Consider the following 56,269-nt stretch of genomic DNA (forward strand, 5'->3'; position numbering starts at 1 on the left):
GGTGGGTGCCTGGGGCATGACGAAACGGGTGCTGAGCAGGCGTTCCTGCATGAATTCGGCCACTGGTAGGAAGTCGTAACGGTCGGCACCCAGACCGTGCAACCAGATCACACAGGCGTCTGCGGTTTTCTGCGGTTCGAGAATCAACGGGTTGGTCATGACTGCTCCGAAAGTGTGCGGGTCTTGTTATGGCGTGCGTGAAAAGAAGGCGCTGGAAATGATTGTCTGAAAAAGAATGTCGCAACGATACAACTTTCCCTACTTGACGAGCGCTTAAACGCTACAGCCAGAAATTTTGGTACGCGCTTTGCAATTCAACCTGTGATGCAAAGGGCAGGCCGTGACGGTAACACCCTTAGCACGCGAAGGCTGTCACAGAACAGTCCATTGCGCCATTTGACCCAATAACAAGCCAATACGGGTCGGACACGCCTCAAAAGGGTGCGGTGCAATTCCGGCTCGATACAACAAGAGCGATTTGGAGGTTGTGAATGAAGATGTTGAAAACCACCCTGGCAGTCCTGACCGCTGCCGCCGCGCTGGGCGCCGTGAGCAACGCCCAGGCCGGCGCCACCCTCGATGCGGTAAAGAAGAAGGGCTTCGTCCAGTGTGGCGTGAGCGACGGTCTTCCAGGCTTCTCGGTACCTGATGCGCAGGGCAAGATCGTTGGTATCGACGCCGACGTGTGCCGCGCCGTGGCCGCCGCCGTGTTCGGCGATGCCACCAAGGTCAAGTTCAGCCAGCTCAACGCCAAGGAACGCTTTACCGCCCTGCAGTCGGGCGAAGTCGACGTGCTGTCGCGCAACACCACCTGGACCAGCTCGCGTGATGCCGGCATGGGCCTGGTATTCGCCGGTGTTACCTACTACGACGGCGTTGGCTTCCTGGCCAACAAAAAGCTGGGTGTATCCAGCGCCAAGGAACTCGATGGCGCGACTATCTGCATCCAGGCCGGTACCACCACCGAGCTGAACGTATCGGACTACTTCCGCGCCAATGGCCTGAAGTACACCCCGATCACCTTCGACACCTCGGACGAAAGCGCCAAGTCGCTGGAGTCGGGCCGTTGCGACGTGCTGACCTCGGACAAGTCGCAGCTGTTCGCCCAGCGCTCCAAGCTGGCCGCGCCGACCGAGTACGTGGTACTGCCGGAAACCATCTCCAAGGAACCGCTGGGCCCGGTGGTGCGCAAGGGCGACGAAGAATGGTTCAGCATCGTCAAGTGGACCCTGTTCGCCATGCTCAACGCCGAAGAGGCGGGCATCACCTCGAAGAATGTCGAGGCCGAAGCCAAGAGCACCAAGAACCCGGACGTAGCCCGCCTGCTGGGCGCGGATGGTGAGTACGGCAAGGACCTCAAGCTGCCCAAGGACTGGGTAGTGCAAATCGTGAAGCAAGTCGGTAACTACGGCGAAGTGTTCGAGAAGAACCTGGGCCAGAGCACCGACCTGAAGATCGACCGTGGCATGAACGCCCTGTGGAACAACGGCGGCATCCAGTACGCGCCACCTGTGCGCTGATGGCTGCACCCTGCGGCGGCATCCCGCCGCCGCAGGCTGTTCGAATCCCTACTGTCCGGGGCACTTCATGCAAAATCAAATCGGCGCACCCAAGGGCTTGTCCCTTAACGATCCGCGTGTGCGCGCGTGGCTGTTCCAGATCCTCACGATCGTCTTCGTGGTCGGCCTGGGCTGGTACCTGTTCCACAACACGCAAACCAACCTGCAACACCGGGGTATCACCTCGGGCTTCGACTTTCTCGACCGCAGTGCCGGCTTCGGCATCGCCCAGCACCTGATTCCCTATGTGGAATCCGACAGCTATGCGCGGGTGTTCGTCATCGGCCTGCTCAACACCCTGCTGGTGACCTTCATCGGTGTGGTGCTGGCGACCATCCTCGGCTTCATCATCGGTGTGGCGCGGTTGTCGCCGAACTGGATGATCAACAAGCTGGCGACCGTGTATGTGGAGACCTTCCGCAACATCCCGCCGTTGTTGCAGATCCTGTTCTGGTACTTCGCCGTGTTCCTGACCCTGCCGGGACCGCGGGGCAGTATCAATATCGACGACACCTTCTTCATCAGCAACCGTGGCCTTAACATGCCCGGCGCGTCCATGGCCGAAGGCTTCTGGCCGTTCGTCGTGGCCCTAGTCCTGGCGCTGCTGGCCATCGTGGTAATGGTGCGCTTTGCCAACAAGCGCTTCGACGAGACCGGTGTACCGTTCCACAAGTTCTGGGTGGGGCTGGCGCTGTTCATCGCCATTCCGGGCGTTTGCGTACTGCTGTTCGGCAGCCCGGTGCACTGGGAAGTGCCGCAATTGAAAGGATTCAACTTCGTCGGCGGGTGGGTGCTGATCCCCGAGCTGCTGGCGTTGACCCTGGCGTTGACCATCTATACCGCAGCGTTCATCGCCGAAATCGTGCGCTCCGGTATCCGTTCGGTCAGCCATGGCCAGACCGAGGCCGCGCGCTCGCTGGGCCTGCGCGAGGGCCCGACCCTGCGCAAGGTGATCATCCCCCAGGCACTGCGGGTGATCATTCCGCCGCTGACCAGCCAGTACCTGAACCTGGCGAAGAACTCGTCGCTGGCGGCCGGTATCGGCTACCCGGAGATGGTTTCGCTGTTCGCCGGTACCGTGCTCAACCAGACCGGCCAGGCCATCGAGGTGATCGCCATCACCATGAGTGTCTATCTCGCCATCAGCATCAGCATTTCGCTGCTGATGAACTGGTACAACAAGCGCATTGCGCTGATCGAGCGGTGAGGATACGCCCGTGAATGCCCATGTTTTCAAACCCGATATGCCGCCACCGGTGAAAACCGTCGGCGTGCTCGCATGGATGCGTGCCAATCTGTTCTCCAGCTGGCTCAACACGCTGCTGACCCTGTTCGCCATCTATCTGGTGTGGCTGATCGTGCCGCCGTTGCTGCAGTGGGCGTTGCTTGACGCCAACTGGGTCGGCACCACCCGTGCCGACTGCACCAAGGAGGGCGCCTGCTGGGTGTTCGTGCAGCAGCGCTTCGGCCAGTTCATGTACGGCTACTACCCGGCCGAGCTGCGCTGGCGCGTGGACCTGACCGTGTGGCTTGCCGTGCTCGGCACCGCGCCACTGTTCATCAAGCGTTTCCCGCGCAAGGCCTTCTATGGCCTGGGCTTCCTGGTGCTGTACCCCGTGCTGGCCTACACCCTGCTGCACGGGGGCGTCCTGGGCCTGGAAAACGTAGCGACCAGCCAGTGGGGCGGGCTGATGCTGACCCTGGTGATCGCCACCGTGGGCATCGTCGGCGCCTTGCCGCTGGGCATCCTGCTGGCCTTGGGGCGGCGTTCGAAGATGCCGGCGGTGAAGGTGGTGTGCGTGACCTTCATCGAGTTCTGGCGCGGCGTGCCGTTGATCACGGTGCTGTTCATGTCGTCGGTGATGCTGCCTTTGTTCCTGCCCGAGGGCATGAGCTTCGACAAGCTGCTGCGGGCGATGATCGGCGTGATCCTGTTCCAGTCGGCGTACATCGCCGAGGTGGTGCGGGGCGGCCTGCAGGCTATCCCCAAGGGCCAGTACGAAGCCGCCGCGGCCATGGGCCTGGGTTACTGGCGGGCGATGGGCCTGGTGATTCTGCCGCAGGCGCTCAAGCTGGTGATCCCTGGCATCGTCAACACCTTCATTGCCCTGTTCAAGGACACCAGCCTGGTGATCATCATCGGCCTGTTCGACCTGCTGAACAGCGTCAAGCAAGCTGCCGCCGACCCGGCCTGGCTGGGCATGGCTACCGAGGGCTACGTGTTCGCCGCCCTGGTGTTCTGGATTTTCTGTTTCGGTATGTCCCGCTACTCCATGCATCTGGAGCGCAAGCTGGACACTGGCCACAAGCGTTAGGAGTTTCGAAATGAGTGAAGCGATCAAGCAGCCTGCCGGCCCCGAAGGCATCATCCAGATGCAGGGCGTGAACAAGTGGTACGGCCAGTTCCATGTGCTCAAGGACATCAACCTGAACGTGCGCCAGGGTGAGCGCATCGTGCTGTGCGGGCCGTCCGGCTCGGGCAAGTCCACCACTATCCGTTGCCTCAACCGCCTGGAAGAGCACCAGCAGGGGCGCATTGTGGTCGATGGCGTGGAGCTGACCAACGATCTCAAGCAGATCGAGGCGATCCGCCGTGAGGTGGGCATGGTGTTCCAGCACTTCAACCTGTTCCCGCACCTGAGCATCCTGGAGAACTGCACCCTGGCACCGATGTGGGTGCGCAAGATGCCCCGGCGCAAGGCCGAGGAAATCGCCATGCATTACCTGGAGCGGGTGCGTATTCCGGAGCAGGCGCACAAGTACCCTGGGCAGTTGTCCGGTGGCCAGCAGCAGCGTGTGGCGATTGCCCGTGCGTTGTGCATGAAGCCGAAGATCATGCTGTTCGACGAACCGACCTCGGCGCTGGACCCGGAAATGGTCAAGGAAGTGCTCGATACCATGGTGGGCCTGGCCGAAGATGGCATGACCATGCTTTGCGTGACCCACGAGATGGGCTTTGCCCGGACCGTGGCGAACCGGGTGATCTTCATGGACAAGGGCGAGATCGTCGAGCAGGCGGCGCCGGATGACTTCTTCGACCGGCCGCGCAGTGACCGGACCAAGTTGTTCCTGAGCCAGATCCTGCATTGATGCAAGAGGGGCCGCTGACGCGGTCCACTGTGGTAGCGGCCTTGCGTCGCGAAAGGGCCGCAAAGCGGCCCCAGGGATATATGCTGCGAAGCTGAAATCCTGGGGCCGCTACGCGCCCCATCGCGACGCAAGGCCGCTCCCACAGGTTTGCGAAACAGCCAGGATTGCAGCGTTACTTCTCTTCTTCTTTGGCGACTGCCGGCGCCGGTGGCGGCCGCAGCCCCACCTCGGCGATCAGCTTCAATTGCTGCCCATTGCGCATCACCTCGATGGTGATCTTCTCGTTGGGCTTGATCCGCGCCACCTGGTTCATCGATTTGCGCCCGTCACCGGCTGGCTCGCCGTTGATGCTCAGGATCACGTCACCCAGCTGCAGCCCGGCCTTCGCCGCCGGCCCCTCGCGGAAGATTCCCGCCACCACGATGCCCGGGCGGTCCTTCATGCCGAACGACTCGGCCAGTTCCTGGCTCAGCGGCTGTACCTCGATGCCCAGCCAGCCACGGATGACCTGGCCGTGCTCGACGATCGACTTCATCACCTCCAGCGCCAGTTTTACCGGGATGGCAAAACCGATGCCCTGCGAACCACCGGATTTGGAGAAGATCGCGGTGTTGATGCCGATCAGGTTGCCGTTGGCATCCACCAGCGCACCCCCGGAGTTGCCCGGGTTGATCGCCGCGTCGGTCTGGATGAAGTCTTCGTAGTTGTTCAGGCCCAGCTGGTTGCGGCCGGTGGCGCTGATGATGCCCATGGTCACGGTCTGGCCGACGCCGAACGGGTTGCCGATGGCCAGCGACACGTCGCCGATGTGAATGTTGTCGGAGCGGCCGATGGTGATCGCTGGCAGGCTCTTCAGGTCGATCTTCAGCACCGCCAGGTCGGTTTCCGGGTCGCTACCAATCACCCGGGCCAAGGTTTCGCGGCCATCCTTCAGGGCGACGACGATCTGGTCGGCGCCACTGGTGACGTGGTTGTTGGTCAGCAGGTAGCCCTCGGGGCTCATGATCACCGCCGAGCCCAGGCTCGATTCCCAGCGGCGCTGCTTGGGCAGGTTGTCACCGAAGAAACGGCGGAACTGCGGGTCTTCGAACAGCGGGTGGGCGCTCTTGTTCACCACCTTGGTGGTGTACAGGTTGACCACCGCCGGGGCGGCCAGGGTCACGGCATCGGCGTAGGACACCGGGCCTTGCATGATCCGCGAGGTCTGCGGTGCCTGCTGCAGGTTGACGTCCTGGCTGGGCAGGCCGACCCATTCCGGGAAGCGCTGGATGATCAGCATGGCGATCAGTAGGCCGGTAAGCAGGGGCCAGCCAAAGTAACGCAAAGCCTTGAACATGAATGAATCCTGGAAAGAGCGGGTACGGTGGCCGCGCGGTGGGGCATGAGCGCGCGCGATCATACACCGGTTCCCCCAGTGCCGGCGACGGCTCATAATGGCCGGCATTATACGGGCGTTGCATGGGCGTTGTGCCCGAGAAAAACGCAGATTTCGAGGAGATTTTCATGGCTGTCGCTCTGAACACCCTGGTCGAGGAAGCCGAGCGTTACCTGGGCAGCGCGAAGATCCAGGATTATTGCCCCAACGGTTTGCAGGTAGAAGGCCGGCCGCAGGTCAGCCGCATCGTCAGCGGTGTTACCGCCAGCCAGGCGTTGCTGGATGCGGCGGTCGAGGCCCAGGCCGACCTGGTGCTGGTGCACCATGGCTACTTCTGGAAGGGTGAGAACCCGTGCGTCACCGGCATCCGGCAGCGTCGGCTGAAGACCCTGTTGAACAACGACATCAGTCTGCTGGCCTTCCACCTGCCGCTGGACGTGCACCCGGATGTGGGCAACAACGTGCAACTGGCGCGGCAGCTGGACATCACCGTCGAAGGGCCGCTGGACCCGGAAAACCCCAAGGTGGTCGGGCTGGTCGGCTCGCTGGCCGAGCCAGTGACCGCGCGCGACTTTGCCCGGCGGGTGCGGGAGGTGCTGGGGCGTGAGCCGTTGCTGGTCGAAGGCGAGCAGATGATCAGTCGGGTCGGCTGGTGCACCGGGGGCGGGCAGGGCTACATCGACACGGCGATCGCGGCCGGGGTAGACCTGTACCTGACGGGCGAGGCGTCGGAGCAGACCTATCATAGTGCCCGCGAGAATGGTGTCAGCTTCATTGTCGCCGGGCACCATGCCACCGAGCGCTATGGGGTGCAGGCGCTGGGTGATTACCTGGCGCGGCGGTTTGCCGTGGAGCACCTGTTCATCGATTGCCCGAACCCGATCTGACATCGGCGTCGCCTTCTTCGCGGGTGCGCCCGCTCCCACAAGTACGCGCTGCACCTGTGGGAGCGGGCGTGCCCGCGAAAGGCCGCAGAGCGGCCCAATTCCAGCCCAAACCCCCAGTCATATCGTTAGACTTTTTCGATCTAGCCGGCCTCCTAAATAGAAGCAGCCGCTGTGATAAAGTGGCTCGCTCGAACACGGCCCGCAGGCCGTCCATAAGATCGTTTTTCGTGAGTAGCCATGGTCGACAAACTGACGCACTTGAAACAGCTGGAGGCGGAGAGCATCCACATCATCCGCGAGGTGGCCGCCGAGTTCGACAACCCGGTGATGCTGTACTCGATCGGCAAGGATTCCGCCGTGATGCTGCACCTGGCGCGCAAGGCCTTCTTCCCGGGCAAGCTGCCGTTCCCGGTGATGCACGTCGACACCCAGTGGAAATTCCAGGAGATGTACAGCTTCCGCGACAAGATGGTCGAGGAAATGGGCCTGGAGCTGATCACCCACGTCAACCCCGAGGGTGTGGCGCAGGGCATCAACCCGTTCACCCATGGCAGCTCCAAGCACACCGACATCATGAAGACCCAGGGCCTGAAGCAGGCGCTGGACAAGCATGGTTTCGACGCCGCCTTCGGTGGCGCGCGCCGCGACGAAGAGAAGTCGCGGGCCAAGGAGCGCGTGTACTCGTTCCGTGACAGCAAGCACCGCTGGGACCCGAAGAACCAGCGCCCGGAACTGTGGAACGTGTACAACGGCAAGGTCAACAAGGGCGAGTCGATCCGTGTCTTCCCGCTGTCGAACTGGACCGAGCTGGACATCTGGCAGTACATCTACCTCGAAGGTATCCCGATCGTGCCGCTGTACTTCGCCGCCGAGCGTGAGGTCATCGAGAAGAACGGCACCCTGATCATGATCGACGACGAGCGCATCCTCGAACATCTCACCGATGAAGAGAAAGCGCGCATCGTCAAGAAGAAGGTGCGTTTCCGTACCCTCGGCTGCTACCCGCTGACGGGCGCTGTCGAGTCGGAAGCCGAGACCCTGACGGACATCATTCAGGAAATGCTCCTGACCCGTACGTCCGAACGCCAGGGCCGTGTCATCGACCACGATGGCGCCGGTTCCATGGAAGACAAGAAACGCCAAGGCTACTTCTAATTTCAGGGTTACTCCATGTCGCACCAATCTGATCTGATCAGCGAGGACATCCTCGCCTACCTGGCCCAGCACGAGCGCAAGGAACTGCTGCGCTTCCTGACCTGCGGCAACGTTGACGACGGCAAGAGCACCCTGATCGGGCGTCTGCTGCACGACTCGAAGATGATCTACGAGGACCACCTCGAGGCCATCACCCGTGATTCGAAGAAAGTCGGCACCACCGGCGAGGAAGTCGACCTGGCACTGCTGGTCGACGGCCTGCAGGCCGAGCGCGAGCAGGGCATCACCATTGATGTCGCCTACCGCTACTTCTCCACCGCCAAGCGCAAGTTCATCATTGCCGATACCCCGGGCCATGAGCAGTACACCCGCAACATGGCCACCGGCGCGTCCACCTGCGACCTGGCGATCATCCTGGTCGACGCCCGCTACGGCGTGCAGACCCAGACCCGCCGCCACAGCTACATTGCCTCGTTGCTGGGCATCAAGCACATCGTGGTCGCGGTCAACAAGATGGACCTCAAAGGCTTCGATCAGGACGTCTTCGAGTCGATCAAGTCCGACTACCTGAAGTTCGCCGACGCCATCAACCTGACCCCGAGCAGCCTGCACTTCGTGCCGATGTCGGCGCTCAAGGGTGACAACGTGGTCAACCCCAGCGAGCGTTCGCCGTGGTACGCCGGCCCGACGCTGATGGAAATCCTCGAAACCGTCGAAGTGTCGGCCGACCGTAACTTCACCGACCTGCGCTTCCCGGTGCAGTACGTCAACCGCCCCAACCTGAACTTCCGTGGCTTCGCCGGTACCATTGCCAGCGGCGTGGTGCACAAGGGTGACGAAATCGTCGTGCTGCCGTCGGGCAAGAGCAGCCGCGTCAAGTCCATCGTCACCTACGAAGGTGAACTGGAAAACGCAGGCCCTGGCCAGGCCGTGACCCTGACCATGGAAGACGAGATCGACATCTCCCGTGGCGACCTGCTGGTGCATGCCGACAACGTCCCGCCGGTCACCGACCAGTTTGACGCCATGCTGGTGTGGATGGCCGAGGAGCCGATGCTCCCGGGCAAGAAATACGACATCAAGCGCGCTACCAGCTACGTGCCGGGCTCGATTGCCAGCATCACCCACAAGGTCGATGTGAACACCCTGGAGCAGGGCGCTGCCAGCGCACTGCAACTGAACGAGATCGGCCGCGTCAAGGTGTCCCTGGACGCCTCGATCGCCCTGGACGGTTACGACAGCAACCGCACCACCGGTGCGTTCATCGTCATCGACCGCCTGACCAACGGCACTGTCGGCGCCGGCATGATCATCGCCCCGCCAGTGCTGCCGCACGGCAGCACCGGCCATCATGGCAAGCTGTGCCATGTGGCCACCGAAGAGCGCGCCCTGCGCTTCGGCCAGCAGCCAGCCACCGTGCTGTTCAGCGGCCTGTCCGGCGCAGGCAAGAGCACCCTGGCCTACGCCGTGGAGCGCAAGCTGTTCGACATGGGCCGTGCGGTGTACGTGCTCGATGGCCAGAACCTGCGCCACGACCTGAACAAGGGCCTGCCGCAGGACCGCGCCGGCCGTACCGAGAACTGGCGCCGCGCCGCCCATGTAGCGCGCCAGTTCAACGAAGCCGGTCTGCTGACCCTGGCTGCGTTCGTGGCCCCGGATGCCGAAGGCCGCGAACAGGCCAAGGCGTTGATCGGCAAGGAGCGCCTGGTGACCGTTTACGTCCAGGCCTCGCCGCTGGCCTGCCGCGAGCGCGACCCGCAAGGCCTGTACGCGGCTGGTGGCGACAACATCCCGGGCGAAAGCTTCCCGTACGATGTGCCGTTGGACGCGGACCTGGTGATCGACACCCAGGCCACCAGCGTGGAAGAGGGCGTGAAGCAGGTGCTGGACGTGTTGCGTCAGCGTGGCGCGATCTAAGCGCCAGGCTGCCTGAAAGAAAAACCCCGCTTCGGCGGGGTTTTTTATTCCTCTTTCCCGCAGATACAGCGCATGTTTCGGGCTCACGCTGTACCTGTGGGAGCGGGTTCACCCGCGAAGCAGGCGGCGCGGTGGATGGCACCGGCTGTGCCGGTGTTCGCGGCTGAAGCCGCTCCCACAGGGACTGCGCAAGCTTCTCGATTTTGAGCAAGGCAGTTGCCCCCAATTGGATCGCGCATGCCGTTCAGATATGTTTCTCCGACACCGGTATCACCCGCCGTTCCTTCACCGCCTTGTAGGAAAAACTCGAATAGATCTCCTTCACCCCCGGTAACCGCTGCAGCACTTCGCGGGTGAATTCGCCGAACGACTCCAGGTCCCGCGCCAGGATCTCCAGCAGAAAATCATACCTCCCGGAAATGTTGTGGCAGGCGACAATCTCGGGAATCTCCATCAACCGCTGCTCGAACGCCAGCGCCATGTCCTTGGTGTGCGAGTCCATCATGATGCTGACGAACGCGGTCACGCCAAACCCCAGCGACTTGGGCGAGAGGATGGCCTGGTAGCCGGTGATGTAGCCGTTGTCCTCCAGCAGCTTGACCCGTCGCCAGCAGGGCGAGGTGGTCAGTGCCACCTTGTCGGCCAGTTCGGCAACGGTGAGGCGGGCGTTGTCCTGCAGGGCGGCGAGCAGGGCGCGGTCGGTGCGGTCGAGGCTTGAAGGCATGTTTTGCCCTCCTGATCCGGTAATTATTGTTTTTGTTCCAGCAAGCACGCGGATGCGTGGGTAACTTTGGAAAAAATCGGGCAGCTCGGCGGCATAAGCTTATAACAAACCACAAGAGGCTGTTGCGATGCGCGACTCCCATAACAACACCGGTTTTTCCACACGGGCCATTCACCATGGCTACGACCCGCTTTCCCACGGCGGCGCCCTGGTGCCGCCGGTGTACCAGACCGCTACCTATGCCTTCCCCACCGTGGAATACGGCGCTGCGTGCTTCGCAGGGGAGGAGCCCGGCCATTTCTACAGCCGCATCTCCAACCCGACCCTGGCCCTGCTGGAACAGCGCATGGCCTCGCTGGAGGGCGGCGAGGCGGGGCTGGCATTGGCGTCGGGCATGGGGGCCATTACCTCGACGATCTGGACCCTGCTGCGGCCCGGTGACGAGCTGATCGTCGGGCGCACGCTGTACGGCTGCACCTTTGCCTTCCTGCACCATGGCATTGGCGAATTCGGCGTGAAAATCCGCCATGTCGACCTGAACGATGCCAAGGCCCTGAAGTCGGCGATCAACAGCAAAACACGAATGATCTACTTCGAAACGCCGGCCAACCCCAACATGCAACTGGTGGATATCGCCGCGGTGGCCGAGGCGGTGCGCGGGCATGATGTACATGTGGTGGTCGACAACACCTACTGCACGCCCTACCTGCAGCGGCCGCTGGAGCTGGGAGCGGACCTGGTGGTGCATTCGGCGACCAAGTACCTCAGTGGCCACGGTGATATCACTGCCGGCCTGGTGGTGGGACGCAAGGCGCTGATTGACCGTATCCGCCTGGAAGGGTTGAAGGATATGACCGGGGCGGTCCTGTCACCCCACGACGCAGCGCTGCTGATGCGCGGGATCAAGACCTTGGCCCTGCGCATGGACCGACATTGCGCCAATGCCCAGCAGGTGGCGGAGTTTCTGGCTCGGCAGCCGCAGGTGGAGCTGATTCACTACCCGGGGTTGCCGACGTTTGCCCAGTACGAGCTGGCGCAGCGGCAGATGCGTTTGCCGGGCGGGATGATCGCCTTCGAGCTCAAGGGCGGTATCGAGGCCGGGCGCAGGTTCATGAATGCCCTGCAACTGTTTGCCCGGGCGGTGAGCCTGGGCGATGCCGAGTCGCTGGCGCAGCACCCGGCGAGCATGACCCATTCCAGCTATACGCCGCAGGAGCGGGCGCATCACGGGATATCGGAGGGGCTGGTACGCTTGTCGGTGGGGCTGGAGGATGTGGAGGACCTGCTGGCGGATGTCGAGCAGGCGCTGGACGCGTGTAGGTAAATTGCCGAAGCTCTCTCTTCGCGGCAAAAACCGTTACGGCATCACTGGATGCTGACATTAAGCTAGTTAGGTGGTGCAAAGCTGATGTCAATGGTGTGGTCGCCCGAAGAGAGAGCAAACAACGGCGTATCGTCAATGTCGTAGAGCATACGGTTCCTGATGATCAGGCCGCCACTGTTGCAGCCGAGAACCTGATAGTCAGGTCCGCTTCCTGGGTTTCTTTTGAAGAAAAATCGCAGCAGCAAGTGAGAATCCGGCTGATAGGAAATAAATAAGCGCAGTCATGTTCATCGATATTGTGTTGTCGGTGTAAGCGAAGGAAACAAAAATACCAAGAGTTGCTGTCGCGAAAGTTGGGATAAATTCAAGAAAAAGTCTGATGGCCTTGGGTAGTTTGCCAGTGAGCAGCTTGTTTGCTATCGTTCCTCCAAGCATGAAAAATACTGAAAATGTGGTAGAAATTATTAGCAGTACTATATACATCGATAACGCGGGTATGCCTGAAGTGTCATACGGGTCACCAGGGTTTTCGAGCGCAGCTTCCGAAGCGCTAAACAATAGTGCTGTTGCAATTACGTTCAAGGCTGAGGCCGTGGCTGTACAGAGCGTTTTCGAGATATTCATAATCCACCTTGAAGTCAGTGGGCTAGGATAGTATAGAATAAAAGCCAATTCAATGGTGTCGCCCGTGCTGCGCTTCGTTGTCGCGGCCTCCCATTAATTTGCTATGTTTAGCGGTAGGTCGCCTTCAATTAGAATTTCGTAGTCTTGTGCATTTGCAACGCGTCCAACTTCACGAAGCAGTGTCGTGGCTTTCTCGTCGAACCCGCCGCGGTGGCTGCTCGCATTTGCATCATATTTATCCGAATAGGCGCGAACCACACCGACGAAAATGAGCTTTCCGTCACTACCCTTATTCAGGTCGCCAATAACTCGTAGGGTAATAGAACCTAGGTAGATGCGTGATATATTACTATCCGCCTGTGTTATATGGGAAGGTGACATCAATCCGACTAGTGCCTGCGCTTGCTCTAGCGAATGTTGCCTGTAGTTGAGGGATTTTATGCAATTCGGGTGCGATGCCTATATTGTTTATGTTGACTTTAGCCTGCTGCCCTTTCCCTAAAAGCCAGTGTGAAATTGCTCTGAACGGAGTGAACCACCCCCCAGAAAATTCAATAGGTTGAGCTAAGGGGGCAGTATCAAGATTTGCTTTGGTGTACTCAAATGCTTTGTTCCAAGCATCTGGAATACTGATGCTCGAATTGGCCAGCATTATTGCGTCTGCACCAGACCCAGCTTTGAGTTCACGAATCAGGAAACCGTCAAGCGTAAAAGCGATGGGACGGGTGTACTGCATTTTAGGAGGATGCAGGTTTAGCCTTTCCCTCCAGTGGCCTTGTGCATAGCCAGCGCTACGCTCCTCAATGGCACGACCTATCATGGCTGCGGGGTGTGGTGTTTGTAAGCCATTAGGACGACTTGTGCCGTAATTATTTGGATAGATATACAAAGCCGGAAGTTCAATACCCATATGTCATCTCTGAGTGGGTTATTGAAAATTTCAGTAGGGAAGCCCTGCGAGCGCTCTTGGTTACGCGAATGGACATGAGAGGGTGTTTCAATATTCTTATGCCATAGGCCGTTCTGAATGTTTTTATAGTGTGCCTAATGACGACTTTTTTGTATGTCAGAAGAGCGGCCAAACAGGGTGTAGGACCACACCTGATGATTTGTAGGATCTTGCTGCTTGGGCGCATCAAGGCAGGCTGGGCGATGCATTACGCAATCCAGCCATACTGCGAAGGAGCGGGCGCATCACGGGATATCGGAGGGGCTGGTGCGCTTGTCGGTGGGGTTGGAAGATGTGGAGGACCTGCTGGCGGATGTCGAGCAGGCGTTAAAGGCTTGCAGCTAGGTTGCCTGGGCGGTCCTCTTCGCGGGCACGCCCCTTTCATAGAACTGCCCATAACTCATTGAGTTAGCAGGGGCCCTGTGGGATTGCTCGCAATTTCAGTTATCTACGCGACAGTGCAGGCCAAGGGCTGGGCAATCTCCCACAGGCATTGCGCAGATTTCGGATGCGGTGGCGTACCTGTGGGAGCGGGCGTGCCCGCGAAGAGGCCAGTGAATCCAGCCCACAAAAAAGGCCTCTTGCGAGGCCTTTGTCATGTTCGGCAGATCAACGCTTGAGCCCGTAGCTCTCGTCGAGCATGCCCGGCGCGTTCGGCGCTTTCGGCGCGTAGTCGCGTGGCACTTCGGCGGTGTCCTTCGGTGGGGTCAGGCGGTCGCGTGGGCCCTGGCTGCCTTCGGAGTGCAGGGCGGCCAGCAGGCGCTGGCGCGTGACGTCATCAAGGGCCAGGCTGTTGGCGCCTTCGGCCAGGTGGTCCTGGACGTCCTGGTAGCTCTGGGTCAGTTTCTTGACCAGCACGGCGGTGCTATTGAAGTGGGTGACCACTTCGTTCTGGTAGCTGTCGAAACGCTTCTGGATGTCATCCAGCTGACGCTGGGTGCTGCTCGGCGCGGCATTGGGCAGCAGGCGAGCGACGACGAAACCGACTACCACGCCGATGACCAGGGCCAGGGTCGGCAACAACCAAACAAGGAGCGAGAGTTCCACGAGTCCTTCCTCTATAAACGGCTTTGCTTTACGTTAACGGCTCAGACCTGCGCTGTATACCGCGAGCGATCGCAAATCAGAACAGAATTCCTCACCTAGACGAATCGACCCCTCCCGAGGTCACGGAGTAGTGCCTTGCTTGTCCGCGAAACCCCCTTGTTCATCGATGGCCCCAGTGGCCAGCTGGAAGCCTTGTACCTGGACGTGGCCAATGCCCGTGGCGTGGTGCTGATCTGCCACCCCAACCCGGTCCAGGGCGGCACCATGCTCAACAAGGTGGTCTCGACCCTGCAGCGCACCGCCCGTGACGCCGGCTATGTGACCCTGCGTTTCAACTACCGTGGCGTCGGGCAGAGCGCCGGCAGTCATGACATGGGCGCTGGGGAAGTGGCCGATGCCGAGGCCGCTGCGGCCTGGTTGCGCGAAAAGCACCTGGGCCTGCCGCTGGTGCTGATGGGTTTCTCGTTCGGCGGCTTCGTCGCCACCAGCCTGGCCGGCCGCCTGGAAGCTGCCGGAGTAGAGCTGCAACAGCTGTTCATGATCGCCCCGGCGGTCATGCGCCTGACGGCGGAGTTCCCGCTGCCGCAGCGCTGCCCGATCACCGTGGTGCAGCCGGACGCCGACGAAGTCGTCGCGCCGCAGCTGGTTTACGATTGGTCCGACAGCCTGTCGCGCCCCCATGAGCTGCTGAAAGTGGCAGAATGCGGACACTTCTTCCATGGCAAGCTGACCGATCTGAAGGATCTGCTGCTGCCGCGCCTTTCGAACTGAGCCAAGCCTGAATAAGCGAACACCCATGACCACGCGCATTCTTACCGGTATCACCACCACCGGCACTCCGCACCTGGGCAACTACGCCGGCGCCATTCGCCCGGCGATCCGTGCCAGCCAGCAGCCCGGTGTCGACTCGTTCTACTTCCTGGCCGACTACCACGCCCTGATCAAGTGCGACGACCCGCTGCGCATCCAGCGTTCGCGCCTGGAAATCGCCGCCACCTGGCTGGCCGGTGGCCTCGACCCGGACAAGGTGACCTTCTACCGCCAGTCCGACATCCCGGAAATCCCCGAGCTGACCTGGCTGCTGACCTGCGTCAGCGCCAAGGGACTGCTCAATCGCGGGCATGCCTACAAGGCTTCGGTGGACAAGAACCTGGAAAACGGCGAAGACCCGGATGCCGGCGTGACCATGGGCCTGTACAGCTACCCGGTGCTGATGGCCGCGGACATCCTGATGTTCAACGCCAACAAGGTGCCGGTCGGCCGTGACCAGATCCAGCACGTGGAAATGGCCCGCGACATCGGCCAGCGCTTCAATCACCTGTTCGGCCAGGGCAAGGACTTTTTCGCCCTGCCGGAAGCGGTGATCGAGGAGAGCGTGGCGACCCTGCCGGGCCTGGACGGGCGCAAGATGTCCAAGAGCTACGACAACACCATCCCGCTGTTCACCAGCGCCAAGGACATGAAGGACGCCATCTCGCGCATTGTCACCGACTCGCGTGCGCCTGGCGAAGCGAAAGACCCGGACAACGCGCACCTGTTCACCCTGTTCCAGGCCTTCTCGACGCCGGCGCAGTGCGCCGAGTTCCGTGAAGAGCTGCTGCAGGGCCTGGGCTGGGGTGAAGCCAAGCAGCGGCTGTTCCAGCTGCTGGATGGCCAGCTGGCCGAGAAGCGCGAGTACTACCACCAGCTGATCGCCCGCCCGGCGGACCTGGAAGACATCCTGCTGGCCGGCGCCGCCAAGGCCCGCAAGATCGCCACGCCGTTCCTCGAGCAGCTGCGCGAGGCCGTTGGCCTGCGTTCGTTCCGCAGCAGCGTGCAGGCCAGCACCGAAGTGAAGAAGAAGGCCGCCAAGAGTGCACGTTTTGTCAGCTTCCGTGACGAAGACGGCAGCTTCCGCTTCCGTCTGCTGGCCGCCGACGGTGAACAACTGCTGCTGTCGCGCAGCTTCGCCGACGGCAAGAGCGCCGGCGCCGTGAGCAAGCAGTTGCAGCAGGGTGGCGAGGCGGATGTGCGCGTCGAAGGCCTGGGCTTTGGCCTGTGGCTGAACGGCGAACAGGTTGCCGACGGACCGCAGTTCGACAGCGCCGAAGCCCGTGATGCAGCCATTCAAAGCCTGCGTGCAGCGCTTCAGCCACAACAGGACTGAGGCATTTCGCCTGTAGGAGCGGGTTTACCCGCGAACACCGGCAAAGCCGGTGCCATCCAGCACTTAGTTGGTCTGGATGAGGCATATTGACGCAAGTCGCATTGCCATTAAGCGGGCCTGTCGCTACAGTGACGGCCCGTTTTTTGTTGCCTCGCTAACGAATCATGACGCCCCTAGAACGATATCAAGCAGATCTGAAACGTCCCGACTTCTTCCATGACGCGGCGCAGGAAACTGCGGTGCGTCACCTGCAGCGCCTGTACGACGACCTGGTACACGCGCAGAACAACAAGCCGGGCGTGTTCGGCAAGCTGTTCGGCAAGAAGGAGCAGACCCCGGTCAAGGGCCTGTACTTCTGGGGTGGGGTAGGGCGCGGCAAGACCTACCTGGTCGATACCTTTTTCGAGGCGCTGCCGTTCAAGCAGAAGATGCGCACGCACTTCCACCGCTTCATGAAGCGTGTGCACGAGGAAATGAAAACCCTCAAGGGCGAGAAGAACCCGCTGACCATCATCGCCAGGCGCTTCAGCGAAGAAGCCAAGGTGATCTGCTTCGACGAATTCTTCGTGTCGGACATTACCGACGCGATGATCCTCGGCACCCTGATGGAAGAGTTGTTCAAGAACGGCGTATCGCTGGTGGCTACCTCCAACATCGTGCCCGACGGCCTGTACAAGGACGGCCTGCAGCGCGCGCGCTTCCTGCCGGCCATCGCCATGATCAAGCAGTACACCGACGTGGTGAACGTCGACAGCGGGGTCGACTATCGTCTGCGTCACCTCGAGCAGGCCGAACTGTACCACTACCCGCTCGATGAGGCGGCGCACCAGAGCCTGCGCGCCAGCTTCAAGGCCTTGACTCCTGAGTGCACCCAGGCGGTCGAGAACGACGTGCTGATGATCGAGAATCGCCCGATCCAGGCCCTGCTGACCTGTGACGACGTGGCCTGGTTCGACTTCCGCGCGCTGTGCGACGGCCCTCGTAGCCAGAACGACTACATCGAGCTGGGCAAGATCTTCCATGCCGTGCTGTTGAGCAACGTGGAGCAGATGGGCGTCACCACCGACGACATCGCCCGCCGCTTCATCAACATGGTGGACGAGTTCTACGACCGCAACGTCAAGCTGATCATCTCGGCCGAGGTGGAGCTCAAGGACCTGTATACCGGCGGGCGCTTGGCCTTCGAGTTCCAGCGCACCCTGAGCCGCTTGCTGGAGATGCAGTCGCACGAGTTCCTGGCGCGGGCGCACAAGCCCTGAGAATCCGGGGCTGCAAAGCAGCCCCGGAAGGCCTCAAGCCTCCTGCATGAACTGCTGCCGATACTGGTTCGGCGACAACTCGGTGTGCTGGCGGAACAGCCGCGCAAAGAAACTGGCATCGTCATAGCCGACCTCGTAACTGATGGTCTTGATGCTCTTGCGCGTGCTCGACAGCAACCCCTTGGCCGTCTCGATCCTCAACCGTTGCAGGTAGTGCAGCGGTTTGTCCCCCGTCGCGCCCTGGAAGCGGCGCATGAAGTTGCGAATGCTCATGCCGTGGTTGCGAGCCACGTCCTCGAAGCGGAACTTGTCGGCGAAGTGTTCCTCCAGCCAATGCTGGATCTGCAGGATGATCAGGTCCTGGTGCAGCTTCTGCCCGCCAAAGCCCATGCGCCCGGGGGTGTAGTTGCGCTGTACTTCGTAGAGGATGTCGCGGGACACGGCGCGGGCCACGTTGGCGCCGCAGAAGCGTTCGATCAGGTAGATGTACAGGTCGCAGGCTGAAGTGGCGCCGCCAGCACAATAGATATTGTCGGCGTCGGTCAGGTGCTTGTCCTGGTTCAGGCGGATCTTCGGGAAGCGTTCGGCAAAGCTGGTGAAGAAGCGCCAGTAGGTGGTCGCTTCCTTGCCGTCGAGCAGGCCGGATTCGGCCAGCCAGAACACGCCACTGGCCTCGGCGCACAGCACCGCGCCGCGGGCATGCTGTTCACGCAGCCACGGCAGCACCTGTGGATAACGTTGCAGCAGGTTGTCGAAGTCGTCCCAGAAAGCCGGGAGGATGATCACATCGGCGTCGTCCAGGCCGCCGTCGACCGGCAGTTGCACATGGCTGAAGCTGTCCACGGGCTGGCCGTCCGGGCTCACCAGGCGGATCTCGAACATGGGCTGCAGGCCCAGGCCCAGCTGTTTGCCGTAGCGCAAGCTGGCGAGGTGGAAGAAGTCCTTGGCCTGCATCAAGGTCGAAGCGAACACCTTGTCAATGGCCAGGATGCTGACGCGCCGCAGCGACGCGGGGGGTTGGGTAAACATCATTGTCATTGTTCTTATAGGGTAGAGTGGTCAATCACCGGCTGGATCGTCTTATTTTTTGGCGATTGTGTCTAGCCTGCCGGACTGCGCGTGTTTCTTCGCGGGCTCGCCCGCGAAGAAACCGGCACAGGGTCGGCTCAAGGCGCCGGGTTCGGCTGCTCTTGGTGAATCGCCTCGATCGCCGCCAGCAGTTCATCACTGAGGCTCAGCTCGAGGCTGGCCAGGTTGCTGTCCAGCTGCTCGAGGCTGGTCGCACCAATGATGTTGCTGGTCACGAACGGCTGCCGGGTGACGAACGCCAGGGCCATCTGCGCCGGGTCCAGGCCATGTTCGCGGGCCAGTTGCACATAGCGGCTGCAGGCCGCCACAGTCTGTGGGTTGGAGTAGCGGGCAAAGCGGCTGAACAGGGTCAGGCGTGCCTTTTCCGGGCGTGCGCCGTTCTCGTATTTGCCGGAAAGCATGCCGAACGCCAGCGGCGAATAGGCCAGCAGGCCGCACTGTTCGCGGATGGCCACTTCCGCCAGGCCCACTTCGAAGCTGCGGTTGAGCAGGTTGTACGGGTTCTGGATCGATACCGCCCGTGGCCAGCCGCGGCTTTCGGCCAGTTGCAGGAACTTCATGGTGCCCCACGGCGTTTCGTTGGACAGGCCGATGTGGCGGATCTTGCCCGCGCGCACCTGCTCGTCGAGCACTTCGAGGGTTTCTTCCAACGGGGTGAAGTGGTCCTGTGGCAGGTGCTGGTAGCCCAGCTTGCCGAAGAAGTTGGTGCTGCGCTCGGGCCAGTGCAGCTGGTACAGGTCGATGCGGTCGGTCTGCAGGCGCTTGAGGCTCTCGTCCAGCGCCGCGACGATGTGCTGGCGGTTATGCTTGAGCTGGCCGTCGCGGATGTGACTGATGCCGTTGCCGGGGCCGGCGACCTTGCTGGCCAGCACCCAGTCGTCGCGATCGCCATTGTCACGGAACCAGTTGCCGATGATGCGCTCGGTGGCGGCATAGGTTTCGGGGCGGGGCGGCACCGGGTACATCTCGGCGGTGTCGATGAAGTTGACCCCCGCGGCCTTGGCCCGGGCAATCTGCTCGAAGGCCTCGGCCTGGACGTTCTGTTCGCCCCAGGTCATGGTGCCCAGGCACAGGGCGCTGACGGTGAGGTCGGTACGGCCGAGCTGGCGGTATTCCATCGGGTAGACACTCCTTGGCAAAGAAGCTCATCAAAGCAGGTTGAAATTTTTCGCGCAATCTGGATAATTCGGCACCTCTCCGTGTGGCGGAAGTGATGCACCACCACGCAGGAAGAACCCCGTCGAACATTGGCGTGCCTGACCCGAGCCCCCAAAGCGTCAGCGTTCGGCTGCGCGCTTGCCCTTGGCAAGCTGTGCACTATCCAGTAAGATTCGCCGTCTATTTTTCGCTGGGCGGCCTCTGAGGCTTTAGAGAATGAAAACTTTTACTGCTAAACCGGAAACAGTAAAGCGCGAGTGGTTCGTAGTCGACGCCGCTGGCCAGACCCTGGGTCGTCTGGCTACCGAAATCGCTAGCCGTCTGCGTGGCAAACACAAACCAGAATACACCCCTCACGTTGACACCGGCGACTACATCGTCGTTATCAACGCTGAACAGGTTCGTGTGACTGGTGCCAAGTCTTCCGACAAGATGTACTACTCCCACTCCGGTTTCCCGGGCGGCATCAAGGAAATCAACTTCGAGAAGTTGATCGCCAAGGCCCCTGAGCGTGTTATCGAAACTGCGGTCAAAGGCATGCTGCCGAAGAACCCGCTGGGTCGCGACATGTACCGCAAGCTGAAAGTGTACGCGGGTGCTGCTCACCCACACACTGCTCAGCAGCCTCAAGAACTGAAGATCTAACGGGATAGTTCATTATGTCGGCGACTCAAAACTACGGCACTGGCCGTCGCAAGACCGCAACCGCTCGCGTATTCCTGCGTCCGGGTACTGGTAACATTTCCATCAACAACCGTTCTCTGGACGTGTTCTTCGGTCGCGAAACCGCTCGCATGGTTGTTCGTCAGCCGCTCGAGCTGACCGAAACCGTTGAGAAGTTCGACATCTACGTCACCGTTTCCGGTGGTGGTGTCAGCGGTCAAGCCGGTGCGATCCGTCACGGTATCACCCGCGCTCTGATGGAATACGACGAAACCCTGCGTGGCGCTCTGCGTCGTGCTGGCTACGTCACCCGCGACGCTCGTGAAGTCGAGCGTAAGAAAGTGGGTCTGCGTAAAGCGCGTAAGCGTCCTCAGTACTCCAAGCGTTAATACCGCTTCGGCAGTCGAAAAAAGCCCGGTTCCTTGGAACCGGGCTTTTTTTATGTCTTGAACTAACCTGTCAGCATGTCAGTGACCACTTGTCGCATAGACGCAGATCAAGCAAAGCACGGGTAGTCGCCCCTGGTTGGGGTAATCACCTTGTCAGTGTGTGGATTTGTTTCTTACCATGGCGGCCAATTTTTAGCGCCATTGACACAACCTAAGTACAGGGTCTGGTTCAACAGGCCAAGCAAGCTGATGGGAGAGGACTGAATGAGCAATGACGGCGTCAACGCAGGCCGGCGCCGCTTCCTCGTAGCCGCGACATCCGTAGTCGGGGCGGCGGGGGCAGTGGGGGCTGCGGTACCGTTCGTGGGGTCATGGTTTCCCAGTGCCAAGGCGAAAGCCGCGGGTGCACCGGTGAAGGTCAATATCGCCAAGGTCGAGGCCGGGCAGCAGATGGTGGCCGAGTGGCGTGGCCAGCCTGTGTTCATCGTGCGGCGAACGGACGAGATTCTCGGCAACCTGAAAAAAGTCGTCGGTGATCTGGCTGACCCCGAGTCCAAGGCCTCGGTGCAGCCGACCTACGTCGATCCGCAGGTTCGTTCGATCAAACCGGAAATCCTCATCCTCGTCGGCCTGTGCACGCACCTGGGCTGCTCGCCTACCTTCCGCCCGGAAGTCGCACCCGCCGACCTCGGCCCGAAATGGGTCGGTGGCTATTTCTGCCCGTGCCACGGCTCCCACTACGACCTGGCTGGCCGTGTCTACAAGTCGCAGCCGGCGCCTCTCAACCTGCCCGTGCCACCGCACTCTTACGAGTCGGACGAGATCGTCGTCATCGGCGTTGACCAGGAGAACGCATGATGAGCAAGTTCATGGACTGGATTGATGCTCGCTTCCCCGCCACCAAGATGTGGGAAGACCACCTGAGCAAGTATTACGCGCCCAAGAACTTCAACTTCCTGTACTTCTTCGGCTCCCTGGCGCTGCTGGTGCTGGTCAACCAGATCGTCACCGGTGTGTGGCTGACCATGAGCTTCACGCCCTCGGCGGAAGAGGCGTTCGCCTCGGTCGAGTACATCATGCGTGACGTGGAATACGGCTGGATCCTGCGCTACCTGCACTCCACCGGTGCATCGGCGTTCTTCATCGTGGTCTACCTGCACATGTTCCGAGGCCTGCTCTACGGCTCCTACCAGAAGCCGCGTGAACTGGTATGGCTGTTCGGCATGCTGATCTACCTGGCGCTGATGGCCGAAGCGTTCATGGGCTACCTGCTGCCGTGGGGCCAGATGTCGTACTGGGGTGCCCAGGTGATCATCTCGCTGTTCGGTGCCATCCCGGTGATCGGTGGCGACCTTACCCAGTGGATCCGCGGTGACTACCTGATCTCGGGCATCACCCTGAACCGCTTCTTCGCCCTGCACGTGGTCGCCCTGCCAATCGTGATTCTCGGCCTGGTGGTGCTGCACATCCTTGCCCTTCACGAAGTGGGTTCGAACAACCCCGATGGCGTCGACATCAAGAAGAAAAAGGACGAAAACGGTATCCCGCTGGACGGTATCCCGTTCCACCCGTACTACACCGTCAAGGACATTGTCGGCGTGGTGGTGTTCCTGTTCGTGTTCTGCGCCGTGGTGTTCTTCTTCCCGGAAATGGGCGGTTACTTCCTGGAAAAACCGAACTTCGAGCAGGCCAACGCCTTCAAGACTCCAGAGCACATTGCGCCTGTGTGGTACTTCACACCGTTCTACGCGATCTTGCGTGCGGTACCTGACAAGCTGATGGGTGTTATCGCCATGGGTGCGGCGATTGCCGTGCTGTTCGTGCTGCCCTGGCTCGACCGCAGCCCGGTGCGTTCAATGCGCTACAAGGGCTGGATCAGCAAGCTCTTCCTGCTGGTGTTCTGCGTGGCCTTCGTCATCCTCGGCGTGCTGGGCGTACTGGCGCCGACACCTGGGCGTACCTTGCTGTCGCAGGTGTGCACGGTGTTGTACTTCGCCTACTTCCTGCTGATGCCGTTCTACACAAGGCTCGAGAAGACCAAACCGGTTCCGGAAAGGGTGACTGGCTGATGAAAAAGTTGATTGCAGTATTTTTGCTGGCAGTGATGCCTGCCTTTTCCTTCGCGGCCGAACCCGGCCTGGAGCTGGACAAGGTCGACATCGACCTGAGTGACAAGGCCGCCATGCAGGACGGTGCGCGTACCTTTGCCAACTATTGCATGGGTTGCCACAGTGCCAAGTTCCAGCGTTACGAGCGGGTGGCCGATGACCTGGGCATCCCGCACGAGCTGATGCTGGAGAAGCTGGTGTTCACGGGGGCAAAGATCGGTGACCACATGCAGATCGGCATGAAGCCCAGTGACGCCAAGACCTGGTTCGGTGCGGCACCGCCCGACCTGACCCTGGTTGCCCGGGTGCGTGGCACCGACTGGCTGTACACCTACCTGCGCAGCTTCTACGAGGACCCGTCGCGGCCTTACGGGGTGAACAACAAGGTGTTCCCGAACGTCGGCATGCCCAACGTACTGGTTGGCCTGCAGGGCAACCAGCATGTTGGTTGCAAGCAGGTGCAGACCGTGATCGATGGCAAGAAGCAATTCGACCCGTTGACCGGCACCCCGATAACCCATGAAGCCTGCGACCAGCTGACCATTACGCCGAATTCCGGTACCCTGACGACCGAGCAGTTCGACGAGAAGGTCAAGAACCTGGTGACCTTCCTGGCCTATTCGGCCAACCCGGTCAAACTGGAAAGCCAGCGCATCGGTACCTACGTGTTGCTGTACCTGGCTTTCTTCTTCGTATTCGCCTACTTGCTCAAGCGTGAATACTGGAAGGACGTGCACTGATCACGCAGTAGTTTCTGGTTGTTGAACGCGCCCGTGGTGGCTTGGCAGATCTGCCAGGTCACCACGGGCGCGTTTTCATTTACAGTTTCACAAGCATCCCGTGCGAGGAGCCGCTACATGGGCGCAACCAACAGGTTAGCCTGCTATTCCGACCCCGCTGATCACTATTCTCATCGGGTACGCCTTGTGCTCGCCGAGAAGGGCATCAGCGTGCAGGTCATCGATGTCGACCCTGGTCGCCTGCCACCCAAGCTGGTCGAGGTGAACCCTTACGGCAGCGTGCCGACCCTGGTCGATCGTGACCTGGCGTTGTATGAATCGACCGTGGTGATGGAATACCTCGAGGAGCGTTACCCGCATCCGCCGTTGATGCCGGTGTACCCCGTTGCGCGCGGCAACAGCCGTTTGCTGATGCACCGTATCCAGCGCGACTGGTGTGCCCTGGCCGATACCGTGCTCGACCCGCGTAGCAGCGAGGCTGCTCGTGCCGAGGCGCGCAAGGCCTTGCGCGAAAGCCTGACCGGGGTCTCGCCATTGTTCGGCGAGTTCGCCTGTTTCATGAGCGAGGAGCAAAGCCTGGTCGATTGTTGTCTACTGCCCATACTCTGGCGTTTGCCGGTGTTGGGAATCGAGTTGCCGCGGCAAGCCAAGCCGCTGCTGGATTACATGGAGCGGCAGTTCGCCCGCGAGCCTTTCCAGGCGAGCCTGTCCTCCGTAGAACGTGAAATGCGCAAGCTTTAAGGAGCCGTTGATGAACTCCAGTCGCCCCTATCTGGTTCGAGCACTGTACGAGTGGATCGTCGACAACGATTGCACGCCCCATATGCTGGTCAATGCCGAGTTCCCGAAAGTCCAGGTGCCGGACGGTTTCGCCAGTGATGGCCAGATCGTCTTGAATATCTCGCCAAGCGCCGTGCGCAGCCTGCACATGGACAACGATGCGGTCAGCTTCGAGGGCCGTTTCGGCGGCGTGGCTCACTCGCTGTTCGTGCCGGTTGGCGCCATCCTGGGCATCTACGCCCGCGAAAATGGCCAGGGTATGGTCTTCGAACTGGAGTCGCCGGATGGCGACGACCTTGAGGACGATGATGTACAGCCGGATGACGATGGCCCGCCGGAAGGGGGCGGCCAGCCGCCGCGTCCGACTGGGCGACCAAGCCTGAAAGTGGTCAAGTGACAAAAAAGGCGATCCAACCGGATCGCCTTTTTCTTTGCCGCCAACTTTGGGTTACAGGTCGCTGATGGTGCGTACCTGGTCCTTGTTGATGCGGGTGCGCTTGCCGTCGAGTTGCTGGAACTCGTAGAAGCCGGCGTCGCGGTCGAACTTCGGTGCGTCGACGGCCTGGATTTCACGGCCATCGTTGAGGGTGATCAGGCTTGGGGTGGAGCAGCCGGCCAGGGTGGCGAAAGTGCCGAACAGCAGGGCGGGCAGCAGAAGCTTTTTCATGCGGTGTTTCCTGGGTTTACGAAAGGTGGGGCAGTGTTGTTGCCTGTGCTGGCCTCTTCGCGGGTTTGCCCGCGAAAAGGCCGGCACAGGCAATCTGTGAATCAGTCGATGTACTCGAACAGCTTGACGATCTTCTGCACGCCCGACACACCCTGTACCACGGCAGTGGCCGAGTTGGCCTCCTGCTGGGTCACCAGGCCGAGCAGGTAGACGATGCCGTTCTCGGTAATCACCTTGATGCGCGAGCTGGGGACGGCATTGTCGGTCAGCATCTGGGCCTTGATCTTGGTGGTCAACCAGGCGTCGTTGTTGCGCGCCAGGATGGAAGAGGGCTGCATCACCTGCAGTTCGTTGTGCACTTTCTTGACCCGCTGCACCTGGCTGGCGGTCTGCTCGGCGAGGCTCTTGAGGTCGGCGCGTGGGGTCTGGCCGGCCAGCAGGACGATGCCGTTGTAGCTGCTGACAACGATGTGCGAACCTTTGTCCAGGTCAGGGCTGGCCTTGGCGATATTGACCGAGGCCTTGGTTTCGATCAGCGAATCGTCGATCTTGCTGCCGATGGTGCGCGTGCCGCGATCATCTTCGATCGGCGAATTGCGGGTAGAGGTCAGTACCGAGCTGCAACCGGTGACGCTCAGGCACAGGGTCAGGGCCATCAGGCCGAGGCGCATAGGGGTCATTCTTCACTCCCGAACAGTTGGCTGTCGATCAGATCACACAGGCAGTGGATCGCCAGCAGGTGGACTTCCTGGATGCGTGCGGTAACCGTCGAAGGTACGCGGATTTCCACGTCTTCGGGCAGCAGCAGCGAAGCCATGCCGCCGCCGTCACGGCCAGTCAATGCTACGACAATCATTTCGCGGTCATGTGCGGCCTGGATCGCCTGGATGACGTTGGCCGAGTTGCCGCTGGTGGAAATCGCCAGCAGAACGTCGCCGGGCTGGCCCAGGGCGCGGATCTGCTTGGAAAAGACTTCGTTGTAGCTGTAGTCGTTGGCGATCGAGGTCAGGGTCGAGCTGTCGGTGGTCAGCGCGATGGCCGGCAGGCTCGGGCGTTCGCGCTCGAAGCGGTTGAGCAGCTCCGAGGAAAAATGCTGGGCATCGCCGGCCGAGCCGCCGTTGCCGCAGGCGAGCATCTTGCCCTCGTTGAGCAGCGCGTTGACCATGACCAGGCTGGCCTGCTCGATGTGCGGTGCCAGGATGTCCATTGCCTGTTGCTTGGTATCGATGCTGGCCTGGAACAGCCGGCGAATTCGGGATTGCATGTCCATCTGGTGACCTTAAATGGGGCGGTGGCCTTTGCTACGCGCAACAACGACCAGCCCGCGAAACATAGAGCAAAAAAATCGGAGTGGGTTCAGCATTCGAAGGCATTTTTCAGCCATTGAAGCGGTCTGCCTGCATGGTGGCTGCCCTGCAGGGCGACTACGTCGAAGCGGCAGGGGTGGTTGCCCCAGTGGGGCTCCTTCTGCAGGAACAGGCTGGCGGCGAGCACCAACCGTTTCTGCTTGCGCCCGTCGATACTGCCGAGGGCGCCACCGAAGCCCGCGTGCAACCGGTAGCGGACTTCGACGAATACTACTGTATCGGCGTCGAGCATGACCAGATCAAGCTCTCCACCTTTGCATCGCCAGTTGCGCGCCAGCAGTTGCAGACCCTGCCCTTGAAGGTACTCAAGGGCCCGGGTTTCTGCTGCCTGCCCGGCGCGGGTGGGCGACGCTGCTGCCATCAGCGAGGGGTGTCAGGCAGGCGCTGGACCTGGCCGCCGGAGAACTCGGCCCAGGGCAACTGGCGTTCGACGCGCTGGTTGGCGTTCATGCTCAGGCTGCCCGAAAGGCCCAGTACGCGGTTGTCCGGCAGCGCTTTCAGCTGGCCCAGGCGTGGCGCCAGGCTGTAGGCATCGATGCCCATGGCATACAGGCGGCCCAGGCTGCCGGCGGCTTGCGGCCACTGCTGCACGACCTGCTGGCGCAGGCTGTTGCTGGTGTCGAGCAGCCACGGCGTTTCGCAGAAGCGGATGCCGTTCATGTCGTTGTACTGGTTGACGTCACCACTGGCGCTGTACAGGTTCGAGGTGGCGTAGACCGGTACGTCACCGGCGTACTGGAAGTTCAGGGTCGGCTTGATCTGCTGGGCCTGTTGCGGGGTCGAGGCGAGGAAGATGAAGTCGATGTCCTGGCGGCGCGACGGCTGTGCGGCGATGCTGCCGCCTACCGTGCTCTGCAGGCTCTTGGCGCGGCCCTCGCTCTGGCGCAGCTGGAACAGGTCGGCAATCTGCTGGGCCAGGGCGACCGGCTGGGCGATGCGCTCGGCGGCGAGCAGGGTGCCACCGTTGCCCTCCCAGTCCTGGCGGAAGGCGGCAAGCACGCGGTCGCCCCATTCGCCGCTCGGCACCAGGGCTACGGCGCGGACCATGCCATCGGCGCGGGCGCGGCGTGCCACTTCACGGGCTTCGTCTTCGGCAGCCAGGCCGAACTGGAACAGCTGCGGCGGAGCCTTCTGGCCGGCGTCGGCGTAGTTCAGGGCCAGGGTAGTGATCGGCAGTTGTGGCTTGGCAGCCAGTTGCTTGACCAGCGGTTTTTCCAGCGGGCCAATGACCAGCTGTACGCCAGCGGCCTGGGCCTGGCGATAGAAGTCGTCGAGCGAGCCGATGCGCGAGCTGTCGAATACCTGCACGGCTGGCGCCTGCTGGCCGGCTTGCTGGGCCTGGAAGTGCGCAGCCATGAAGCCGTCACGCAAGGCGCGGGCAACACCGGCCAGCGGGCCTTCCTGGGGCAGCAGCAGGGCAATCTTGGTCAGCGGCTGGCTGGCCAGCTCCTTGAGCTTGGTCAGCGCCAGCGGCAGTTGCTGGGCGGCCGGGTGGTCCGGGTGCTGCTTGACCCAGGCTTCGATAGCCGCTTGCTGCTGCTCCAGGGTGCCGGCGCTTTTTACCGCGAAGGCCAGGCTGGTCCAGCCGGCCAGGGTCTGGTCGTTGCCTGGCTGCTGCAGTTGCTCTGCCGGCAGCGAGGCGACCAGGGCCCAAATGGCGTCATTGTTGGCGCTGGCGGCCTGGCCGCTGAGCAGCGGGGCCAGCAGTACGCGCTGTTGCGCGGCGGCCAGGGCCTGGCCATCGGCTTCGAGGGCGGCTGCGTGCACGCTGTAGGTGCGCGCCTGTTGTTGTTCTGGCAGTTCGGCGACGCGTTGCAGGCTGGGGTGAGCCAGGGCGGTCAGTGCAGCCTTGGGCTGGTTGCGGCTCATGGCCAGCTCGGCACCGAGGGTGCTGGCGAACACTTGCTGGGCCGGCTTGAGCGTGTCCAGCGGCACCTGCTCAAGGATACGTGCGGCGCGTGGGAAGTCCTTCTGCTTGTAGGCCAGGTCGGCTGCGCTCAGGCGCAGCAGGGCGGCGTCTTCCGCGGACTTGCTGGAAGCTGCCTTTTCGAGCAGTTGCTCGATGCTGGCGTCCGGGGTGCGTGGCAGTTCGCCCAGGCTGGATGAGGGCGAGCTGGCACAGGCTGCCAGCAGGGCGGCAAGGCAGAGGGCTGTGAACAGCCGCAGGCAAGCGATCATGTAAAGGTCCTGTTACTCGATCAAGGTGGCCGGCAATTGTACCCAAGCGCTGGCCGGGGCGCGATGTCGCCGTGTCGATCCTTCACTATAGGTGGCCTGCCATCGGTCGTCGGCGAGTTTCTTTGCGCCCTGTTGCAGGCGCTCGGGCTACAATGGCGCCTTTGATCCGAACGACAGGTGTGCGCAGTGACTGATGTGGCAGGGGCTTCGAAATCCACCGTGGGGACGCTGTACGTGGTCGCAACCCCCATCGGTAACCTCGACGACATGAGCGCTCGGGCGCTGAAGGTGCTGGCGGACGTGGCCCTGATCGCGGCGGAAGATACCCGTCATTCGATCCGCCTGCTGCAGCACTTCGGCATCGACACGCCGCTGGCGGCCTGCCATGAGCACAACGAGCGTGACGAGGGCGGGCGTTTTCTTGCCAAGTTGCTGGCGGGTGAGAATGTGGCGTTGGTTTCCGATGCAGGCACGCCGCTGATTTCCGATCCGGGCTACCACCTGGTGCGTCAGGCGCGGGCTGCAGGGGTGAACGTGGTGCCGGTGCCGGGCGCCTGCGCGCTGATCGCCGCACTGTCGGCGGCCGGCCTGCCGTCGGACCGCTTCATCTTCGAAGGCTTCCTGCCGGCCAAGGCGGCGGGGCGTCGGGCGCGCCTGGAGCAGGTAAAGGAGGAACCGCGCACGCTGATCTTCTATGAGGCCCCGCACCGTATCCTGGAGTGCCTTGAAGACATGGAGGCGGTATTCGGTGGCGAGCGCCCGGCGCTGTTGGCGCGAGAGCTGACCAAGACCTTCGAGACCCTCAAGGGCCTGCCCCTGGCCGAACTGCGCGCATTCGTTGCCGGTGACAGCAACCAGCAGCGCGGTGAGTGCGTGGTGCTGGTCGGTGGCTGGAGTGCGCCGGAGGGCGAGCAGGCGATCAGTGCCGAGGCGCGGCGGGTGCTCGACCTGCTGCTGGCCGAGCTCCCGCTCAAGCGGGCGGCGGCGCTGGCCGCGGAAATTACCGGGGTGCGCAAGAACCTGCTGTATCAACTTGCCCTGGAAAAGCAGAAAACCGAGTAGTGGCTAATTGATATAAATGCCGGTATTGCTTGTCCTTGGGCGCGCGTGCCGTTAATCTTGGCGGTGGAGAGTCGATCGGACAGTCGCTGCCTGCTTTTGTTCCGCAATAGCAGGGGGAGGAAAGTCCGGGCTCCATAGGGCAGAGTGCCAGGTAACGCCTGGGAGGCGCGAGCCTACGGAAAGTGCCACAGAAAATAACCGCCTAAGCACTTCGGTGCCGGTAAGGGTGAAAAGGTGCGGTAAGAGCGCACCGCACGGCTGGCAACAGTTCGTGGCTAGGTAAACCCCACTCGGAGCAAGACCAAATAGGGTTCCATCAGGCGTGGCCCGCGTCGGAACCGGGTAGGTTGCTAGAGGCGTCCAGCGATGGCCGTCGTAGAGGAATGACTGTCCTCGACAAAACCCGGCTTACAGATCGACTCTCCACCTTTCCTTCCCTGCTTGATTCGATAGCAGATGCCCGTTGGTAATACCGAAAAAATCTTACTCTTGATAAATCACTTTAACTTCGAACTCCACCTGCTTGCGTGGGTTTGATTTTTCTCGTGTTTTTTTCTCCTTGGTAATCCTTCCGCATTCCCTTATTGCGCTAAATCTCGGTCCTGTAAGGCTTTTCCTTCCGAACGTGCCTTGACGGTGCTGCGGGCGGATTCCTATAGTGTGCGCAAGTGGCAGAAAGTGGGATGAAGTGGGTTTTCTGGCACAAAAAAGCTAACATTGTGGGGAATCGCAGCCGTGTTCCGCGGAGCCAACGCCGTCAGCCTCGATGCCAAGGGCCGTCTCGCCATGCCGAGCCGGTACCGTGACGAGCTCGATTCGCGTTGCAATGGTCAGCTGATCGTGACCATCGACGCCGTTGACCCCTGCTTGTGTGTTTATCCCCTCGATGAGTGGGAACAGATAGAAGCCAAGTTGCGTGCCTTGCCATCGTTGCGTGAGGAAAACCGCCGCCTGCAGCGTTTGCTGATCGGTAATGCGGTTGACCTGGAGCTCGATGGCAGTGGGCGTTTCCTGGTGCCGCCCCGTCTGCGTGAGTACGCCAAGCTCGACAAGAAGGCGATGCTGGTGGGGCAACTGAACAAATTCCAGCTGTGGGATGAGGATGCCTGGAACGCGGTTTCGGCAGCTGACCTTGCAGCTATTCAACAACCGGGCGCCATGCCCGACGAATTGCGTGACCTGATCCTGTGACCATAGATAGCGGCTTCAACCACATTACCGTCCTGCTCGACGAAGCTGTCGAGGCATTGGCCCTGCGCGCCGACGGTTGCTATCTGGACGGCACCTTTGGCCGTGGCGGGCACAGCCGGTTGATTCTCAGCAAGCTCGGGCCGCAAGGGCGGCTGCTGGGTTTCGACAAAGATCCACAGGCGATTGCCACGGGGCAAGCGCTGGCGGCCGAAGACGGCCGCTTTGTCATTGTGCAGCGCAGCTTTGCCGAGCTGGGCGCGGAAGTGGCCGAGCGCGGCCTGGATGGCAAGGTCAGCGGCGTATTGCTGGACCTGGGCGTTTCCTCGCCGCAGCTGGATGACCCTGAGCGGGGCTTCAGCTTCCTCAATGATGGCCCGCTGGACATGCGCATGAACCCGGGCCAGGGCATCAGTGCCGCCGAGTTCATCGCCACTGCGCCTGAAGAAGAAATTGCCCGCGTGTTCAAGGAATACGGCGAAGAGCGCTTCGCCAAGCGCATGGCTCGCGCCGTGGTGCAGCGCCGCGAACAGCAACCGTTCACCCGCACCGGTGACCTCGCCGAGGTGCTGAAGGTGGCCAACCCGGCCTGGGAGAAGGGCAAGAACCCGGCGACCCGCGCCTTCCAGGGCCTGCGCATTCACGTCAACAACGAACTGGGTGACCTCGAGGCGGGCCTCGAGGCCGCGATCGATGCGCTGGAAGTTGGGGGCCGCCTGGCGGTGATCAGCTTCCACTCGCTGGAAGACCGCATCGTCAAACTGTTCATGCGCAAGCTGGCCAAGGGAGAGGCCGACAACCTGCCGCGCAACCTGCCGGTTCAGCACAAGGTCTTCGAGCCGAAAATCAAGCTCATCGGCAAGGCCCAGTTCGCCTCCGAAGCCGAGCTCAAGGCCAACCCACGGTCGCGTAGCGCGGTGATGCGCGTGGCGGAGAAACTGCGGTGAGCAGGCTGTTTGCCAAACCCTTGCCAGGCGGAAGCTTCCTGATGCTTCTGCTGTTCGTTGCCGTGCTGATTTCGGCCATCGCCGTGTCCTACAGCGCGCACTGGAACCGTCAGTTGCTCAATACCCTGTACGGCGAGTTGAACGAGCGCGACAAGGCCCAGGCCGAGTGGGGCCGGCTGATCCTCGAACAAAGCACCTGGACCGCCGCCAGCCGCATCGAAAACCTGGCCTCCGAGCAACTGAAGATGCGCGTACCTTCGGCTGACGAAGTACGGATGGTGGCGCCATGATGAAGCTCGAAGGTGCACTCTACCCGTGGCGCTTCCGCGTGGTGATCGGCTTGCTGGCGCTGATGGTCGGTGCCATTTGCTGGCGCATCATCGACCTGCAGGTGGTCGACCGTGACTTCCTCAAGGGCCAGGGCGATGCGCGCAGCCTGCGTCACATCCCTATCCCGGCGCACCGTGGGCTGATCACCGACCGTAACGGCGAACCGCTGGCAGTCAGCACCCCGGTCACCACCCTGTGGGCCAACCCCAAGGAAATGCAGGCCTCCAAAGACCGCTGGCCACAGCTGGCCGCCGCGCTGGGGCAGAACCCGCAGCAACTGACCGAGCGCCTGACCCAACAGGCCGGCAAAGAGTTCATCTACCTGGTCCGCGGCCTGACCCCGGAGCAGGGCCAGCATGTGCTCGACCTGAAAGTGCCGGGTGTATACGGCCTGGAAGAATTCCGCCGCTTCTACCCGGCCGGTGATGTCACCGCGCACATGGTCGGCTTTACCGACCTCGATGACCACGGTCGCGAAGGGGTGGAACTGGCCTATGACGAGTGGCTTGCCGGTGTACCCGGCAAGCGGCAGGTGATCAAGGATCGGCGCGGCCGGCTGATCAAGGACATTCAGGTAACCAAGAACGCCAAGGCAGGGAAGACCTTGGCGTTGTCGATAGACCTGCGCCTGCAGTACCTGGCCACCCGCGAACTGCGCAACGCCATTGCCGAACAGGACGCCAAGGCCGGCAGCCTGGTGATCATGGACGTCAAGACCGGTGAGGTTCTGGCCATGGTCAACCAGCCGACCTACAACCCCAACAACCGCCGCAGCATGTTCCCGGCCGCCATGCGCAACCGCGCGATCATCGACGTGTTCGAGCCAGGCTCCACGGTCAAGCCGATCTCCATGAGCGCGGCGCTGCAGAGTGGCCGCTGGAAGCCGACCGACAAGGTCGAGGTGTACCCCGGCAGCCTGCAGATCGGCCGCTACACCATCAAGGACGTGTCCAAGAGCGAGGGCCCGATCCTCGACCTGACCGGCATCCTGATCAACTCCAGTAACGTCGGCATGAGCAAGATCGCCTTCGACATCGGTGGCGAGGCCATCTACCGGGTCATGTCCCAGGTCGGCCTGGGCCAGTACACCGGCCTTGGCTTCCCCGGCGAGCGCGTCGGCAACCTGCCCAACCACCGCGAGTGGCGCAAGGCCGAGACCGCGACCCTGTCCTATGGCTACGGCGTGTCGGTGACCGCCCTGCAGCTGGTGCATGCCTACGCGGCGCTGGCCAACGACGGCAAGATGGTGCCGCTGTCGATCCTCAAGGTCGACAAGGCCCCGGAAGCCGTGCAGGCCATTCCGAAGGAAACCGCCGAGACCGTTCAGGGCATGCTGCAGCAGGTGATCGAAGCTCCGCGCGGCGTGTTCCGCGCCCAGGTGCCGTTCTACCACGTGGCCGGCAAGTCCGGTACCGCGCGCAAGGCCACCGTGGGGTCCAAGGGCTACACCGAAAACGCCTACCGCTCACTGTTCGCCGGCTTCGGGCCGATGAGCGACCCTCGCTACGCCATCGTCGTGGTCATCGACGAACCGGGCAAGGGCGGCTACTTCGGTGGCCTGGTTTCGGCACCGGTGTTCAGCAAGGTCATGTCCGGCACACTGCGCCTGATGAACGTGCCGCCAGACAACCTGCCGCCACCAGCCCCCGTCGAACAATCGCAAGTCAATGCAGCAGCAACCGCCAAGGGAGGGCGTGGATGATGACAATGCCATTGAGCAAGCTTTTCGCTCACGCCAGCCGTGACCCGCTGATCCGTGAACTGACCCTGGACAGTCGCAACGTGCGCCCGGGCGACCTGTTCCTGGCCGTGCCGGGTGCCAAGGTCGATGGCCGCGAGCATATCGCCGATGCCCTGGCCCGTGGCGCTGCCGCCGTGGCCTATGAAGAACAGGGCGCGAGCGTGTTGCCAATCACCGATGTGCCGCTGATTCCGGTCAAGGGCCTGATCGCCCAGCTTTCGGATATCGCAGGTCGCTTCTATGGCGAGCCGAGCCGCCAGCTGAACCTGGTGGGCGTGACCGGCACCAACGGCAAGACCAGCGTCACCCAGCTGGTGGCCCAGGCGCTGGACGTGCTTGGCCAGCGTTGTGGCCTGATCGGCACCCTGGGTACCGGCTTCTATGGTGAGCTGCAGAGTGGCCGCCTGACCACGCCCGACCCGATCGCCGTGCAGTCGACCCTCAACGACCTCAGGAAAGGCGGCGCCAAGGCCGTGGCCATGGAGGTTTCCTCCCATGCCCTGGAGCAGGGGCGTGTCGCCGCGCTGGAGTTCGACATCGCGGTCATGACCAACCTGTCCCGCGACCATCTGGACTACCACGGCAGCATGGAGGCCTACGAGGCCGCCAAGGCCAAGTTGTTCGCCTGGCCGGGCCTGCGTTGCCAGGTGGTCAACCTGGATGATGACTTTGGCCGTCGCCTGGCCGCGGACTTTGCCCGCCGCCCGAGTGCCGACCATATCGAGACCCGGTTGCTCAGCTATAGCCTGGAGAACCCGGAGGCCTCGCTGTTCTGCCGTGAGGCCGTGTTCAATGACGATGGCGTGCGCGCCACCCTGGTCACCGCCCAGGGTGAACGTACCCTGCGTAGCCAGTTGCTGGGCCGCTTCAACCTGAGCAACATGCTCGCCGCCGTGGCGACCCTGCTGGCGCTGGACTATGCGCTGGATGAAATCCTCAAGGTCACCCCGCAGCTGCAGGGGCCGGTCGGCCGCATGCAGCGCCTGGGAGGCGGTGACAAGCCGCTGGTGGTGGTCGACTACGCACACACCCCGGACGCCCTGGAAAAAGTACTCGAAGCCCTGCGCCCGCACGCCCACGGCAAGTTGCTGTGCCTGTTCGGCTGCGGCGGCGACCGTGACCGCGGCAAGCGCCCGCTGATGGCCGAAGTGGCCGAGCGCCTGGCTGACCGCGTGCTGGTCACCGACGACAATCCGCGTACTGAAGACCCGCTGCGCATCTTTGACGACATCCGCCCGGGCTTCACCAAGCCTGCCGAAGTCGAGTTCGTTGCCGGTCGTGGCGAAGCCATCGCGCATCTGATCGCTACCGCCGCTGCCAACGATGTGATCGTGCTGGCCGGCAAGGGGCACGAGGATTACCAGGAGATCAATGGCGAGCGCCATGACTTCTCCGATCTGACCGAGGCCGAAAAGGCACTTGCAGCCTGGGAGGCTCCACATGCTTAAGCCGATGTCACTCAGCCAGCTGACCACAGCACTGAGTGGTCAACAAGTCGGTGCCGACGCCACGTTCACCGGCGTCAGCATCGACAGCCGCAGTGTTGGCGCCGGGCAGCTGTTCGTTGCCCTGGCCGGCCCGCGCTTCGATGGCCACGACTACCTGGCCGATGTAAAAGCCAAGGGCGCTGTCGCGGCCCTGGTCGAGCGTGAAGTGGCCGATGTCGACCTGCCGCAGCTGTTGGTGGCCGATTGCCGCTTGGCCCTCGGCCAGCTTGGCGCGCTGAACCGTGCTGCCTTCGACAAGCCGGTGGTGGCCATCACCGGTTCCAGCGGCAAGACCACGGTCAAGGAGATGCTCGCCAGCATCCTGCGTACCCGTGGCCTGGTGCACGCCACCCGCGGCAACCTGAACAACGACCTCGGTGCGCCACTGACCCTGCTGGAGATCGCCCCAGAGCACAGCGCCGCGGTGATCGAGCTGGGCGCCTCGCGCATTGGCGAGATCCGCTACACCGTCGGCCTGACCCGGCCTCAGGTGGTCATCATCAACAACGCCGGTACCGCCCACGTTGGCGAGTTCGGCGGCCCGGAAAAGATCGTCGAAGCCAAGGGCGAGATTCTCGAAGGCCTGGGCGAGGGCGGCACTGCCATCCTCAATCTGGCCGACAAGGCCTTCGATATCTGGCGCAAACGTGCCGGCAACCACCGCATCCTCAGCTTTGCCCTGGACAACCCGCAGGCTGACTTCCATGCCAGTGACATCGGCCGTGATGCCCGTGGCTGCCCGTCGTTCACCCTGCATGGGCCTGATGGCAAGGTGCCGGTGCAGTTGAACCTGCTGGGTACGCATAACGTCAGCAACGCCCTGGCCGCCGCCGCCGCTGCCCATGCCGTTGGTCTGAGCCTGAGCGGCATCGCCGCCGGCCTGGCTGCCGTGCAACCGGTCAAGGGCCGTACCGTGGCGCAGATCGCGCCGAACGGCGTGCGGGTGATCGACGACAGTTACAACGCAAATCCCACCTCCATGTGCGCAGCCATTGATATACTCGCCGGCTTTTCCGGACGCACCATCCTGGTGCTTGGGGATATCGGCGAACTGGGGCAATGGGCGGAGGAAGGCCACCGTCAGGTGGGTGACTACGCGCGTGGCAAGGTAGACGCCCTGTACGCGGTGGGCACCAACATGACACACGCGGTCAAGGCGTTCGGCGCCAATGGCCACCATTTCGCTACTCAAGCTGAACTGATCGACGCGGTTGGCGCCGAGAATGCCAGCGACACCACTATCTTGATCAAGGGCTCGCGCAGCGCTGCGATGGAAAACGTCGTGGCGGCATTGTGCGGTGCCAGCGGGGAGAAACATTAATGCTGCTGCTGTTGGCCGAGTATCTGCAACAGTTCCACAAAGGCTTCGCGGTCTTCCAGTACCTGTCCCTGCGCGGGATTCTGGGTGTGCTGACCGCGTTGTCCCTGGCGCTGTGGCTGGGGCCGTGGATGATCCGTACCCTGCAAATCCGCCAGATCGGCCAGGCCGTGCGTAACGACGGCCCGCAATCGCACCTGTCCAAGTCCGGCACCCCGACCATGGGCGGGGCGCTGATCCTGTCCGCCATCGCCGTCAGCACCCTGCTGTGGGCCGACCTGACCAACCGCTACGTGTGGGTGGTGCTGATCGTTACCCTGGCATTCGGTGCCATCGGCTGGGTCGACGACTACCGCAAGGTGATCGAAAAGAATTCGCGCGGCCTGCCAAGCCGCTGGAAGTACTTCTGGCAGTCGGTGTTCGGCCTGGCAGCCGCCATCTTCCTGTACAAGACCGCACCGACCAGCGTCGAAACCACGCTGATCCTGCCGTTCGTCAAGGATGTCACCATTCCGCTGGGCATCGGCTTCGTCGTGCTGACCTACTTCGTCATTGTCGGCTCGAGCAACGCGGTCAACCTTACCGACGGCCTCGACGGCCTGGCGATCATGCCGACGGTGATGGTCGGTGGTGCCCTGGGCATCTTCTGCTACCTGTCGGGCAACGTGAAGTTCGCCGAATACCTGCTGATCCCCTATGTGCCGGGCTCGGGCGAGCTGATCGTGTTCTGCGGCGCGCTGATCGGTGCCGGCCTGGGCTTCCTGTGGTTCAACACCTACCCGGCGCAGGTGTTCATGGGTGACGTTGGCGCACTGGCGTTGGGCGCCGCGCTGGGCACCATCGCCGTGATCGTTCGCCAGGAAATCGTGCTGTTCATCATGGGCGGCGTGTTCGTCATGGAAACCCTGTCGGTGGTGATCCAGGTTGCCTCCTTCAAGCTGACCGGCAAGCGCGTGTTCCGCATGGCGCCGATCCACCACCACTTTGAACTCAAGGGCTGGCCAGAGCCACGGGTGATCGTCCGCTTCTGGATCATCACCGTGATCCTGGTGCTGATCGGCCTTGCAACCCTGAAACTGAGGTAGATGAGCGTGTCTTTGATCGCTTCCGACCAATTCCGCATCGTTGTCGGCCTCGGCAAGAGCGGCATGTCCCTGGTTCGCTTCCTGGCGAGCCGGGGCGTTGCCTTTGCGGTCGCCGACACCCGCGAGCAACCGCCGGAACTGGACACCCTGCGCCGTGATTACCCGCAGGTGGAAGTGCGCTGTGGTGAGCTGGACGTGGACTTCCTGTGCCGCGCCAACGAGCTGTACGTAAGCCCCGGCCTGGCCCTGGCCACCCCGGCCCTGCAGCAGGCGGCCGCGCGTGGCGTGAAGCTGTCCGGTGACATCGAACTGTTCGCCCGCTACGCCAAGGCCCCGATCATTGCCATCAGCGGCTCCAACGCCAAGAGCACCGTCACCACCCTGGTTGGCGAAATGGCCGCCAAGGCCGGCAAGCGCGTGGCGGTGGGCGGCAACCTCGGTACCCCGGCACTGGACTTGTTGGCCGATGATGTCGAGCTGTACGTGCTGGAACTGTCCAGCTTCCAGCTGGAAACCACTGACCAGCTCAACGCCGAAGTGGCCACGGTGCTGAACATCAGCGAAGACCACATGGACCGCTACAGCGGCCTGCCGGCCTACCACCTGGCCAAGCACCGGATCTTCCGTGGCGCCAAACAGGTTGTCGTCAATCGTCAGGACGCCCTGAGCCGCCCACTGCCGGTCGAAGGCCGCCCATGCTGGACCTTCGGCCTCAACCAGCCAGACTTCAAGGCCTTTGGCCTGCGCGAAGTGGACGGTGAGAAGTACCTGGCATTCGAGTTCCAGGCGCTGATGCCGGTGCGCGAACTGAAGATTCGTGGTGCCCACAACCAGAGCAATGCCTTGGCGGCGTTGGCCCTGGGGCATGCTGCCGGCCTGCCGTTCGAGCCGATGCTCGAAGCCCTGCGCGAGTTCGGTGGCCTGGCCCATCGCTGCCAGTGGGTGCGCGAGCGCAACGGCGTGAACTGGTACGACGATTCCAAGGCCACCAACGTCGGTGCTGCCCTGGCCGCCATCGAGGGCCTGGGTGCCGATATCGAAGGCAAGCTGGTGCTGATCGCCGGTGGCGATGGCAAGGGCGCCGACTTCGCTGCACTGCGCGAGCCGGTCCAGCGCTTCTGCCGTGCTGTGGTACTGCTTGGCCGTGATGCCGAGCGCCTGGCCGAAGCCCTTGGCGATGGTGTGCAACTGGTCCGCGTGAAAACCCTCGACGATGCCGTGCAGCAATGCGCCGAACTGGCCCAGGCGGGTGATGCCGTGCTGCTGTCGCCGGCGTGCGCCAGCCTCGACATGTTCAGGAACTTCGAAGAACGCGGGCGCCTGTTCGCCCAGGCAGCGGGAGGCCTTGCATGATCTTCGGCATCCTCAAGCCCTATCCGTCGCCGCTGATCAGCGGCCGTGGCATCGACCTGGACTTTGCGATGCTCGCTGGCTGCCTGGCATTGCTGGGCCTGGGCCTGGTGATGATCACCTCTGCGTCCTCGGAAGTGGCTGCGGTGCAGTCGGGCAACCCGCTTTACCACATGTTCCGCCACCTGGTGTACGTGTTCCTCGGCCTGGTCGCCTGTGGCGCCACCATGCTGGTGCCGATCGCCACCTGGCAGCGCATGGGCTTCATGATGCTGCTGGGGGCCTTCGGCCTGCTGGTGCTGGTGCTGGTGCCGGGTATCGGCCGCGAAGTGAACGGCTCCATGCGCTGGATCGGCTTCAGCTTCTTCAACGTGCAGCCCTCGGAAATCGCCAAGGTGTTCGTGGTCATTTACCTGGCCGGCTACCTTGTACGCCGGCAGACCGAGGTACGCGAAACCTGGATGGGCTTCTTCAAACCGTTCATCGTGCTGCTGCCCATGGCGGCCCTGCTGCTGATGGAGCCGGACTTCGGTGCCACCGTGGTAATGATGGGCGCGGCGGCGGCCATGCTGTTCCTGGGCGGTGTGGGGCTGTTCCGCTTCAGCCTGATGGTGGTGCTGGCGGTGGTCGCGGTGTTCGTCCTGGTACAGGCGCAGCCTTACCGCATGGCGCGCCTGATTACCTTTACCGACCCGTGGTCCGACCAGTTCGGCTCGGGCTACCAGCTGACCCAGGCGCTGATTGCCTTCGGCCGTGGCGAGTGGCTGGGCGTTGGCCTGGGCAACAGCGTGCAGAAGCAGTTCTACCTGCCTGAAGCGCACACCGACTTCGTGTTCTCGGTACTGGCCGAAGAACTCGGCGTGGTCGGCTCGCTGCTGACCATCGCGCTCTTCGTGTTCGTGACCGTGCGTGCCCTGTACATCGGCCTGTGGGCTGAAAAAGCCAAGCAGTTCTTTGCCGCTTATGTCGCCTTCGGGCTGGCGTTCCTGTGGATCGGCCAGTTCCTGATCAACATCGGTGTGAACGTCGGCCTGCTGCCGACCAAGGGCCTGACCCTGCCGTTCCTCAGCTACGGGGGCAGCTCGCTGGTGATCTGCTGTGCCTGCGTGGGCCTGTTGCTGCGTATCGAGTGGGAAAGCCGCACGCACCTGGGCAGTGAGGAACACGAGTTCAGCGAAAGCGATTTTGCCGAGGAGACCAATCATGGCCGCTGACGGCAAGAATGTACTGATCATGGCGGGCGGCACCGGGGGCCACGTGTTCCCGGCCCTGGCCTGCGCCCGTGAGTTCCAGGCACGTGGTTACAGCGTGCACTGGCTGGGCACCCCGCGTGGCATCGAGAATGAACTGGTGCCCCAGGCTGGCCTGCCGTTGCACCTGATCCAGGTCAGTGGCCTGCGCGGCAAGAGCAAGCTGTCGTTGCTCAAGGCGCCGTTCACCCTGGTCAAGGCCGTGCTGCAGGCGCGGCGTATCGTGCGTGAGCTCAAGCCTGTATGCGTGGTCGGCTTCGGTGGCTATGTGACCGGCCCGGGTGGCGTCGCCGCACGCCTGTGCGGCGTACCGCTGGTGATCCATGAGCAGAACGCCCGCGCCGGCACTGCCAACCGGTTGCTGGTGCCACTCTCGGCACGGGTTTGCGAAGCTTTCCCGAACACCTTCGAGGCCAGCGACAAACGTCGCACCACCGGCAACCCGGTGCGCCCGGAGCTGTTCATGGACGCGCATCGCGCGCCCCTGACCGAGCGCCGTGCACGCCTGTTGGTGCTCGGTGGCAGCCTGGGCGCGGAACCATTGAACAAATTGTTGCCTAAGGCCCTGTCCGAGGTGCCCGCCGCGCTGCGGCCAGAGGTGTTCCACCAGGCTGGCAAGCAACACGCGCCGATCACCGCCGAGCGTTATCACGAGGCGGGTGTCGAGGCGCAGGTAGAGCCCTTCATCAAGGACATGGCCCAAGCCTATGGCTGGGCCGACATGGTGGTGTGCCGGGCCGGTGCCCTGACCGTCAGCGAGCTGGCGGCAGCAGGCCTGCCTTCGGTGCTGGTGCCATTGCCCCACGCGATCGACGACCACCAGACCCACAACGCCCAATATCTGGCCCGGGAAGGTGCTGCCTTCCTGATGCCACAAGCGACAACTGGCGCAGCGCAGCTCGCTGAACGCCTGAACGAGGTGCTGATGCAACCCGAGAAACTCAACGTCATGGCAGGCACCGCACGGCGCCTGGCCAAACCTGCCGCAACCAGCACCGTGGTCGATATCTGCCTGGAGGTGGCCCATGGTTGAGAGCCAGAAAGCCATGCCCCAGCCGAAGATGGGCCGTATCCGCCGTATTCACTTCGTCGGTATCGGCGGCGTGGGCATGTGCGGCATTGCCGAAGTGTTGCTGAACCTGGGCTATGAAGTGTCCGGTTCCGATCTGAAGGCCTCGCCGGTCACCGAGCGCCTGGAATCGTTCGGTGCCGAGATCTTCGTCGGCCACCGCGCCGAGAACGCCGCCACCGCCGATGTGCTGGTGGTGTCCAGCGCCATCAACCCGGCCAACCCGGAAGTCGCCACCGCCCTGGAGCGGCGCATTCCGGTGGTGCCGCGTGCCGAGATGCTCGCCGAGCTGATGCGCTACCGCCATGGCGTGGCCGTTGCCGGTACCCACGGCAAGACCACCACCACCAGCCTGCTGGCTTCAGTGTTCGCTGCCGGCGGCCTGGACCCGACCTTCGTCATCGGCGGCCGCCTGACCGCTGCCGGCACCAATGCCCAGCTCGGCACCAGCCGCTACCTGATTGCCGAAGCGGACGAGAGCGATGCCAGCTTCCTGCACCTGCAGCCGATGGTGGCCGTGGTCACCAACATCGACGCCGACCACATGGCGACCTACGAAGGTGACTTCAACAAACTGAAGAAAACCTTCGTCGAGTTCCTGCACAACCTGCCGTTCTACGGCCTGGCCGTGATGTGCCTGGACGACCCGGTAGTGCGCGAGATCCTGCCACAGGTCAAGCGCCCGACCGTGACCTATGGCTTCAGCGACGAGGCCGACATCCGCGCCATCAACGTGCGCCAGAAGGGCATGCAGACCCACTTCACCGTGCTGCGCCGTGACCGCGAGCCGCTGGAGGTGTCGGTGAACATGCCCGGCAACCACAACGTGCTCAACGCCTTGGCCACCATCGCCATCGCCACCGACGAAGGCATCACTGACGAGGCCATCGTCCAGGGCCTGTCCGGCTTCCAGGGCGTCGGCCGCCGCTTCCAGGTGTATGGCGAACTGCCGGTCGAAGGCGGCAGCGTGATGCTGGTCGACGACTATGGCCACCACCCGACCGAAGTGGCTGCGGTGATCAAGGCCGTGCGCGGTGGCTGGCCAAGCCGCCGCCTGGTGATCGTCTACCAGCCGCATCGCTACAGCCGTACCCGCGACCTGTACGACGATTTCGTCCAGGTGCTGGGCGATGCCAACGTGCTGCTGCTGATGGAAGTCTACCCGGCTGGCGAAGAGCCGATCCCCGGTGCCGACAGCCGCCAGCTGTGCCACAGCATCCGCCAGCGCGGCAAGCTGGACCCGATCTACATCGAACGTGGCGTCGACCTGGCGCCACTGGTCAAGCCACTGCTGCGTGCTGGCGACATCCTGATCTGCCAGGGTGCCGGTGATGTCGGCGGCCTGGCCCCGCAATTGATGAAAAGCCCGCTGTTCGCTGGCGCCAAGCAGGAGAAGTCGAAATGACCAGCGCCTACGAAAAGCTGCACTCGACCCTGGACGTCAAGGCGTTCGGCCGTGTTGCCGTGCTGTACGGCGGCAAGAGTGCCGAGCGTGAAGTGTCGCTCAAATCCGGCGCTGCGGTGATCGACGCGCTGACTACCGCCGGTGTCGACGTGGTCGCCATCGACGTGGGTGACGACCTGCTCGACCGCCTGCAAAGCGAGAAGATCGACCGCGCCTTCATCATCCTCCACGGCCGTGGCGGTGAAGACGGCAGCATGCAAGGCCTGCTCGAGTGCCTGGGCATCCCGTACACCGGCAGTGGCATCCTTGCCTCGGCACTGGCCATGGACAAGCTGCGTACCAAGCAGGTGTGGCAGAGCCTGGGCATTCCGACCCCGCGCCATGCCGTGCTGGCGAGCGAAAGCGATTGTTTGCAGGCCGCTACGGAACTGGGCTTCCCGCTTATCGTCAAACCGGCCCATGAAGGTTCCAGCATCGGCATGGCCAAGGTGAACAGCGCCCAGGAACTGGTCGCCGCCTGGCAGGATGCTGCCAGATACGATTCCCAGGTACTGGTGGAGCAGTGGATCCACGGGCCGGAGTTCACCGTCGCGGTATTGCGTGGCCAGGTGCTGCCACCGATCGCCCTGGGTACGCCGCACGTGTTCTACGACTACGACGCCAAGTACATCGCCAACGATACCCAGTACCGCATTCCGTGCGGCCTGGACAGCGTCAAGGAACAGGAACTGATCGACCTGACCGCGCGCGCCTGCGATGCCATCGGCATCGAAGGCTGGGGGCGGCTGGACGTGATGCAGGACGAGCAGGGCCGGTTCTGGCTGCTCGAAGTCAACACCGCACCCGGCATGACCGATCATAGCCTGGTGCCCATGGCGGCCCGCGCGGCCGGCCTGGACTTCCAGCAACTGGTGCTGGCAATCCTGGCCGAAAGCGTGGCGACGCGAGGTTAACAACCATGCAAGGCGCGATGATACGTCAGCAGCAACCCGTTACCGGCCGTAGCAAGCCGGTGCCGCGTGGTGCCAGTCGGCTGGTGGCCGACGAGCCCGTATCGGCGCGCCTGCCGCGGCCAAGCCTGGGGGGGCTCAAGCGCCTGCTGTGGCCGGTGCTGCTGGTGGCGGCCGGGTTTGGCGCCTATGAGGGCGCCATTCGCCTGATGCCATACGCCGACCGGCCGATCACCAAGATCGACGTGCAGGGTGACCTCAGCTACATCAGCCAGCAGTCGGTGCAGCAGCGTATCGCGCCCTACGTGGCGGCGAGCTTCTTCAGCGTCGACCTGCCGGCGATGCGCGCCGAGCTCGAACAGATGCCGTGGATTGCCCATGCCGAAGTGCGCCGGGTATGGCCCGACGAGGTGGTGATCCGCCTGGAAGAACAGTTGCCGGTGGCACGCTGGGGTGACGAAGCCTTGCTCAACAACCAGGGCCAGGCCTTCACCCCGCGCGAGCTGGCCAACTACGAGCATCTGCCGCAGCTGGCCGGGCCGCAGCGTGCTCAGCAACAAGTCATGCAGCAGTATCAGGTATTGAGCCAGATGCTGCGCCCCCTGGGCTTTTCCATCGCTCGCCTGGAGCTGCGCGAGCGAGGCAGCTGGTTCCTGACCACCGGCGCGAGCAGCGCCGGGCCGGGCATCGAGCTGCTGCTGGGGCGCGACCATCTGGTGGAGAAAATGCGCCGTTTCATTGCCATATACGACAAAACACTCAAAGACCAGATCACCACTATCGCCCGCATTGATCTGCGTTATTCCAACGGACTTGCCGTTGGTTGGCGGGAACCGATTGCACCGACGACGGCCCAACCCGCCGTTGCGAAGAATTAGAGAGAGGCAGGACCATGGCAAACGCGCATAGCGGCAAAATGATCGTCGGGCTGGACATCGGCACCTCCAAGGTGGTGGCGCTGGTGGGCGAAGTGGGCGAGGACGGTACCCTGGAGATCGTCGGGATCGGTACCCATCCCTCCCGTGGCCTGAAAAAAGGCGTGGTGGTGAACATCGAGTCCACCGTGCAGTCGATCCAGCGCGCCGTGGAAGAGGCGCAGCTGATGGCCGGCTGCCGCATCCACTCGGCCTTCGTCGGCGTGGCCGGCAACCACATCCGCAGCCTGAACTCCCACGGCATCGTCGCCATCCGCGACCGCGAGGTCAGCCTGGCCGACCTGGAGCGCGTACTCGACGCCGCCCAGGCCGTGGCCATCCCGGCCGACCAGCGCGTGCTGCACACCCTGCCGCAGGACTACGTGATCGACAACCAGGAAGGCGTGCGCGAGCCGCTGGGCATGTCGGGCGTACGTCTGGAAGCCAAGGTCCACGTGGTCACCTGCGCGGTCAACGCGGCGCAGAACATCGAGAAGTGCGTCCGCCGCTGCGGCCTGGAAATCGACGACATCATCCTCGAACAGCTGGCCTCGGCCTACTCGGTGCTGACCGACGATGAAAAAGAACTGGGCGTGTGCCTGGTGGACATTGGTGGTGGCACCACCGACATCGCCATCTTCACCGAGGGCGCGATCCGTCACACCGCGGTGATCCCGATTGCCGGCGACCAGGTGACCAACGATATCGCCATGGCCCTGCGTACCCCGACCCAGTACGCCGAAGAAATCAAGATCCGCTACGCCTGCGCCCTGGCCAAACTGGCTGGCGCCGGCGAGACCATCAAGGTGCCGAGCGTGGGTGATCGCCCACCGCGCGAGCTGTCGCGTCAGGCCCTGGCCGAGGTGGTGGAGCCACGTTACGACGAGCTCTTCACCTTGATCCAGGCCGAATTGCGCCGCAGCGGCTACGAGGACCTGGTGCCGGCCGGCATCGTCCTGACCGGCGGCACCGCGAAGATGGAAGGCGCCGTGGAACTGGCCGAGGAAATCTTCCACATGCCGGTACGCCTGGGCGTACCGCACAGCGTTCGGGGGCTTAGCGACGTGGTTCGCAACCCGATCTATTCCACCGGCGTGGGCTTGCTCACCTACGGCCTGCAGAAGCAGACCGAAGACCTGCCCTTGACCGGTAACAGCAGCAACAACAGCTATGGCGATGAACCGAAGGCTCCAGTGCTTGAACGCTTCAAGCGCTGGGTCCAGGGCAACTTCTAAGTTTCAAAGCAGTAGTGGTAGGCGCGACAACTAGAGAACTGTAAGGAGAGGGAAAATGTTCGAGCTCGTAGACAACGTCCCGCAAAGCCCGGTCATCAAGGTGATCGGCGTTGGTGGTGGTGGTGGCAACGCCGTCAATCACATGGTCAAGAGCAGCATCGAAGGCGTGGAATTCATCTGCGCCAACACCGATGCCCAGGCGCTGAAAAACATCGGCGCGCGCACCATCCTGCAATTGGGCACTGGCGTGACCAAAGGCCTGGGTGCCGGTGCCAACCCGGAAGTCGGCCGCCAGGCCGCGCTGGAAGACCGTGAGCGCATCGCTGAAGTGCTGCAGGGCACCAACATGGTGTTCATCACCACTGGCATGGGCGGCGGTACCGGTACCGGTGCAGCGCCGATCATCGCCGAAGTGGCCAAGGAAATGGGCATTCTCACCGTTGCCGTGGTCACCCGTCCGTTCCCGTTCGAAGGCCGCAAGCGCATGCAGATTGCCGATGAAGGCATCCGCATGCTGGCTGAAAGCGTCGACTCGTTGATTACCATCCCCAACGAGAAGCTGCTGACCATCCTGGGCAAGGATGCCAGCCTGCTGTCCGCCTTCGCCAAGGCTGACGACGTACTGGCCGGTGCCGTGCGTGGTATCTCCGATATCATCAAGCGCCCGGGCATGATCAACGTCGACTTCGCCGACGTGCGTACCGTGATGGGTGAAATGGGCATGGCCATGATGGGTACTGGCTGTGCCAGCGGCCCGAACCGTGCGCGTGAAGCCACCGAGGCAGCAATTCGCAACCCGCTGCTGGAAGACGTCAACCTGCAGGGCGCCCGCGGTATCCTGGTGAACATCACCGCAGGCCCGGACCTGTCGCTGGGCGAGTACTCCGACGTGGGTAGCATCATCGAAGCCTTCGCCTCCGACCACGCCATGGTCAAGGTCGGTACCGTGATCGACCCGGACATGCGTGACGAGCTGCACGTGACCGTAGTGGCCACTGGCCTTGGCGCGCGCATCGAGAAGCCTGTGAAGGTGGTCGACAACACCCTGCAGACTGCCCAGCAGGTGTACGAGGCATCCAACCCGGCGCCGGTTCGCCAGGAGCAGCCTGCGGTCAACTACCGTGACCTGGAGCGCCCGACCGTAATGCGCAACCAGGCCCATGCAGGGGCTGCTGCAGCCGCTAAACTGAACCCTCAGGATGACCTGGACTACCTTGATATCCCGGCATTCCTGCGTCGTCAGGCTGATTAATGGAATTTATCAGGGGTATAAAGGTGATTGGTATTCATCAAAGGTTGGGTCTGTTATCATCCCCAGCCTTTGTTGATACCTGTTCGCAATTTGCGCTGAAGCGGCCAATGCCATGATTAAACAACGCACCCTGAAGAATACCATCCGTGCCACAGGTGTCGGTCTGCACTCCGGGGAGAAGGTTTACCTGACCCTCAAGCCTGCACCTGTTGACACCGGCATCGTCTTCCGCCGCGCCGACCTCGACCCTGTGGTCGAAATCCCGGCGCGCGCGGCCAACGTCGGCGAGACAACCATGTCGACGACGCTGGTCAACGGTGACGTCAAGGTCGATACGGTCGAGCACCTGCTCTCCGCCATGGCGGGCCTGGGCATCGATAACGCCTACGTCGAGCTCTCCGCCTCGGAAGTGCCGATCATGGATGGCAGCGCCGGACCCTTTGTATTCCTGATTCAGTCTGCCGGCCTGGAAGAACAGGACGCAGCCAAGAAGTTCATCCGCATCCTGCGTGAGGTAACCGTGGAAGAGGGCGACAAGCGCGCCACGTTCCTGCCTTTCGACGGCTTCAAGGTGAGCTTCGAGATCGACTTCGATCACCCGGTCCTCAAGGGCCAGACCCAGAGTGCGGTCGTCGACTTCTCCAGCACCTCGTTCGTGAAGGAAGTCAGCCGCGCGCGTACCTTCGGCTTCATGCGTGACATCGAGTACCTGCGCAAGCACAACCTTGCGTTGGGTGGCAGTGTCGAGAACGCCATCGTGGTCGACGAGACCGGTGTGCTCAACGAAGACGGCCTTCGTTCCGATGACGAATTCGTCAAGCACAAGATCCTCGACGCCATTGGCGACCTTTATCTGCTGGGCAACAGCCTGATCGGCGAGTTCAAGGGCTACAAGTCCGGACACGCGCTGAACAACCAGCTGCTGCGCAAGCTGATTGCCGAAAAAGACGCCTGGGAAGTGGTCACTTTCGAAGATGCCAGCACGGCACCGATCTCGTACATGCGCCCTGTTGCGGCCGTGTAAGTTCGAACACTCTCTAGTTCATTAAGGCCACCTTCGGGTGGCCTTTTTTATGGCTGACGCATTTTGCCCGGCAGGTCCGGCCATTCGCGGGCACGCCCGCTCCCACAGAGTCACCGCTAATTCAATGAGTTATGTGCAGTTCTATGAGAGCCGGCGTGCCCGCGAATGGACTGCGCAGTAGTCCCGAAGGTGTCAGCGCTTGTCCTGGGCATGAGCTGCCAGCCTTTCCAGTGCCGCGCGCAGCTTGGGGTCGTTGATGCCCTCGGCGGTATCGCGCAGGCTCTCGGCCGCGTTGTTCGACAGCTCTGCGGCATGGCCACCACGCTTGGCCGGCACCAGCGGCGGCTGCACCTTGTACAGGATACGCCTGAGGTTGCCGAATGCTTCCATCGCCTGTAATGCCGCCAGCAAGCGTTTTTGCTGATAGCGCAGACGAGTGGCCCAGTGGCCGTCGGTTACCACCAGCAACAATGTGCCATCGCGCCACGACGCCACATGGCAGTGCTCGCGGGCGGCCGGTTGCAGCTGGCTTTCCAGCAGGCGCTGCAGGTGTTCCAGGCGTTCGGCCTGGTTCAGCAGCAGGCGCAGCGGGCGCACCTGGCGGAGCAGGGCGGAGGGCGGCTGGGCGGGGGAGGGTTTGTAGGCCATGGGAGTACGCATGAGGTTACATGGTCCGCAGTCTAACACCTCTATAGCCTGTCCCGGCCTCTTCGCGGGTGAACCCGCTCCCACAGTTAACAAGAGACAAGACTCATTCTCGATACGTTTCATCTTCCCGAACCTTGAACTCAGGGAAAATGCCCCTATCTAAAACAAGCCCCCGCCAAAACGCTGTACAAGCATCGTGGCAATCCACCACTTTCTTCACCATCGTTTCCGGGTAGAATGCTCGTTCGCATGCGGCCTCAGGGCTGCACGGGCGACTCATGGGGCCGCCCTCCATCCCTACGTGTGGAAGATCCTGCCGATATGTTTGCGCCTTTGTTAAAGAAACTTTTTGGAAGCAAGAACGAGCGTGAAGTCAAACGCATGCTCAAGACGGTGAACATCGTCAATGCTCTCGAAGAGAAGATGGTGGCCCTCTCCGACGAGCAACTGCGGGGCAAGACCGCAGAGTTCAAGGAGCGCCTGGCCAAAGGCGAGACACTGGACCAGTTGCTGCCTGAAGCCTTCGCCGTGGCCCGTGAGGCCGGCAAGCGCGTGATGGGCATGCGCCACTTCGACGTGCAGCTGATCGGTGGCATGACCCTGCACGAGGGCATGATCGCAGAAATGCGTACCGGTGAAGGCAAGACCTTGGTCGGTACCCTGGCCGTGTACCTCAACGCACTGTCCGGCAAGGGCGTGCACGTGGTCACCGTCAACGACTACCTGGCCCGCCGCGACGCCAACTGGATGCGCCCGCTGTACGAGTTCCTCGGCCTGTCGGTCGGCATCGTCTCGGCCTTCCAGCCGCCGGAAGAAAAGCGCGCTGCCTACGCGTCCGACATCACCTACGGCACCAACAACGAATTCGGTTTCGACTACCTGCGCGACAACATGGCGTTCAGCCAGGAGGAGAAGTTCCAGCGTGAACTGAACTTCGCCGTGATCGACGAAGTCGACTCCATCCTCATCGACGAAGCGCGTACCCCGCTGATCATCTCCGGCCAGGCCGAGGACAGCTCCAAGCTGTACATCGAGATCAACCGCCTGATCCCGCGCCTTAAGCAGCACATCGAGGAAGTGGAAGGCCAGGTCACCCAGGAAGGCCACTTCACCATCGACGAGAAGAGCCGCCAGGTCGAGCTGAACGAAGCCGGTCACCAGTACATCGAGGAAATGCTCACCCAGTCGGGCCTGCTGGCCGAGGGCGAGAGCCTGTACTCGGCGCACAACCTGAGCCTGCTGACCCACGTCTACGCCGGCCTGCGCGCGCACAAGCTGTTCCACCGCAACGTCGAGTACATTGTCCAGGACGGCCAGGTCCTGCTGATCGACGAACACACCGGCCGTACCATGCCCGGCCGTCGCCTGTCCGAAGGCCTGCACCAGGCCATCGAAGCGAAAGAAAACCTGAACATCCAGGCCGAGAGCCAGACCCTGGCTTCGACCACCTTCCAGAACTACTTCCGCCTGTACACCAAGCTGTCCGGCATGACCGGTACCGCCGATACCGAAGCGTTCGAGTTCGCCCAGATCTACGCCCTCAACGTGATGGTCATTCCGCCGAACAAGCCGCTGGCGCGCAAGGACTTCAACGACCTGGTGTACCTGACCGCCGACGAGAAATACGCCGCGATCATCGCCGACATCAAGGAAAGCATGACCCAGGGCCGCCCGGTGCTGGTGGGTACTGCGACCATCGAAACCTCCGAGCACATGTCCAACCTCCTGAAGAAGGAAGGTATCGACCACAAGGTGCTCAACGCCAAGTACCACGAGAAGGAAGCCGAGATCATCGCGCAAGCCGGTGCGCCAGGTGCCCTGACCATCGCCACCAACATGGCCGGTCGTGGTACCGACATCCTGCTGGGCGGTAACTGGGAAGCCGAAGTGGCCGCCCTGGAAAACCCCACCGCCGAGCAGATCGCCCAGATCAAGGCCGACTGGCAGAAGCGCCACCAGCAAGTGATCGAGTCGGGTGGCCTGCACGTGATCGCTTCCGAGCGCCACGAATCGCGCCGTATCGACAACCAGCTGCGTGGCCGTTCCGGCCGTCAGGGCGACCCGGGTTCCAGCCGCTTCTACCTGTCGCTGGAAGACAGCCTGATGCGTATCTTCGCCTCTGACCGGGTGAAGAACTTCATGAAGGCGCTGGGCATGCAGTCGGGCGAGGCCATCGAGCATCGCATGGTCACCAACGCCATCGAGAAGGCCCAGCGCAAGGTCGAAGGCCGCAACTTCGACATCCGCAAGCAGTTGCTGGAATACGACGACGTGGCCAACGAGCAGCGCAAGGTGATCTACCACATGCGCAACAGCCTGCTGGCCGCCGAGAACATCGGCGACACCATCGTCGAATTCCGCAAGGAAGTACTGGACGCTACCATCAGCCAGCACATTCCGCCGCAGTCGCTGCCCGAGCAGTGGGACGTGGCCGGCCTGGAAGCTTCGCTGGCCAGCGATTTCGCCATGAAGCTGCCGATCCAGCAGTGGCTCGACGAGGACGATCACCTCTACGAAGAGACCCTGCGCGAGAAGCTGCTGAACGAAATCACCAGCGCGTACACCGAGAAGGAAGACCAGGCCGGTATCGAAGCCCTGCGTACCTTCGAGAAGCAGATCCTGCTGCGCGTGCTGGACGACCTGTGGAAAGACCACCTGTCGACCATGGACCACCTGCGTCACGGTATTCACCTGCGTGGATATGCGCAGAAAAACCCGAAGCAGGAGTACAAGCGCGAATCCTTCAGCCTGTTCCAGGAGCTGCTCGAGTCGATCAAGCGCGACACCATCCGTGTGCTGTCGCACGTTCAGGTACGCCGCGAAGACCCGGTCGAAGAGGAAGCCCGCCTGCGCCGCGAGGCCGAGGAACTGGCCAGCCGCATGCAGTTCCAGCATGCCGCCGCTCCGGGCCTGGAAAGCGAGCAACTGAGCGAGGAGGGCGTCGAAGTGGCCGTCGCCTCGGCACCGGTGCGCAACGAACAAAAGCTGGGCCGCAACGAGCCGTGCTGGTGTGGCTCGGGCAAGAAGTTCAAGCATTGCCACGGGCAGATCGAGTGATCTGACCTGAATGGGGCCGCGTTGCGGCCCTGTCGCGACACAAGGCCGCTCCCACAGGGATAGCGCACAGCCGCAACGCTGCGCCGTCCTATGTGGGAGCGGCCTTGTGTCGCGATGGGGCGCGAAGCGGCCCCGCTTTTCGATATCAACCGTATTTTCTAGGAGCGCTCTAATGGCTGTTGGTCTTGGTCCTTTGCCCACCCTGCACCCGGTTCCGGGTTTTGAACTCGGCATCGCTTCTGCCGGCATCAAGCGCCCGGGGCGCAAGGATGTGGTGGTCATGCGCTGTGCCGAAGGCTCCAGCGTGGCTGGCGTGTTCACCCTCAACGCCTTCTGCGCGGCGCCGGTGATCCTGTCCAAGCAGCGTGTACAGGGCACCGTGCGCTACCTGCTGACCAACACCGGTAACGCCAACGCCGGCACCGGCGCGCCAGGCCTGGCCGCCGCCGAACGCACGTGCGCCAAGCTGGCCGAACTGGCCGGTGTACCGGCCGAGTCGGTACTGCCGTTCTCCACCGGTGTAATCGGCGAGCCGCTGCCGGTCGAGAAGATCGAAGGCGCGCTGCAGGCCGCCCTCGACAACCTGTCGGAAAACCACTGGGCCGAAGCTGCCACCGGCATCATGACCACCGACACCCTGCCCAAGGGTGCCAGCCGCCAGTTCCAGCACGATGGCGTGACCGTTACCGTCACCGGCATCAGCAAGGGGGCAGGCATGATCCGTCCGAACATGGCCACCATGCTCGGCTACATCGCCACCGACGCCAAGGTGGCACCAAAGGTGCTCAAGGACCTGATGCTGGACGGCGCCAACAAGTCGTTCAACCGTATCACCATCGATGGCGACACCTCGACCAACGACTGCTGCATGCTGATCGCCACCGGCAAGGCCAACCTGCCGGAAGTCACCGAAGCCAGCGGCGCACTGTTCGAAGCGCTGAAGAAGGCGGTGTTTGAAGTGTGCATGGAAGTGGCCCAGGCCATCGTCCGTGACGGCGAAGGCGCTACCAAGTTCGTGACCGTGCAGGTCAACGGCGGTGGCAACCACCAGGAGTGCCTGGACGTCGGCTATGCCGTGGCCCACTCGCCACTGATCAAGACCGCGCTGTTCGCTTCCGACCCCAACTGGGGCCGCATCCTCGCTGCCGTTGGCCGTGCCGGCGTACCAGAGCTGGATGTGAGCCTGATCGATGTGTACCTGGACAGCGTGTGCATTGCCAGCAAAGGCGGCCGCAGCCCGAGCTACACCGAAGACCAGGGTGCCAAGGTAATGGCCCAGGAAGAGATCACCATCCGTATCGAGCTGGGCCGTGGCCAGTGCAGCGAAACCATCTGGACCACCGACCTGTCCCACGAGTACGTGAAGATCAACGCCGAGTACCGTACCTGATGTAATTGGGGCCGCTTTGCGGCCCTTTCGCGACACAAGGCTCCTGCGTACACCGCTTCATGTGGGAGCGGCCTTGTGTCGCGAGAGGGGCTGCAGAGCAGCCCCAAAATTCCCAAACGATGGAGCCGAACCATGAGCTATCACCTGATCATCGGCGACAAGCTGTATTCCTCCTGGTCGCTGCGTGGCGCCCTGGCTCTCGAGCTGGCTGGCGTGCCCTACGAAGAAACCCTGATCAAACTCAACCAGCCTGACACCCGTCAGCGCATCCTCGCCTTCTCTGCCACCGGCAAGGTACCGCTGCTCAAGACCGGGCACGGTGTGATCGCCGACTCGCTGGCCATTGCCGAATACCTCAACGAACGCCACCCCGACGCCCAGCTGTGGCCTGCCGACGTGGCGGCCCGGGCCCAGGCCCGTTCGGCCTGCGCGCAGATGCACAGTGGCTTCTTCGCCCTGCGCGGCGCGATGCCGTTCGACCTGTCGCGCGACCAGGCGCTGGACAGCGTGCCGCTGGAGGTTCAAATCGATATCGACCGTATCGTTGCACTGTGGTCGGAATGCCGCCTGGCGGCCAAGGACAGCGGCCCGTTCCTGTTCGGCAAGCCGAGCCTGGCCGATGCCTTCTTCGCCCCGGTGGCCGTGCGCCTGCGCACCTACCGCGTGGAAGTGCCTGCGCAGGCGGCTGCCTATATCGAAACCATTTACCAGTGGCCGGCCTTCCAGGCCTGGCAGCAGGCTGGCCTGGCGGAGCGTGAAGGGTGAAACGGATTCATGTTGTAGCCGCCGTCATTCGCGGTACTGACGGCCGCATTTTGATCGCACGCCGTGCCGATACCCAGCACCAGGGCGGCCTGTGGGAATTCCCGGGCGGCAAGGTGGAAGAGGGCGAGGGTGTCGAGGCGGCGCTGGCCCGCGAGCTGCGCGAGGAGCTGGGCATCGAGGTGAGCCGTTCGCGCGCGCTGATCAAGGTCAGCCACGACTACCCGGACAAGCAGGTGCTGCTGGACGTGCGTGAAGTCGAGGCGTTCACTGGCGAGCCGCATGGTGCCGAGGGCCAACCGCTGGAGTGGGTTGCCCCGCGCGATTTGCCCCAGTACGAATTCCCCGAGGCCAATAAACCGATCGTTGCGGCCGCGCGCCTGCCGGACCAGTACCTGATCACCCCTGATGGCCTGGAAGTGCCGCAGATGCTCAAGGGCATCCAGAAGGCGGTGGCCAGCGGCATTCGCCTGATCCAGTTGCGTGCCCCGGACATGTACGACCCCAAGTACCGCGATGTGGCGGTGGATGCGGTCGGCCTGTGCGCGGGCAAGGCGCAGCTGATGCTCAAGGGGCCGCTGGAGTGGCTGGGTGACTTTCCTGCCGCGGGTTGGCACCTGACGGCTGCACAACTGCGCAAGTATGCCGCCAACGGCCGGCCGTTCCCCAAGGAGCGCTGGCTGGCGGCGTCCTGTCACAGTGCTGAAGAGTTGGCGCTGGCGGAGCAGATGGGCGTGGACTTTGTCACCCTGTCGCCTGTCCAGGCGACCCGGACTCACCCCGAGGCGGTGCCGTTGGGGTGGGATGAGGCGCAGCGGTTGATCGCCGGCTTCAACAAGCCGGTCTACCTGCTGGGTGGGGTAGGGCCGGGTGAGCGCGAGCAGGCTTGGGAAGCGGGGGCGCAGGGTGTTGCCGGGATCCGGGCGTTCTGGCCTGAGATCTGAGTCGCCTGTAATTCGGGCCGCTTTGCGGCCCATTCGCGGGCTTGCCCGCTCCCACAGGAAACTCACAAGCCCTGAAACCTGTGCCGTACCTGTGGGAGCGGGCAAGCCCGCGAAGGGCTGCACAGCAGCCCCGGCAATCTCAAACCTCCGGCTTTGGTGCAGGCTGCCACAAAACCTCTGCCACCCCCTGCCGCCGCCCAATGATCCGCGCCGCCACAAACAGCAGGTCCGAAAGCCGGTTGATATACGCCAACCCAACCCCCGCCAACGGCTCCAGCGCATTCAACTGTTGACACCGCCGCTCCGCACTGCGCGCCAGGCTGCGGCACACATGTGCCTGTGCCACCAGCGCCGAACCACTGGGCAAAATGAAGTTCTTCAACGGCCCCAGCTCCTCGTTCCACACATCGATCGCCGCCTCCAGCCGTTCCACCTCCGCCTGGTTCAGCGCCTGGTAACTGGGCATCGCCAACTCACCACCCAGGTCGAACAAGCGGTGCTGACACGGCGCCAACACCGCGCTCACTTCATCCAGCCCTTGTTCGGCCAGCCCCGCCAGTAGCAAACCCAACTGGCTGTTCAGGCTGTCCACCTCGCCAATGGCCTCGATCCGTGGGTGGTCCTTGGGCACCCGGCGTCCGTCGCCCAGGCCTGTTTCGCCTTTGT

53 protein-coding genes, 1 other RNA gene and 2 pseudogenes (1 of these 56 cut by a window edge) are annotated in these 56,269 nt (G+C 62.6%); 41 read left to right on the top strand and 15 right to left on the bottom strand.

What is annotated here, in order from left to right; all coding sequences use genetic code 11:
- Positions 1–159 (bottom strand): annotated as a pseudogene (locus tag J5M71_RS17595) (alpha/beta hydrolase); the annotation flags it as partial.
- A gap of 332 nt (positions 160–491) precedes the next feature.
- On the opposite strand from J5M71_RS17595, the gene J5M71_RS17600 reads away from it, so the two are divergent.
- The 4 genes from J5M71_RS17600 to J5M71_RS17615 all read left to right on the top strand — a co-directional run bounded on the left by J5M71_RS17600 (position 492) and on the right by J5M71_RS17615 (position 4,649).
- Positions 492–1,520 carry an amino acid ABC transporter substrate-binding protein gene (locus J5M71_RS17600; RefSeq protein ID WP_013974141.1) on the top strand — a complete coding sequence of 343 codons (1,029 nt, stop codon included), beginning with the start codon at positions 492–494 and terminating at the stop codon, positions 1,518–1,520.
- Between the two features lie 67 nt (positions 1,521–1,587).
- Positions 1,588–2,766 (top strand): amino acid ABC transporter permease, encoded by a 1,179-nt coding sequence (locus J5M71_RS17605; RefSeq protein ID WP_207834461.1) that lies wholly within the window; start codon positions 1,588–1,590, stop codon positions 2,764–2,766.
- A gap of 10 nt (positions 2,767–2,776) precedes the next feature.
- A complete protein-coding gene (locus tag J5M71_RS17610) occupies positions 2,777–3,874 on the top strand; it encodes an amino acid ABC transporter permease (RefSeq protein ID WP_207834463.1) in 1,098 nt (365 codons plus the stop codon).
- 10 nt (positions 3,875–3,884) lie between these two features.
- Positions 3,885–4,649: an amino acid ABC transporter ATP-binding protein gene (locus tag J5M71_RS17615; protein WP_003251792.1), complete on the top strand. Its 765-nt coding sequence runs from the start codon at positions 3,885–3,887 to the stop codon at positions 4,647–4,649.
- Between the two features lie 172 nt (positions 4,650–4,821).
- Here the strand turns inward: J5M71_RS17615 and algW are convergent, their stop codons facing one another.
- The gene (gene algW, locus J5M71_RS17620) at positions 4,822–5,985 is read right to left on the bottom strand and encodes a Do family serine endopeptidase AlgW (RefSeq protein ID WP_207834471.1); all 1,164 of its coding nucleotides are present in this window, start codon (positions 5,983–5,985) and stop codon (positions 4,822–4,824) included.
- 167 nt (positions 5,986–6,152) lie between these two features.
- Here algW and J5M71_RS17625 point away from each other — a divergent pair, with 167 nt between their 5' ends.
- From J5M71_RS17625 to cysN, 3 genes are all read left to right on the top strand, one after another.
- Entirely contained in the window at positions 6,153–6,911 is a 759-nt protein-coding gene (locus J5M71_RS17625) for a Nif3-like dinuclear metal center hexameric protein (RefSeq protein WP_207834480.1), read from the top strand.
- A gap of 237 nt (positions 6,912–7,148) precedes the next feature.
- Positions 7,149–8,066 (top strand): sulfate adenylyltransferase subunit CysD, encoded by a 918-nt coding sequence (cysD, locus tag J5M71_RS17630; RefSeq protein WP_013974136.1) that lies wholly within the window; start codon positions 7,149–7,151, stop codon positions 8,064–8,066.
- A gap of 15 nt (positions 8,067–8,081) precedes the next feature.
- Positions 8,082–9,983: a sulfate adenylyltransferase subunit CysN gene (gene cysN, locus J5M71_RS17635; protein WP_207834482.1), complete on the top strand. Its 1,902-nt coding sequence runs from the start codon at positions 8,082–8,084 to the stop codon at positions 9,981–9,983.
- Positions 9,984–10,227: 244 nt separating this feature from the next.
- Here cysN and J5M71_RS17640 read toward each other — a convergent pair whose 3' ends face one another.
- Positions 10,228–10,707 carry an Lrp/AsnC family transcriptional regulator gene (locus tag J5M71_RS17640; protein ID WP_063913325.1) on the bottom strand — a complete coding sequence of 160 codons (480 nt, stop codon included), beginning with the start codon at positions 10,705–10,707 and terminating at the stop codon, positions 10,228–10,230.
- A gap of 127 nt (positions 10,708–10,834) precedes the next feature.
- Here J5M71_RS17640 and J5M71_RS17645 point away from each other — a divergent pair, with 127 nt between their 5' ends.
- Positions 10,835–12,031, top strand: coding sequence for a methionine gamma-lyase (locus tag J5M71_RS17645; RefSeq protein ID WP_207834484.1), 1,197 nt, complete (start codon positions 10,835–10,837; stop codon positions 12,029–12,031).
- Positions 12,032–12,229: 198 nt separating this feature from the next.
- On the opposite strand, the gene J5M71_RS17650 is transcribed toward J5M71_RS17645, so the two are convergent.
- On the bottom strand, positions 12,230–12,655 hold the full coding sequence (locus J5M71_RS17650; protein ID WP_207834486.1) for a hypothetical protein: 426 nt from the start codon (positions 12,653–12,655) through the stop codon (positions 12,230–12,232).
- Between the two features lie 349 nt (positions 12,656–13,004).
- Positions 13,005–13,565: a lipid II-degrading bacteriocin gene (locus J5M71_RS17660; RefSeq protein ID WP_207834490.1), complete on the bottom strand. Its 561-nt coding sequence runs from the start codon at positions 13,563–13,565 to the stop codon at positions 13,005–13,007.
- A gap of 246 nt (positions 13,566–13,811) precedes the next feature.
- Between J5M71_RS17660 and J5M71_RS17665 the strand changes: the two are divergent.
- Positions 13,812–13,949: pseudogene (locus tag J5M71_RS17665) on the top strand (PLP-dependent transferase); the annotation flags it as partial.
- Between the two features lie 264 nt (positions 13,950–14,213).
- Here the strand turns inward: J5M71_RS17665 and J5M71_RS17670 are convergent.
- Entirely contained in the window at positions 14,214–14,651 is a 438-nt protein-coding gene (locus J5M71_RS17670; protein ID WP_207834492.1) for a DUF1043 family protein, read from the bottom strand.
- 135 nt (positions 14,652–14,786) lie between these two features.
- On the opposite strand from J5M71_RS17670, the gene J5M71_RS17675 reads away from it, so the two are divergent.
- From J5M71_RS17675 to zapE, 3 genes are all read left to right on the top strand, one after another.
- Positions 14,787–15,422, top strand: coding sequence for an alpha/beta fold hydrolase (locus J5M71_RS17675; RefSeq protein ID WP_015271727.1), 636 nt, complete (start codon positions 14,787–14,789; stop codon positions 15,420–15,422).
- Between the two features lie 25 nt (positions 15,423–15,447).
- On the top strand, positions 15,448–16,797 hold the full coding sequence (locus J5M71_RS17680; protein ID WP_207834494.1) for a tryptophan--tRNA ligase: 1,350 nt from the start codon (positions 15,448–15,450) through the stop codon (positions 16,795–16,797).
- A gap of 164 nt (positions 16,798–16,961) precedes the next feature.
- On the top strand, positions 16,962–18,056 hold the full coding sequence (gene zapE, locus J5M71_RS17685) for a cell division protein ZapE (RefSeq protein ID WP_207834496.1): 1,095 nt from the start codon (positions 16,962–16,964) through the stop codon (positions 18,054–18,056).
- 33 nt (positions 18,057–18,089) lie between these two features.
- Here the strand turns inward: zapE and J5M71_RS17690 are convergent, their stop codons facing one another.
- Positions 18,090–19,010, bottom strand: a complete 921-nt coding sequence (locus J5M71_RS17690) for a GlxA family transcriptional regulator (RefSeq protein ID WP_207834649.1) — start codon at positions 19,008–19,010, stop codon at positions 18,090–18,092.
- A 212-nt stretch (positions 19,011–19,222) separates the two neighbouring features.
- On the bottom strand, positions 19,223–20,263 hold the full coding sequence (locus J5M71_RS17695) for an NADP(H)-dependent aldo-keto reductase (protein ID WP_207834504.1): 1,041 nt from the start codon (positions 20,261–20,263) through the stop codon (positions 19,223–19,225).
- 256 nt (positions 20,264–20,519) lie between these two features.
- Here J5M71_RS17695 and rplM point away from each other — a divergent pair, with 256 nt between their 5' ends.
- The 7 genes from rplM (at position 20,520) to J5M71_RS17730 (ending at position 25,380) form a co-directional block, all read left to right on the top strand.
- On the top strand, positions 20,520–20,948 hold the full coding sequence (gene rplM, locus J5M71_RS17700; RefSeq protein ID WP_003260798.1) for a 50S ribosomal protein L13: 429 nt from the start codon (positions 20,520–20,522) through the stop codon (positions 20,946–20,948).
- A gap of 14 nt (positions 20,949–20,962) precedes the next feature.
- A complete protein-coding gene (gene rpsI, locus J5M71_RS17705; RefSeq protein ID WP_003260797.1) occupies positions 20,963–21,355 on the top strand; it encodes a 30S ribosomal protein S9 in 393 nt (130 codons plus the stop codon).
- Between the two features lie 264 nt (positions 21,356–21,619).
- Positions 21,620–22,213 (top strand): ubiquinol-cytochrome c reductase iron-sulfur subunit, encoded by a 594-nt coding sequence (gene petA / locus J5M71_RS17710; RefSeq protein WP_015271723.1) that lies wholly within the window; start codon positions 21,620–21,622, stop codon positions 22,211–22,213.
- A complete protein-coding gene (locus J5M71_RS17715) occupies positions 22,213–23,424 on the top strand; it encodes a cytochrome bc complex cytochrome b subunit (RefSeq protein WP_025340560.1) in 1,212 nt (403 codons plus the stop codon). Before petA ends, J5M71_RS17715 begins: the two co-directional genes overlap by 1 nt.
- Positions 23,424–24,203, top strand: a complete 780-nt coding sequence (locus tag J5M71_RS17720; protein WP_207834506.1) for a cytochrome c1 — start codon at positions 23,424–23,426, stop codon at positions 24,201–24,203. The genes J5M71_RS17715 and J5M71_RS17720 overlap by 1 nt, the downstream gene beginning before the upstream one ends.
- A 117-nt stretch (positions 24,204–24,320) precedes the next feature.
- Positions 24,321–24,944, top strand: coding sequence for a glutathione S-transferase N-terminal domain-containing protein (locus J5M71_RS17725; RefSeq protein ID WP_063913318.1), 624 nt, complete (start codon positions 24,321–24,323; stop codon positions 24,942–24,944).
- 10 nt (positions 24,945–24,954) lie between these two features.
- Positions 24,955–25,380 carry a ClpXP protease specificity-enhancing factor gene (locus tag J5M71_RS17730; protein ID WP_207834508.1) on the top strand — a complete coding sequence of 142 codons (426 nt, stop codon included), beginning with the start codon at positions 24,955–24,957 and terminating at the stop codon, positions 25,378–25,380.
- A gap of 51 nt (positions 25,381–25,431) precedes the next feature.
- On the opposite strand, the gene J5M71_RS17735 is transcribed toward J5M71_RS17730, so the two are convergent.
- From J5M71_RS17735 to J5M71_RS17755, 5 genes are all read right to left on the bottom strand, one after another.
- Positions 25,432–25,650, bottom strand: coding sequence for a YgdI/YgdR family lipoprotein (locus J5M71_RS17735; RefSeq protein ID WP_046616516.1), 219 nt, complete (start codon positions 25,648–25,650; stop codon positions 25,432–25,434).
- A 101-nt stretch (positions 25,651–25,751) separates the two neighbouring features.
- A complete protein-coding gene (locus J5M71_RS17740) occupies positions 25,752–26,330 on the bottom strand; it encodes a BON domain-containing protein (protein ID WP_063913315.1) in 579 nt (192 codons plus the stop codon).
- On the bottom strand, positions 26,327–26,920 hold the full coding sequence (locus J5M71_RS17745; protein WP_012274070.1) for a phosphoheptose isomerase: 594 nt from the start codon (positions 26,918–26,920) through the stop codon (positions 26,327–26,329). The genes J5M71_RS17740 and J5M71_RS17745 overlap by 4 nt, the downstream gene beginning before the upstream one ends.
- Positions 26,921–27,006: 86 nt before the next feature.
- Positions 27,007–27,378, bottom strand: coding sequence for a YraN family protein (locus J5M71_RS17750; RefSeq protein WP_207834510.1), 372 nt, complete (start codon positions 27,376–27,378; stop codon positions 27,007–27,009).
- Positions 27,378–29,195 (bottom strand): penicillin-binding protein activator, encoded by a 1,818-nt coding sequence (locus J5M71_RS17755; protein WP_207834512.1) that lies wholly within the window; start codon positions 29,193–29,195, stop codon positions 27,378–27,380. Before J5M71_RS17755 ends, J5M71_RS17750 begins: the two co-directional genes overlap by 1 nt.
- Before the next feature lie 186 nt (positions 29,196–29,381).
- On the opposite strand from J5M71_RS17755, the gene rsmI reads away from it, so the two are divergent.
- The 18 genes from rsmI (at position 29,382) to lpxC (ending at position 48,802) form a co-directional block, all read left to right on the top strand.
- Entirely contained in the window at positions 29,382–30,257 is an 876-nt protein-coding gene (gene rsmI / locus J5M71_RS17760) for a 16S rRNA (cytidine(1402)-2'-O)-methyltransferase (RefSeq protein ID WP_207834514.1), read from the top strand.
- A gap of 67 nt (positions 30,258–30,324) precedes the next feature.
- An RNA gene (rnpB, locus tag J5M71_RS17765) (RNase P RNA component class A) lies at positions 30,325–30,684 on the top strand.
- A 308-nt stretch (positions 30,685–30,992) separates the two neighbouring features.
- Entirely contained in the window at positions 30,993–31,448 is a 456-nt protein-coding gene (gene mraZ, locus J5M71_RS17770; protein ID WP_004575120.1) for a division/cell wall cluster transcriptional repressor MraZ, read from the top strand.
- Positions 31,449–31,450: 2 nt separating this feature from the next.
- Positions 31,451–32,392, top strand: a complete 942-nt coding sequence (gene rsmH, locus J5M71_RS17775; protein ID WP_207834659.1) for a 16S rRNA (cytosine(1402)-N(4))-methyltransferase RsmH — start codon at positions 31,451–31,453, stop codon at positions 32,390–32,392.
- Positions 32,389–32,682 (top strand): cell division protein FtsL, encoded by a 294-nt coding sequence (ftsL, locus tag J5M71_RS17780; protein ID WP_025340552.1) that lies wholly within the window; start codon positions 32,389–32,391, stop codon positions 32,680–32,682. The genes rsmH and ftsL overlap by 4 nt, the downstream gene beginning before the upstream one ends.
- A complete protein-coding gene (locus tag J5M71_RS17785; protein WP_207834661.1) occupies positions 32,682–34,424 on the top strand; it encodes a penicillin-binding protein 2 in 1,743 nt (580 codons plus the stop codon). Before ftsL ends, J5M71_RS17785 begins: the two co-directional genes overlap by 1 nt.
- The gene (locus J5M71_RS17790) at positions 34,421–35,911 is read left to right on the top strand and encodes a UDP-N-acetylmuramoyl-L-alanyl-D-glutamate--2,6-diaminopimelate ligase (protein ID WP_207834516.1); all 1,491 of its coding nucleotides are present in this window, start codon (positions 34,421–34,423) and stop codon (positions 35,909–35,911) included. The genes J5M71_RS17785 and J5M71_RS17790 overlap by 4 nt, the downstream gene beginning before the upstream one ends.
- The gene (murF, locus tag J5M71_RS17795) at positions 35,904–37,271 is read left to right on the top strand and encodes a UDP-N-acetylmuramoyl-tripeptide--D-alanyl-D-alanine ligase (RefSeq protein WP_207834518.1); all 1,368 of its coding nucleotides are present in this window, start codon (positions 35,904–35,906) and stop codon (positions 37,269–37,271) included. Before J5M71_RS17790 ends, murF begins: the two co-directional genes overlap by 8 nt.
- The gene (gene mraY / locus J5M71_RS17800) at positions 37,271–38,353 is read left to right on the top strand and encodes a phospho-N-acetylmuramoyl-pentapeptide-transferase (RefSeq protein ID WP_063913308.1); all 1,083 of its coding nucleotides are present in this window, start codon (positions 37,271–37,273) and stop codon (positions 38,351–38,353) included. The genes murF and mraY overlap by 1 nt, the downstream gene beginning before the upstream one ends.
- 6 nt (positions 38,354–38,359) lie before the next feature.
- On the top strand, positions 38,360–39,706 hold the full coding sequence (gene murD, locus J5M71_RS17805; RefSeq protein ID WP_063913445.1) for a UDP-N-acetylmuramoyl-L-alanine--D-glutamate ligase: 1,347 nt from the start codon (positions 38,360–38,362) through the stop codon (positions 39,704–39,706).
- Positions 39,706–40,917 (top strand): putative lipid II flippase FtsW, encoded by a 1,212-nt coding sequence (ftsW, locus tag J5M71_RS17810; protein ID WP_172827528.1) that lies wholly within the window; start codon positions 39,706–39,708, stop codon positions 40,915–40,917. Before murD ends, ftsW begins: the two co-directional genes overlap by 1 nt.
- The gene (gene murG, locus J5M71_RS17815) at positions 40,907–41,986 is read left to right on the top strand and encodes an undecaprenyldiphospho-muramoylpentapeptide beta-N-acetylglucosaminyltransferase (protein ID WP_063913306.1); all 1,080 of its coding nucleotides are present in this window, start codon (positions 40,907–40,909) and stop codon (positions 41,984–41,986) included. Before ftsW ends, murG begins: the two co-directional genes overlap by 11 nt.
- Positions 41,979–43,427, top strand: a complete 1,449-nt coding sequence (gene murC / locus J5M71_RS17820) for a UDP-N-acetylmuramate--L-alanine ligase (protein WP_063913305.1) — start codon at positions 41,979–41,981, stop codon at positions 43,425–43,427. Before murG ends, murC begins: the two co-directional genes overlap by 8 nt.
- Positions 43,424–44,380 carry a D-alanine--D-alanine ligase gene (locus J5M71_RS17825; RefSeq protein WP_207834520.1) on the top strand — a complete coding sequence of 319 codons (957 nt, stop codon included), beginning with the start codon at positions 43,424–43,426 and terminating at the stop codon, positions 44,378–44,380. Before murC ends, J5M71_RS17825 begins: the two co-directional genes overlap by 4 nt.
- Before the next feature lie 5 nt (positions 44,381–44,385).
- Positions 44,386–45,255 (top strand): cell division protein FtsQ/DivIB, encoded by an 870-nt coding sequence (locus tag J5M71_RS17830; RefSeq protein WP_012274056.1) that lies wholly within the window; start codon positions 44,386–44,388, stop codon positions 45,253–45,255.
- Between the two features lie 14 nt (positions 45,256–45,269).
- Positions 45,270–46,526 (top strand): cell division protein FtsA, encoded by a 1,257-nt coding sequence (gene ftsA / locus J5M71_RS17835; RefSeq protein ID WP_015271706.1) that lies wholly within the window; start codon positions 45,270–45,272, stop codon positions 46,524–46,526.
- A gap of 55 nt (positions 46,527–46,581) precedes the next feature.
- On the top strand, positions 46,582–47,778 hold the full coding sequence (ftsZ, locus tag J5M71_RS17840; protein ID WP_003260772.1) for a cell division protein FtsZ: 1,197 nt from the start codon (positions 46,582–46,584) through the stop codon (positions 47,776–47,778).
- A 112-nt stretch (positions 47,779–47,890) separates the two neighbouring features.
- A complete protein-coding gene (gene lpxC, locus J5M71_RS17845; RefSeq protein WP_207834522.1) occupies positions 47,891–48,802 on the top strand; it encodes a UDP-3-O-acyl-N-acetylglucosamine deacetylase in 912 nt (303 codons plus the stop codon).
- 192 nt (positions 48,803–48,994) lie between these two features.
- On the opposite strand, the gene J5M71_RS17850 is transcribed toward lpxC, so the two are convergent.
- Complete coding sequence (locus J5M71_RS17850; protein WP_063913301.1) at positions 48,995–49,450, bottom strand: DciA family protein; 456 nt, start codon at positions 49,448–49,450, stop codon at positions 48,995–48,997.
- Between the two features lie 321 nt (positions 49,451–49,771).
- Here J5M71_RS17850 and secA point away from each other — a divergent pair, with 321 nt between their 5' ends.
- From secA to J5M71_RS17870, 4 genes are all read left to right on the top strand, one after another.
- Complete coding sequence (gene secA / locus J5M71_RS17855) at positions 49,772–52,507, top strand: preprotein translocase subunit SecA (RefSeq protein WP_207834524.1); 2,736 nt, start codon at positions 49,772–49,774, stop codon at positions 52,505–52,507.
- A gap of 172 nt (positions 52,508–52,679) precedes the next feature.
- A complete protein-coding gene (gene argJ / locus J5M71_RS17860) occupies positions 52,680–53,897 on the top strand; it encodes a bifunctional glutamate N-acetyltransferase/amino-acid acetyltransferase ArgJ (RefSeq protein WP_063913299.1) in 1,218 nt (405 codons plus the stop codon).
- A 132-nt stretch (positions 53,898–54,029) separates the two neighbouring features.
- Positions 54,030–54,662: a glutathione S-transferase family protein gene (locus J5M71_RS17865; protein WP_207834526.1), complete on the top strand. Its 633-nt coding sequence runs from the start codon at positions 54,030–54,032 to the stop codon at positions 54,660–54,662.
- Positions 54,659–55,603, top strand: coding sequence for a Nudix family hydrolase (locus J5M71_RS17870; RefSeq protein WP_061303700.1), 945 nt, complete (start codon positions 54,659–54,661; stop codon positions 55,601–55,603). The genes J5M71_RS17865 and J5M71_RS17870 overlap by 4 nt, the downstream gene beginning before the upstream one ends.
- Positions 55,604–55,742: 139 nt before the next feature.
- Here J5M71_RS17870 and J5M71_RS17875 read toward each other — a convergent pair whose 3' ends face one another.
- Positions 55,743–56,269: the 3' portion of a cob(I)yrinic acid a,c-diamide adenosyltransferase gene (locus tag J5M71_RS17875; RefSeq protein ID WP_207834537.1), read on the bottom strand. 40 nt of this gene lie beyond the right edge of the window; only the last 527 of its 567 coding nucleotides appear in the window; its start codon lies off the right edge, out of view; its stop codon occupies positions 55,743–55,745.

This window comes from Pseudomonas sp. 43(2021), assembly GCF_017490805.1.
GTDB lineage: Bacteria > Pseudomonadota > Gammaproteobacteria > Pseudomonadales > Pseudomonadaceae > Aquipseudomonas.

Coding starts and splice junctions, on each gene's coding strand:
- J5M71_RS17615 (WP_003251792.1), top strand. CDS start 3,885: ATGAGTGAAGCGATCAAGCAGCCTGCCGGCCCCGAAGGCATCATCCAG.
- murF (WP_207834518.1), top strand. CDS start 35,904: ATGCTTAAGCCGATGTCACTCAGCCAGCTGACCACAGCACTGAGTGGT.
- J5M71_RS17640 (WP_063913325.1), bottom strand. CDS start 10,707: ATGCCTTCAAGCCTCGACCGCACCGACCGCGCCCTGCTCGCCGCCCTG.
- J5M71_RS17625 (WP_207834480.1), top strand. CDS start 6,153: ATGGCTGTCGCTCTGAACACCCTGGTCGAGGAAGCCGAGCGTTACCTG.
- J5M71_RS17725 (WP_063913318.1), top strand. CDS start 24,321: ATGGGCGCAACCAACAGGTTAGCCTGCTATTCCGACCCCGCTGATCAC.
- argJ (WP_063913299.1), top strand. CDS start 52,680: ATGGCTGTTGGTCTTGGTCCTTTGCCCACCCTGCACCCGGTTCCGGGT.
- mraY (WP_063913308.1), top strand. CDS start 37,271: ATGCTGCTGCTGTTGGCCGAGTATCTGCAACAGTTCCACAAAGGCTTC.
- murG (WP_063913306.1), top strand. CDS start 40,907: ATGGCCGCTGACGGCAAGAATGTACTGATCATGGCGGGCGGCACCGGG.
- J5M71_RS17750 (WP_207834510.1), bottom strand. CDS start 27,378: ATGGCAGCAGCGTCGCCCACCCGCGCCGGGCAGGCAGCAGAAACCCGG.
- J5M71_RS17735 (WP_046616516.1), bottom strand. CDS start 25,650: ATGAAAAAGCTTCTGCTGCCCGCCCTGCTGTTCGGCACTTTCGCCACC.
- J5M71_RS17830 (WP_012274056.1), top strand. CDS start 44,386: ATGCAAGGCGCGATGATACGTCAGCAGCAACCCGTTACCGGCCGTAGC.
- J5M71_RS17720 (WP_207834506.1), top strand. CDS start 23,424: ATGAAAAAGTTGATTGCAGTATTTTTGCTGGCAGTGATGCCTGCCTTT.
- J5M71_RS17680 (WP_207834494.1), top strand. CDS start 15,448: ATGACCACGCGCATTCTTACCGGTATCACCACCACCGGCACTCCGCAC.
- J5M71_RS17600 (WP_013974141.1), top strand. CDS start 492: ATGAAGATGTTGAAAACCACCCTGGCAGTCCTGACCGCTGCCGCCGCG.
- cysD (WP_013974136.1), top strand. CDS start 7,149: ATGGTCGACAAACTGACGCACTTGAAACAGCTGGAGGCGGAGAGCATC.
- ftsA (WP_015271706.1), top strand. CDS start 45,270: ATGGCAAACGCGCATAGCGGCAAAATGATCGTCGGGCTGGACATCGGC.
- J5M71_RS17745 (WP_012274070.1), bottom strand. CDS start 26,920: ATGGACATGCAATCCCGAATTCGCCGGCTGTTCCAGGCCAGCATCGAT.
- J5M71_RS17730 (WP_207834508.1), top strand. CDS start 24,955: ATGAACTCCAGTCGCCCCTATCTGGTTCGAGCACTGTACGAGTGGATC.
- J5M71_RS17850 (WP_063913301.1), bottom strand. CDS start 49,450: ATGGCCTACAAACCCTCCCCCGCCCAGCCGCCCTCCGCCCTGCTCCGC.
- J5M71_RS17715 (WP_025340560.1), top strand. CDS start 22,213: ATGAGCAAGTTCATGGACTGGATTGATGCTCGCTTCCCCGCCACCAAG.
- zapE (WP_207834496.1), top strand. CDS start 16,962: ATGACGCCCCTAGAACGATATCAAGCAGATCTGAAACGTCCCGACTTC.
- secA (WP_207834524.1), top strand. CDS start 49,772: ATGTTTGCGCCTTTGTTAAAGAAACTTTTTGGAAGCAAGAACGAGCGT.
- J5M71_RS17755 (WP_207834512.1), bottom strand. CDS start 29,195: ATGATCGCTTGCCTGCGGCTGTTCACAGCCCTCTGCCTTGCCGCCCTG.
- J5M71_RS17740 (WP_063913315.1), bottom strand. CDS start 26,330: ATGACCCCTATGCGCCTCGGCCTGATGGCCCTGACCCTGTGCCTGAGC.
- rplM (WP_003260798.1), top strand. CDS start 20,520: ATGAAAACTTTTACTGCTAAACCGGAAACAGTAAAGCGCGAGTGGTTC.
- J5M71_RS17825 (WP_207834520.1), top strand. CDS start 43,424: ATGACCAGCGCCTACGAAAAGCTGCACTCGACCCTGGACGTCAAGGCG.
- J5M71_RS17865 (WP_207834526.1), top strand. CDS start 54,030: ATGAGCTATCACCTGATCATCGGCGACAAGCTGTATTCCTCCTGGTCG.
- J5M71_RS17690 (WP_207834649.1), bottom strand. CDS start 19,010: ATGCAGGCCAAGGACTTCTTCCACCTCGCCAGCTTGCGCTACGGCAAA.
- J5M71_RS17645 (WP_207834484.1), top strand. CDS start 10,835: ATGCGCGACTCCCATAACAACACCGGTTTTTCCACACGGGCCATTCAC.
- J5M71_RS17695 (WP_207834504.1), bottom strand. CDS start 20,263: ATGGAATACCGCCAGCTCGGCCGTACCGACCTCACCGTCAGCGCCCTG.
- rpsI (WP_003260797.1), top strand. CDS start 20,963: ATGTCGGCGACTCAAAACTACGGCACTGGCCGTCGCAAGACCGCAACC.
- algW (WP_207834471.1), bottom strand. CDS start 5,985: ATGTTCAAGGCTTTGCGTTACTTTGGCTGGCCCCTGCTTACCGGCCTA.
- murC (WP_063913305.1), top strand. CDS start 41,979: ATGGTTGAGAGCCAGAAAGCCATGCCCCAGCCGAAGATGGGCCGTATC.
- J5M71_RS17785 (WP_207834661.1), top strand. CDS start 32,682: ATGAAGCTCGAAGGTGCACTCTACCCGTGGCGCTTCCGCGTGGTGATC.
- petA (WP_015271723.1), top strand. CDS start 21,620: ATGAGCAATGACGGCGTCAACGCAGGCCGGCGCCGCTTCCTCGTAGCC.
- J5M71_RS17605 (WP_207834461.1), top strand. CDS start 1,588: ATGCAAAATCAAATCGGCGCACCCAAGGGCTTGTCCCTTAACGATCCG.
- J5M71_RS17660 (WP_207834490.1), bottom strand. CDS start 13,565: ATGGGTATTGAACTTCCGGCTTTGTATATCTATCCAAATAATTACGGC.
- cysN (WP_207834482.1), top strand. CDS start 8,082: ATGTCGCACCAATCTGATCTGATCAGCGAGGACATCCTCGCCTACCTG.
- J5M71_RS17790 (WP_207834516.1), top strand. CDS start 34,421: ATGATGACAATGCCATTGAGCAAGCTTTTCGCTCACGCCAGCCGTGAC.
- ftsZ (WP_003260772.1), top strand. CDS start 46,582: ATGTTCGAGCTCGTAGACAACGTCCCGCAAAGCCCGGTCATCAAGGTG.
- lpxC (WP_207834522.1), top strand. CDS start 47,891: ATGATTAAACAACGCACCCTGAAGAATACCATCCGTGCCACAGGTGTC.
- J5M71_RS17650 (WP_207834486.1), bottom strand. CDS start 12,655: ATGAATATCTCGAAAACGCTCTGTACAGCCACGGCCTCAGCCTTGAAC.